The organism is Mesorhizobium sp. 1B3 (genome assembly GCF_050958605.1).
Lineage (GTDB): Bacteria > Pseudomonadota > Alphaproteobacteria > Rhizobiales > Rhizobiaceae.
The window spans coordinates 279,360-337,030 of the sequence record NZ_JBJHDO010000006.1 but is presented as its reverse complement, the minus strand read 5'-3'; the positions used below and the strand labels follow the sequence as shown (position 1 = coordinate 337,030).

At 62.9% G+C, this 57,671-nt stretch carries 49 protein-coding genes and 2 pseudogenes (2 of these 51 cut by a window edge); 21 read left to right on the top strand and 30 right to left on the bottom strand.

All coding sequences use genetic code 11. The annotated features are described in order from the left end of the window. Nucleotides 1-62: the 3' end of a YciI family protein gene (locus tag ACCO56_RS18880; RefSeq protein WP_433642352.1), read on the top strand. Its footprint begins 376 nt before the window's first position; 62 of the gene's 438 nt are visible here — the last part of the coding sequence; its start codon lies off the left edge, out of view; it ends in the stop codon at nt 60-62. 77 nt (nt 63-139) lie between these two features. On the opposite strand, the gene ACCO56_RS18875 is transcribed toward ACCO56_RS18880, so the two are convergent. From ACCO56_RS18875 to ACCO56_RS18840, 8 genes are all read right to left on the bottom strand, one after another. After that, nucleotides 140-1,420, bottom strand: coding sequence for a TRAP transporter large permease (locus ACCO56_RS18875; RefSeq protein WP_433642351.1), 1,281 nt, complete (start codon nt 1,418-1,420; stop codon nt 140-142). After that, nucleotides 1,417-1,992, bottom strand: a complete 576-nt coding sequence (locus ACCO56_RS18870; RefSeq protein WP_433642350.1) for a TRAP transporter small permease — start codon at nt 1,990-1,992, stop codon at nt 1,417-1,419. Before ACCO56_RS18870 ends, ACCO56_RS18875 begins: the two co-directional genes overlap by 4 nt. Nucleotides 1,993-2,052: 60 nt before the next feature. Then, nucleotides 2,053-3,282, bottom strand: coding sequence for an aminotransferase class III-fold pyridoxal phosphate-dependent enzyme (locus ACCO56_RS18865; protein WP_433642349.1), 1,230 nt, complete (start codon nt 3,280-3,282; stop codon nt 2,053-2,055). Between the two features lie 70 nt (nt 3,283-3,352). After that, nucleotides 3,353-4,363 carry a TRAP transporter substrate-binding protein gene (locus tag ACCO56_RS18860; protein WP_433642348.1) on the bottom strand — a complete coding sequence of 337 codons (1,011 nt, stop codon included), beginning with the start codon at nt 4,361-4,363 and terminating at the stop codon, nt 3,353-3,355. Further along, nucleotides 4,360-5,853, bottom strand: coding sequence for a M81 family metallopeptidase (locus ACCO56_RS18855; RefSeq protein ID WP_433642347.1), 1,494 nt, complete (start codon nt 5,851-5,853; stop codon nt 4,360-4,362). The genes ACCO56_RS18860 and ACCO56_RS18855 overlap by 4 nt, the downstream gene beginning before the upstream one ends. A gap of 56 nt (nt 5,854-5,909) precedes the next feature. Further along, nucleotides 5,910-7,196: a TRAP transporter large permease gene (locus ACCO56_RS18850; RefSeq protein WP_433642346.1), complete on the bottom strand. Its 1,287-nt coding sequence runs from the start codon at nt 7,194-7,196 to the stop codon at nt 5,910-5,912. Further along, nucleotides 7,193-7,714, bottom strand: a complete 522-nt coding sequence (locus ACCO56_RS18845; RefSeq protein WP_433642345.1) for a TRAP transporter small permease — start codon at nt 7,712-7,714, stop codon at nt 7,193-7,195. The genes ACCO56_RS18850 and ACCO56_RS18845 overlap by 4 nt, the downstream gene beginning before the upstream one ends. A gap of 8 nt (nt 7,715-7,722) precedes the next feature. Continuing rightward, a complete protein-coding gene (locus ACCO56_RS18840) occupies nt 7,723-8,712 on the bottom strand; it encodes a TRAP transporter substrate-binding protein (RefSeq protein WP_433642344.1) in 990 nt (329 codons plus the stop codon). A gap of 208 nt (nt 8,713-8,920) precedes the next feature. Between ACCO56_RS18840 and ACCO56_RS18835 the strand changes: the two genes are divergently transcribed. Next, nucleotides 8,921-9,826: a LysR family transcriptional regulator gene (locus ACCO56_RS18835; protein ID WP_433642343.1), complete on the top strand. Its 906-nt coding sequence runs from the start codon at nt 8,921-8,923 to the stop codon at nt 9,824-9,826. Nucleotides 9,827-9,908: 82 nt separating this feature from the next. On the opposite strand, the gene ACCO56_RS18830 is transcribed toward ACCO56_RS18835, so the two are convergent. The 8 genes from ACCO56_RS18830 to ACCO56_RS18795 all read right to left on the bottom strand — a co-directional run bounded on the left by ACCO56_RS18830 (nt 9,909) and on the right by ACCO56_RS18795 (nt 18,219). Beyond that, on the bottom strand, nt 9,909-11,006 hold the full coding sequence (locus ACCO56_RS18830) for a DUF1513 domain-containing protein (RefSeq protein WP_433642342.1): 1,098 nt from the start codon (nt 11,004-11,006) through the stop codon (nt 9,909-9,911). A 2-nt stretch (nt 11,007-11,008) separates the two neighbouring features. Then, entirely contained in the window at nt 11,009-12,064 is a 1,056-nt protein-coding gene (locus ACCO56_RS18825) for an imelysin family protein (protein WP_433642341.1), read from the bottom strand. A gap of 212 nt (nt 12,065-12,276) precedes the next feature. Further along, nucleotides 12,277-13,812, bottom strand: a complete 1,536-nt coding sequence (locus ACCO56_RS18820) for a di-heme oxidoredictase family protein (RefSeq protein WP_433642414.1) — start codon at nt 13,810-13,812, stop codon at nt 12,277-12,279. Between the two features lie 388 nt (nt 13,813-14,200). Then, nucleotides 14,201-14,686 (bottom strand): bacterioferritin, encoded by a 486-nt coding sequence (gene bfr, locus ACCO56_RS18815; protein ID WP_433642340.1) that lies wholly within the window; start codon nt 14,684-14,686, stop codon nt 14,201-14,203. Further along, complete coding sequence (locus tag ACCO56_RS18810; RefSeq protein WP_433642339.1) at nt 14,652-14,963, bottom strand: (2Fe-2S)-binding protein; 312 nt, start codon at nt 14,961-14,963, stop codon at nt 14,652-14,654. Before ACCO56_RS18810 ends, bfr begins: the two co-directional genes overlap by 35 nt. A gap of 62 nt (nt 14,964-15,025) precedes the next feature. Beyond that, a complete protein-coding gene (locus ACCO56_RS18805) occupies nt 15,026-16,330 on the bottom strand; it encodes an imelysin family protein (protein WP_433642338.1) in 1,305 nt (434 codons plus the stop codon). 10 nt (nt 16,331-16,340) lie between these two features. After that, nucleotides 16,341-16,847 (bottom strand): hypothetical protein, encoded by a 507-nt coding sequence (locus ACCO56_RS18800; protein WP_433642337.1) that lies wholly within the window; start codon nt 16,845-16,847, stop codon nt 16,341-16,343. Nucleotides 16,848-17,271: 424 nt separating this feature from the next. Next, nucleotides 17,272-18,219, bottom strand: coding sequence for an aldo/keto reductase (locus tag ACCO56_RS18795; RefSeq protein ID WP_433642413.1), 948 nt, complete (start codon nt 18,217-18,219; stop codon nt 17,272-17,274). 166 nt (nt 18,220-18,385) lie between these two features. On the opposite strand from ACCO56_RS18795, the gene ACCO56_RS18790 reads away from it, so the two are divergent. Continuing rightward, nucleotides 18,386-19,351, top strand: coding sequence for a sugar-binding transcriptional regulator (locus ACCO56_RS18790; RefSeq protein ID WP_433642336.1), 966 nt, complete (start codon nt 18,386-18,388; stop codon nt 19,349-19,351). Between the two features lie 351 nt (nt 19,352-19,702). After that, a complete protein-coding gene (locus tag ACCO56_RS18785; protein WP_433642335.1) occupies nt 19,703-21,757 on the top strand; it encodes a bifunctional aldolase/short-chain dehydrogenase in 2,055 nt (684 codons plus the stop codon). Nucleotides 21,758-22,280: 523 nt separating this feature from the next. Here the strand turns inward: ACCO56_RS18785 and ACCO56_RS18780 are convergent. From ACCO56_RS18780 to ACCO56_RS18745, 8 genes are all read right to left on the bottom strand, one after another. Continuing rightward, nucleotides 22,281-24,320: an ATP-binding protein gene (locus tag ACCO56_RS18780; protein WP_433642334.1), complete on the bottom strand. Its 2,040-nt coding sequence runs from the start codon at nt 24,318-24,320 to the stop codon at nt 22,281-22,283. A 132-nt stretch (nt 24,321-24,452) separates the two neighbouring features. After that, on the bottom strand, nt 24,453-25,136 hold the full coding sequence (locus tag ACCO56_RS18775; RefSeq protein WP_433642333.1) for a hypothetical protein: 684 nt from the start codon (nt 25,134-25,136) through the stop codon (nt 24,453-24,455). Beyond that, complete coding sequence (locus ACCO56_RS18770) at nt 25,136-25,717, bottom strand: AlbA family DNA-binding domain-containing protein (protein ID WP_433642332.1); 582 nt, start codon at nt 25,715-25,717, stop codon at nt 25,136-25,138. Before ACCO56_RS18770 ends, ACCO56_RS18775 begins: the two co-directional genes overlap by 1 nt. 403 nt (nt 25,718-26,120) lie before the next feature. After that, nucleotides 26,121-26,894: a hypothetical protein gene (locus ACCO56_RS18765; protein ID WP_433642330.1), complete on the bottom strand. Its 774-nt coding sequence runs from the start codon at nt 26,892-26,894 to the stop codon at nt 26,121-26,123. 335 nt (nt 26,895-27,229) lie between these two features. Then, the gene (locus tag ACCO56_RS18760) at nt 27,230-27,763 is read right to left on the bottom strand and encodes a GIY-YIG nuclease family protein (RefSeq protein WP_433642329.1); all 534 of its coding nucleotides are present in this window, start codon (nt 27,761-27,763) and stop codon (nt 27,230-27,232) included. A 392-nt stretch (nt 27,764-28,155) separates the two neighbouring features. After that, a complete protein-coding gene (locus tag ACCO56_RS18755) occupies nt 28,156-29,208 on the bottom strand; it encodes a substrate-binding domain-containing protein (RefSeq protein WP_433642412.1) in 1,053 nt (350 codons plus the stop codon). A gap of 30 nt (nt 29,209-29,238) precedes the next feature. After that, nucleotides 29,239-30,276, bottom strand: coding sequence for an ABC transporter permease (locus tag ACCO56_RS18750; RefSeq protein WP_433642328.1), 1,038 nt, complete (start codon nt 30,274-30,276; stop codon nt 29,239-29,241). Next, the gene (locus ACCO56_RS18745) at nt 30,273-31,784 is read right to left on the bottom strand and encodes a sugar ABC transporter ATP-binding protein (RefSeq protein WP_433642327.1); all 1,512 of its coding nucleotides are present in this window, start codon (nt 31,782-31,784) and stop codon (nt 30,273-30,275) included. Before ACCO56_RS18745 ends, ACCO56_RS18750 begins: the two co-directional genes overlap by 4 nt. A gap of 140 nt (nt 31,785-31,924) precedes the next feature. Between ACCO56_RS18745 and mtnK the strand changes: the two genes are divergently transcribed. The 4 genes from mtnK (at nt 31,925) to ACCO56_RS18725 (ending at nt 35,517) form a co-directional block, all read left to right on the top strand. Then, nucleotides 31,925-33,193, top strand: a complete 1,269-nt coding sequence (gene mtnK / locus ACCO56_RS18740; RefSeq protein WP_433642325.1) for an S-methyl-5-thioribose kinase — start codon at nt 31,925-31,927, stop codon at nt 33,191-33,193. After that, a complete protein-coding gene (gene mtnA / locus ACCO56_RS18735) occupies nt 33,190-34,299 on the top strand; it encodes an S-methyl-5-thioribose-1-phosphate isomerase (RefSeq protein ID WP_433642324.1) in 1,110 nt (369 codons plus the stop codon). The genes mtnK and mtnA overlap by 4 nt, the downstream gene beginning before the upstream one ends. A gap of 63 nt (nt 34,300-34,362) precedes the next feature. Next, nucleotides 34,363-34,959 carry an alpha-ketoglutarate-dependent dioxygenase AlkB gene (locus ACCO56_RS18730; RefSeq protein WP_433642323.1) on the top strand — a complete coding sequence of 199 codons (597 nt, stop codon included), beginning with the start codon at nt 34,363-34,365 and terminating at the stop codon, nt 34,957-34,959. A 42-nt stretch (nt 34,960-35,001) separates the two neighbouring features. Beyond that, a complete protein-coding gene (locus tag ACCO56_RS18725) occupies nt 35,002-35,517 on the top strand; it encodes a metallophosphoesterase family protein (protein ID WP_433642411.1) in 516 nt (171 codons plus the stop codon). 209 nt (nt 35,518-35,726) lie between these two features. Here the strand turns inward: ACCO56_RS18725 and msrA are convergent, their stop codons facing one another. Beyond that, on the bottom strand, nt 35,727-36,251 hold the full coding sequence (gene msrA / locus ACCO56_RS18720) for a peptide-methionine (S)-S-oxide reductase MsrA (protein WP_433642322.1): 525 nt from the start codon (nt 36,249-36,251) through the stop codon (nt 35,727-35,729). Between the two features lie 103 nt (nt 36,252-36,354). After that, complete coding sequence (locus tag ACCO56_RS18715; protein WP_433642321.1) at nt 36,355-37,767, bottom strand: helix-turn-helix domain-containing protein; 1,413 nt, start codon at nt 37,765-37,767, stop codon at nt 36,355-36,357. Nucleotides 37,768-37,994: 227 nt separating this feature from the next. Between ACCO56_RS18715 and ACCO56_RS18710 the strand changes: the two genes are divergently transcribed. The 3 genes from ACCO56_RS18710 to scpA all read left to right on the top strand — a co-directional run bounded on the left by ACCO56_RS18710 (nt 37,995) and on the right by scpA (nt 43,874). Further along, nucleotides 37,995-39,527, top strand: a complete 1,533-nt coding sequence (locus tag ACCO56_RS18710) for an acyl-CoA carboxylase subunit beta (protein WP_433642320.1) — start codon at nt 37,995-37,997, stop codon at nt 39,525-39,527. Nucleotides 39,528-39,538: 11 nt separating this feature from the next. Continuing rightward, the gene (locus tag ACCO56_RS18705) at nt 39,539-41,542 is read left to right on the top strand and encodes an acetyl-CoA carboxylase biotin carboxylase subunit (protein ID WP_433642319.1); all 2,004 of its coding nucleotides are present in this window, start codon (nt 39,539-39,541) and stop codon (nt 41,540-41,542) included. Between the two features lie 199 nt (nt 41,543-41,741). After that, nucleotides 41,742-43,874 (top strand): methylmalonyl-CoA mutase, encoded by a 2,133-nt coding sequence (scpA, locus tag ACCO56_RS18700; RefSeq protein WP_433642318.1) that lies wholly within the window; start codon nt 41,742-41,744, stop codon nt 43,872-43,874. 324 nt (nt 43,875-44,198) lie between these two features. Here scpA and ACCO56_RS18695 read toward each other — a convergent pair whose 3' ends face one another. Then, nucleotides 44,199-44,894: a TetR/AcrR family transcriptional regulator gene (locus ACCO56_RS18695; RefSeq protein WP_433642317.1), complete on the bottom strand. Its 696-nt coding sequence runs from the start codon at nt 44,892-44,894 to the stop codon at nt 44,199-44,201. A gap of 266 nt (nt 44,895-45,160) precedes the next feature. On the opposite strand from ACCO56_RS18695, the gene ACCO56_RS18690 reads away from it, so the two are divergent. Genes ACCO56_RS18690 through ACCO56_RS18680 form a run of 3 tightly spaced genes read left to right on the top strand, consistent with a single transcriptional unit; the run spans nt 45,161 to nt 48,190 of the window. Beyond that, nucleotides 45,161-45,916, top strand: coding sequence for an SDR family NAD(P)-dependent oxidoreductase (locus ACCO56_RS18690; RefSeq protein ID WP_433642316.1), 756 nt, complete (start codon nt 45,161-45,163; stop codon nt 45,914-45,916). Between the two features lie 8 nt (nt 45,917-45,924). Further along, nucleotides 45,925-47,136: an acyl-CoA dehydrogenase family protein gene (locus ACCO56_RS18685; RefSeq protein ID WP_433642315.1), complete on the top strand. Its 1,212-nt coding sequence runs from the start codon at nt 45,925-45,927 to the stop codon at nt 47,134-47,136. Between the two features lie 10 nt (nt 47,137-47,146). After that, nucleotides 47,147-48,190 carry a phosphotransferase family protein gene (locus ACCO56_RS18680; RefSeq protein ID WP_433642314.1) on the top strand — a complete coding sequence of 348 codons (1,044 nt, stop codon included), beginning with the start codon at nt 47,147-47,149 and terminating at the stop codon, nt 48,188-48,190. 261 nt (nt 48,191-48,451) lie between these two features. Here the strand turns inward: ACCO56_RS18680 and ACCO56_RS18675 are convergent, their stop codons facing one another. Together ACCO56_RS18675 and ACCO56_RS18670 are read right to left on the bottom strand one after the other, a co-directional pair. Continuing rightward, entirely contained in the window at nt 48,452-49,702 is a 1,251-nt protein-coding gene (locus tag ACCO56_RS18675; RefSeq protein ID WP_433642313.1) for a D-amino acid dehydrogenase, read from the bottom strand. Between the two features lie 32 nt (nt 49,703-49,734). Further along, nucleotides 49,735-50,088 (bottom strand): RidA family protein, encoded by a 354-nt coding sequence (locus ACCO56_RS18670; protein ID WP_433642312.1) that lies wholly within the window; start codon nt 50,086-50,088, stop codon nt 49,735-49,737. A gap of 161 nt (nt 50,089-50,249) precedes the next feature. Between ACCO56_RS18670 and ACCO56_RS18665 the strand changes: the two genes are divergently transcribed. The 5 genes and pseudogenes from ACCO56_RS18665 (at nt 50,250) to ACCO56_RS18645 (ending at nt 54,847) form a co-directional block, all read left to right on the top strand. After that, nucleotides 50,250-50,954: a GntR family transcriptional regulator gene (locus tag ACCO56_RS18665; RefSeq protein ID WP_433642311.1), complete on the top strand. Its 705-nt coding sequence runs from the start codon at nt 50,250-50,252 to the stop codon at nt 50,952-50,954. A 326-nt stretch (nt 50,955-51,280) separates the two neighbouring features. After that, nucleotides 51,281-51,433, top strand: a pseudogene (locus ACCO56_RS18660) (hypothetical protein); the annotation flags it as partial. Between the two features lie 495 nt (nt 51,434-51,928). Further along, nucleotides 51,929-52,876: a calcium-binding protein gene (locus ACCO56_RS18655; protein ID WP_433642410.1), complete on the top strand. Its 948-nt coding sequence runs from the start codon at nt 51,929-51,931 to the stop codon at nt 52,874-52,876. A 179-nt stretch (nt 52,877-53,055) separates the two neighbouring features. Continuing rightward, the gene (locus ACCO56_RS18650) at nt 53,056-53,232 is read left to right on the top strand and encodes a hypothetical protein (protein ID WP_433642310.1); all 177 of its coding nucleotides are present in this window, start codon (nt 53,056-53,058) and stop codon (nt 53,230-53,232) included. 422 nt (nt 53,233-53,654) lie between these two features. Next, nucleotides 53,655-54,847, top strand: a pseudogene (locus tag ACCO56_RS18645) (IS256 family transposase). 323 nt (nt 54,848-55,170) lie between these two features. On the opposite strand, the gene ACCO56_RS18640 reads toward ACCO56_RS18645, so the two are convergent. Then, nucleotides 55,171-55,566, bottom strand: coding sequence for a hypothetical protein (locus ACCO56_RS18640; RefSeq protein ID WP_433642309.1), 396 nt, complete (start codon nt 55,564-55,566; stop codon nt 55,171-55,173). Between the two features lie 127 nt (nt 55,567-55,693). Between ACCO56_RS18640 and ACCO56_RS18635 the strand changes: the two genes are divergently transcribed. Both ACCO56_RS18635 and ACCO56_RS18630 read left to right on the top strand, forming a co-directional pair. Then, on the top strand, nt 55,694-57,220 hold the full coding sequence (locus tag ACCO56_RS18635; protein WP_433642409.1) for a recombinase family protein: 1,527 nt from the start codon (nt 55,694-55,696) through the stop codon (nt 57,218-57,220). Further along, nucleotides 57,217-57,671: the 5' portion of a plasmid partitioning protein RepB C-terminal domain-containing protein gene (locus tag ACCO56_RS18630; protein WP_433642307.1), read on the top strand. Its footprint extends 439 nt past the window's final position; only the first 455 of its 894 coding nucleotides appear in the window; it begins with the start codon at nt 57,217-57,219; its stop codon lies off the right edge, out of view. Before ACCO56_RS18635 ends, ACCO56_RS18630 begins: the two co-directional genes overlap by 4 nt.

Below are 57,671 nucleotides of genomic sequence, written 5' to 3'. Positions count from 1 at the left end.
TCCAAGAGCTCGACAAGCGCCTGCGCGCCGAGACGGAAAAGCTCTCCAAGGGCAAATCCTGACGCGGTCTCTTGCGGCCGATCGCCCGGTCAGGCGATCGGCGCCTCCCGCTTCGCGGCATCGCACCGAGGCATGCCGCTCAGCGGCCGATCAGCGTGGCCGGCCACATCACGAGCGCCGGGAACAGAACCATCAGCAGCAAGACGATCAGCTGCGCGATGAAGAACGGCCAAACGCCCTTCATCAGATTCTCCATGGAGATCCGCGCAACACCGGCGACGACGTTCAGGACTGTGCCTACGGGCGGGGTGATGAGCCCGATCGAGTTGTTCACGATGAACAGGACGCCGAAATAGACCGGGTCTATCCCTGCCTCCTTGATGATCGGCATCAGGATCGGGGTCAGGATGAGGATCGTCGGCGTCATGTCGAGGGCGGTGCCGACGATAACCACCAGGACCATGATCGCGAGCAGGAGCAGTGTCTGGTTGTCCATGAAAGGTTGCAGCAGATCGACCACAGTCGCGGCGACCTCGGCGATCGTGATCAGCCAGGACGATACGAGGGCGGCCGCCACCAGGAACATGACGACGGCTGTCGTCTTTGCCGAACTGACAAGCACATCGAAGAGTTCGGCGAATTTGAGCTCGCGATAGACGAACAGTGCGACGACCAGCGAGTAGACCGCGGCAACCACGGCCGCCTCGGTCGGCGTGAAGACACCGAATTTCAGGCCGAACACGATGATCGCGGGGAGGAGAAGCGCCCAGAAGCCCTCGACGAGAGCATGCACGAGATCACGCGCCGACCGGCGCGGCGGCGACATGATTTCCTCGTTGCGGACCTGCAGCCACCAGGCGGCTGCCAGCCCTATCCCTAGAAGGATGCCCGGCACGATGCCGGCCAGGAAGAGCTTGGTGATGGAAACGCCCGCGACCACGCCAAACAGGACAAAGGCGATCGATGGTGGAATGATCGGCCCGATGACGCCTGACGCGGCCACCAGTCCGGCGGCCCGGTTCTCGTCGTGGCCCGCCTGGACCATCAATGGGACGAGCAGCGTCGCAAGAGCGGCGGCATCCGCGACCGCCGAGCCGGAGAGGGCCGACAGCAGGCAGGCGGCCGCGATCGTCACGTAGCCCAACCCGCCCTTGACATGGCCGACGGCCACAAGGGCGACGTTGACGATACGCCTCGCCAGGCCGCCGCGGTTCATCACCTCGCCGGCCAGCATGAAGAAAGGCACCGCCATGAGCGGAAAGGAGTCCGCGCCGTTGATGACGTTCTGCGCGACGATCTGGGAATCGAAGATCCCGATATGGATCATGAGCGCCACGCCGCTGACCAGAAGCGCGTAGGCGATCGGCATGCCGATGGCGATCGCGGCGAGAAGGGAGCCTACGAAAACGAAGATCGTCACGTGTCGCCGTCGCCTCTCTGCCTCGCCGCGACCGCCTTCCCCTGCAACAGGGCCTCGGCCTCTTCCTGTTCCTCGGATTCCTTGACGATGGTGAGGTCTGCCGCGGCCGTGCGTCCGGCCGCCAGTCGGATCAGGTCGGCGAGGATGATCACGCCGGAGCACACGCCAAAGACGACGCCGACACCATAGAACCAGGCCATCGAAAGGCCCGAGGCCGGTGCCAGCACATCCCAATTGATCATGGTCTGCTTCCAGGCACCGTCCAGCAGCAGCCAGGTCACGTAGAGCATCAGCAGCTGGCTGATCGCCAGGCATGACTTTCGTCCCAGTATCGGCAGCCGCCGCACCAGCGCATCAACGCCGATATGCCCGTGGTCTCGCAGCGCCACAAGGGCGCCCAGAAAAGTCAGCCAGACGAAAAACCAGCGCGAAAGCTCCTCGGACACGGTTATGCCGGAGTTGAAGGCATAGCGCAGCACGACATTGCCGAAGACCAGCACGACCATTGCCGCCAGCAGCAATGCGATGACGATCTTGATACCGAGAAAGAAGCTGTCGACGATACGGATCATGCAATTCGCTGCATAGGGAACCTCGATCGAAGGCGAAACGTGATTCGGATGCACATAGGGTCAGAAGATGCGGGCGACATCGTCGAATATCCCTACCATATCGTCCAAGACCGACGCGTCGTGCGTCGTCGACAGATAAACGCGGCCGTAAGGCTGCGGCATGAGAAGCAGCGCTCGCCGCCGCGCCTCGAGGTGAAGTTTGAGGGTGCAATCGGCGCGCGCGCGCGCCGCGGCCTCCGCATAGGTTGTCGGCTCCTCCGCATGAAACCAGATGGTGAAGACGGAGCCGAAGCCTGACGTCGAGAGCTGTACGCCTGCCCCCTCGGCAAAGGCATGGACGATCCGACTGCGCAGGCCGTCGCCACGGGCGAGAAGCCCCGGATAGTCCACCTCCTTCAGGATCGTCATCGTCGCGGAAACGGCGGCCGTCGCGACCGGATTGCCGCTATAAGTTCCCGCGCGCACCACCTCGCCGCGCTCGCAAAGCATCATCACGTCAGGCGTGCCGAGCACCGCCGCAACGGGCAGGCCGCTGCCGATGGCCTTTCCGACGACCGCGATATCCGGACGCAGGCCGGCCGCATGGCTGGCAAGTCCGAACGCGACGCGGAATCCCATCAGCACCTCGTCCGAGATCACCAGCGCACCGTGGCGTCGTGCCGTCTCGTAGACATGTTCGAGATAGCCGGGCGCCGGTCTTATGCAGCCGGCATTGGCCAACATCGGCTCGATCAGCACCGCGGCAATATCGGCATTCTCGGCGAAAAGGTTGTCGATGTCCTGTCTGTCGTTGAAGCGGAGGAGGGTCGTGCGGCCGCGCAACGGGCGTGTGTTCGAAAGCATGAGAGCGTCGTCGGAACCGGCATTGCCGAAGGCGACGTCGTCGTACCAGCCGTCGAAGCCCGCGGCGACTTTCGCGACAAGCGTCCGGCCCGTCGCCGCCCTGGCCAGCCGGCAGGCAAGGTGAACGGCCTCGCTGCCGGTATTGGTGAAGATCACGCGCGAAAGATCGCCCGTCGTCTCGCTCAGCCTGGCGGCTGCCTCCTCCTCCCCGGCATGGGCGAAGGCCGGCATCGACCCGTTGGCCAGAGCACGGGTGGCAGCCTCGACCACTGCCGGATGGGCGTGGCCGATGAGCGTGGCGCCGAAGCCGAGCGCGGTGTCGATGTAGCGCTTGCGTTCGACGTCCCAGATGTGGGCGCCGAACGAGCGCCCGCTGAGGAAGGGCAGGCCGTCCAGCATGGGCAATGCCCTGCCCGCGCTGGAGATCCCTCCGACGAGATGACCCATGGAATTCTCTTGCCTTCTGGATTCATGTTCGGGCGGTGTCATCGCGAGCACTGCCGGTCTGTGATTTCGATCAGCGCTTCTTGGCGATTTCCGTGTTGATCTCCTGAAGCAGCACGGGGTCAGCTTCTGCGCTGAACTTCTCCACGACGGGCTTGATCGCCTCGCGGATGCGGTTCAACTCGTCGGGCGAGATCTCATTCACCTGCATGCCGGCCGCCTCGAGGGCCTGGAGGGACTCGGCGTTCTTCTTCCGCGATACCTCGCGCTGGAACAGCCTGCTTTCAGCGGCCGCCGATTTCAGGACCGCCTGCTCTTCCTCGTTCAGCGCATCCCAGCTCTTCTTGCTGATGATCACCGTCTGAGGATTGTAGATGTGGCGCGAGATCGAGAGATAGGTCTGCACCTCGTGGAACTTCATCGCGTCCACGGTCGCGAGCGGGTTTTCCTGCCCGTCCACGACCTTCTGCTCGAGCGCGGAATAGAGTTCGGGGAACGGCAAGGGCACGGCATTCGCGCCGAGCGTATTGAAGAGATCGATGAAAAGCGGCGACTGCACCACCCGGAGCTTGAGCCCGCTGAAGTCTTCCAGCTTGGCGATCGGCCGCGTGCTCGTGGTGATGTTGCGGAAGCCGAGTTCCCAATAGGTGAGGCCGACGAGGCCCTTTTCGGGCAGCTTGCCGAACAGCTTCTCGCCGACCGGCCCATCGACCAGCGCGTCCGCTTCTTCGGGATTGTTGAACAGGAAGGGCAGATCGAGCAGCCCGAAATCCTTGACGACGCCGCTCAGCAGGCCGCCATTGAGAACCGTGATGTCGAGCGTTCCACCCTGAAGGGCCGAGACCGTCTGCAGGTCACCGCCCAGGGAACCGTCCGGAAACAGCCGCACGGTCATCTTGCCGCCGCTCTTCTGCTCGACGAGTTCGGCGAACTTCTGCGCGCCAAGACCCTGCGGATGCTCCTTCGAGCCCGTGAAGGCGAAGCGGAGCGCCTTTTCGCGAATCTCGGCGCCGGCGCCGCTCGCCAGGACCATCGAAAGGCCGACGATGGTGGCGGTGAGAAGTGACTTGGCACGGGTCATCATGGCAGCTTTTCCTCGTGTTCAGGGAATGCTCGATTCGTATCGATCGGGTAGAGCGGTCGCGCGCGACGGTGACGCAGTCCGTCGGGGCGCCGGCTCGTGAGGCCCGGCGTCGCCGCGACGCGGCAGTCGAACTGCCCGGCAAGGCTGAGCCGGAAATGATTGCTGGATTTGACGACCATATAGTCGAGATCGTCCGGGGACGTCCCCGCATGGGTGGCCAGGGCCGGATCGCAGGCGGAGGGCCCCTTCGTGGTGAGGACGAACAGACGCGGGCCGGATCGCAGCACGGCGGTCGGGCCGAGATCGTTGACGACGCCCTTCATATAGGCGCCCGCATTGGCGAACAGGCCGGCGGTCAAGGCCGTGACCATTCCCCGGACGGGCAGGGGCGTCAGCCCCGGCGTGAAGCGGCCCCCGATGTCCAGCGAGATTTCGCGGCCCACGCCTTGAGCGGCGCAAGCCGCGACGGCCTCGGGGTCGAGGAGGGGAATGAGTCCGCGAGCGTCGGGCGCGTGGAGACTGGCGAAGCGCGCGATCTCGACCGAGTCTCCCGGCGCACCGGCAAGCACGCTGTCGCCCTGGTCGCCTATGGCCGCCGCCCGCCCGTTCAGGATACTCTCGAAGATGCCGGGCAGCTCTTCGGCCTGCCCGGCAAAGGCGTCGCGCTGGCACCAGAGCTCGGCCGCGACGGCATCGGCAAGTGCCGTGGCCTCGTCGGCATCCGGTCCATAGGCCAGTACCACCTGCCCCATGCCGGGCAGGTCCAGAAACGGGTGCGTGTTGAAGATGGAGACGTCGAGGATGCCGGGGCGGCGCTCCCGCTCGGTCGCGAGCTTGCCGAGAACGGCTCGCATCCCCGGCTCGCCGGTCTCGTCGCGCCACAAAGCCAGCATCGGCACGGTGCGCCGCACGCCGACGGGGCGCGGCCGCATGGCGGAAACGGACACCAAGAGATCGACGGCGCGCGCCCCGGTCTCGACCATGTCGGAATGGGGATGGGTGCGATAGCCGGTCAGGATATCGGCATTCTCCATCATGCGCGCGGTGACGTGGCCATGCAGGTCGAGCGCCGCGGCGACAGGCACGTCGCGACCGAGAGCGGAGCGCAGCCGTTCCAGGAGCTCGCCCTCGACGTCGTCGAGGCTCACGCCCGCCATGGAGCCATGCAGTTCGAGGCAGATCGCATCGGCGCCGGCGGCGCAGACCGTCTCGACCATTCGGTCCAGAAGCCGGCCGACCGTCCCGTCCTCGATCGGCCCGCCCGGTCGCGCTCGTGCCGCGAAGGCGGGCACGGGTTCGAGCTTCAGTTCGCGCAGCCTGCGGATGATCCCGCCGAGGGATGTCTCGCTGTCCTGATAGGCCTCGATCAGCTCCGCTCCCTCGTGGCAGGCGAACTCGCCGGCGCCTGTCGGGACCAGATTGAAAGAGTTCGTCTCCTGCCAAAGCAGGCCGACGGCCACGCGCCGCATAGGAAGAGCCCCAACCGGCATCCTATGCCTCCCCCTCGCCGCCGCGCGGCCTTTCCTGGACGACGGCCCTCATGCCGTCAGATCCCGAAGAGCTTCGGCAGCCATTCGGTCATGCCGGGAAAGAGCGCGACGCCCGCGATACAGACGAGGCTGGCGATCCAGTAGGGCATCAGCCATTTCGAGACCGCGTACATGTCGAGCTTCGCGATGTTGCAGACGACCGTGATGTTGGTGCCGACCGGCGGCGTGAAAAGCCCGGCGCCGAGGGTCAGCGTGAACAGCACGCCGGTCTGGAAGGGCTCCAGGCCGGCATCGCGCGCGATCGGCACCAGGATCGGCGTCATGATCACGAGAGACGGCCCGAGATCCAGCCAGAAGCCTACCGCCGACAGGACGAAAAGGATGAGCAGCACCGTCACGACCGGACCCGCGGAATAGCCCGAGATCCACTCGGCGGCGATCGTGGGGATCTGCTCGACCGTCAGGATCCACGAGAACGGCGTGGCCAGCGCCATGATCATCATGATGACGCCAGTGGTCGTCACCGCGCCCACCACCGCAGGGTAGAGGTCGCGAAAGGAGAGCTCGCGATAGATGAGCTTGCCGACGCAGAACGAATAGACGACCGCGATGGCGGACGCCTCCGTCGCGGTCGCGAAGCCGCCGACGATGGTGGCCAGGACGATCATCGGCATGAGCAGGGCGGGAAGGGCCAGAAGTGTGTCGCGGCCGACCTCCTTCGCATCGAATTTCGTCTTGAGACGCGGGAAGTCATGGCGCTGCGCCACGATCCAGGTGGTCGCCATCATCACGGCGGCGACGAAGATGCTCGGCAGGATGCCGGCGAGCAGCAGGCCGCCTATCGAGGTGTTCGTCAGCGCTCCGTACAGGATCAGGATGACGCTCTGCGGTCCGATGATGCCCAGCGTGCCGGCGGCAGCGGTGACCGCCGCCGCGAAAGCCTTGGGGTAGCCGCGTTCCGTCATGGCGGGGATCATGATCGAGCCGACCGCTCCGGTGTCGGCTGTGGCGGAGCCGCTGATGCCGCCATAGACGAGGGCGGTTGCCACATTGACCAGGCCGAGACCGCCGCGGACACGGCCGAGCAGGTGCTCCGCGATGTTCACGATACGGCGCGTGAGACCGCCGCGATTCATGAGCTCGCCGGCAAACAGGAAGAGCGGGATGGCGGCGAGCGTGATCTCGTCGGCGCCGCGGATGGTCTGCTGGGCGAACCACGCGGCCGGCAGCGTCAGGTCGCCGCTGACGATCGCCAGCAGGCTCGACAGGCCCATGGCCCATGAAATGGGCACTCCCGCGAAAAGCAGGATCGTGAAGGAAAGGATCAGGACGGCAAGCGTCATGCGGCGGGCTCGCGCTCCGGATACGGGTCCCCGCCTCTCATGATGCGTATCAGCCTTGCGGCGCCGATACCCGCGAGGGAGAGCCCCAGGACGAGGATCGATGCGATGGTCGTGCCGCCCGGCAGACGCAGCACCGGTGTCGGAACGAAGGCGAAGCGCTGCCACACGGCCCAGCCGCTCCAGAGGAAGACGATCCCGAGCGCGAAGACGCAGACGGCGATCCCACAGTCGATCGCGCGCCGGATCGAAGGCCGGAACGAGTCCTTGATCGGATCGAAGGAGACGTTCTCGCCCCTGATCTCACCAACGACGATGCCGAGGAAGGTCACCCAGACGAACGCGATCGCAGCCACTTCGAACGTCCATTCGAAGTGGCTGAGGCCGAAGAGGCGGGCGACGACGCTGAGCAGGGTGGAGACGAACATGATGACGAAGGCGACCGCCCCCGCGAACGCGAAAAAGCGTTGCCCGCGACCCTTGTGCGGCGCGGGATTCACCAGGAGAGGAGATTGCTCCACGAGGCGCCTCAGTTGCCCGACGCCTGGCGCACCTTGGCGATGAGGTCGGCGCCCCATTCCTTGCCGAACTCGTCGTAGACGGGCGTCACGATGGAGTGGAAGGCGCTGGTGTCGACGTCGGTGATCTCGATGCCCTTGCCCTTCAGCTCTTCGAGAATGCCCGCATAGGTGGCGTCGAGCTGGCCACGGTACCATTGGACCGTTTCCGCCGCCGACTCCCTGATCGCCGCCTGTTGGTCGGCCGGCAGGGCATCCATGCGGTCCTTGTTCATGAACCACCAATTGGCGGTCCAGATATAGTTCGCGATGGCGAGCTTGTCGGCCACCTCGTACCATTTGGAATCGTAGTAGTCGCGGATCTCCGGTTCCACGGCGCTGACGACATGCGCCTGGAGCGAGGTATAGACTTGGCCGAACGGAATGGACTCGGCCAGCGCGCCGAGCTGGCGCATGGTCGCGAGAATGACCGGATTGGGCGGAGTGCGGATCTTGAGGCCCTTCAGGTCGTCGGGTCCGGCGATGGACTTGTCGCTCGACGCGAACTGGCGGAAACCGGAATCCAGCGCGCCGAGAAGCACATAGCCGCGGTCCTCGCCGAAGCCCATCAACTCCTTTCCGACCGCGCCGTCGAGGAAGGCATGGACCGCCCTGTTGTCGGAGAAGAGGAAGGGGAGCGAAGTCACGTTCAGCCGCGGGTCGATCGCGTCCACCGAACCGCCGAGCCCGATGTCGATCGAGCCGACGCCGACGCCCTCGACGATCGGATCCTCGTCGCCGAGCTGGCCATCCGGGAAGATGACGACCTTCAGCGCGCCGCCGGTCTTCTCGGCGACTTTCTTCTGAAACTCGAGCGCCGCCTTGTTGATCAGGCTGTCGGAAGAAGACGCGTGAGCGAGGCGAAGGTCTGCCGGGGCGGCCGCGCCAGGGAAAGGCGCGATGGCGGCCGCCAGAAGGGCAGCGCCAAGAAGCATGTTGCGGGTCAGTCTGGAGAGGTACATGGTTGGCCTCGCGGATCGGGAACGGCTGAGACTGACAGGCAAAGAAAAATTCGTAAACAATAGAATCCAATATTTTCAATGTTTTATGCAGGCATAAGTAACGTTTATGACAGCGTGGGGAGCTTGCGTTTTAGCGGGTTCTGCTTCAATTCTCGGGGATTGAGGCCCCTCGCGGAACCCTCGGTTGAAGCGATCAGGGAACTCGCCCATGCGCCATCTCGACAGGGAAGCCCTTGCCGCCTTCGTGGCGGTTGCCGAATCCGGCTCCTTCACGGGTGCCGCACAGCGGCTGAACAAGACACAGGCCGCCATCTCCATCGCGGTCGGCCGCCTCGAGGAGCGGCTCGGCAAGAAGCTCTTCGACCGGCTGCATCGGCGTGTCGCCCTGACGAGCGCCGGCGAGCGGCTGCAGCATTACGCCCAGAAGATCCTCAGCCTCGAGGACGAGGCGATCGCTTCGCTGAGCGATGCGACGCATGAGGGACGCGTGCGGCTCGGCATGCCGGACGACTATCTCGACTTCTTCGGCTCCGCGCTCGTCACGTCGTTCGCGCCCCGCTATCCGCTGGTCAGCATCGATCTGAGGTGCAACTTTTCGTGCCAGCTCGAGATGATGGTGGAAGCCCGCGAACTGGATATCGCCGTCATCACCCAGGACGCCATGGAGCCGAAAGGCGAGGTCCTGCGCTCCGAGCGGCAGATCTGGTGCGCCGCGCCCAACCGATATCCCGAAACGGCGGCGGTGCTCCGTCTTGCGCTGTTTCCCGACGGCTGCCGGGCCAAGCCGCATATCCTGAAGGCATTGGACAAGGCGGGGCGGCCCTGGAAGATCGGGTACTCTTCGTCCTCGGTGCAAGGCATACAACTGGCGATCGCTTCAGGCGACATGGTGACGGTCCTGCCGGAATCGGCGGTGCCGCCGCATTGGCGGCGGCTCGGCGAGGCCGAGGGCCTTCCTTCCATGCCTCCTCTCAACCTCGCGATCTACACCTTCCAGCAGGCGCGCCTTCCGGTTCGGCAATTGACCACCTTCATCCGGGGAAGCTTCGGCGACCATGCGCGGCTGGGTGATGGGGAAAAGCACCGACGGAGCGTCGCGCCGGCTTCAGCCTGATGCGGGCCGGCGCCCATGCGGCGCGTCGGGACAAGCGGGGCTTTCGGCACGTTTCGACGGCTGCGGCGAGATCGCGTCCCCGTCAGCCGATCCGGAGCAGGTGATTGTCCCAGGCATATGCGTCGAGCAGCGCCTCCGAGCCGTCGGCGGCGAGGATGTCGCCCGTCCCGGTGGTCGCGCGGAAGCCGGCATGGTCGGGCGCGACACCGCACACTTCGACCAGCGATTTGACCGCGAGCACCTTGCTGGTCGCCGCCTCGATCACCGCGTAGCTGTTCCCCTGCGGGGACGAGACGGCGACGGTGCCGGCCGCCGGATTGGCCGCGACCGAACCGATATAGTTCCGGAAACCCGCCAGCACGTCGCCGGGCATATCGACGAGCGCGAGCTCTTCGCCGCGCCGCGCCTTGCCGACGAGCAACGGACGCTCGCTTGCCGGCCCTTCGTGCTGGCAGCCGAACCAGACGGTTCCCTGCTGATCGATCGCCATGTGGCGGATGGATAGCTGATGCAGCGCGGCCGGCAGGAAATGCTGTTTGAGAAGCGCGCCGGTCTCGCGGTCGATGAAGGCGAAGGACGGCTTCATCGTCGCGATATTCAGTTTGGCGCGGCCGAAATCCGGATGGGTCTCGATGCCGCCATTGGCGATGGCAAGTGTCCTGCCGTCGGCCAGAAGCAGCATCTCGTGCGGCCCCACCCCGTGGGTCGGGAATTCGCCGATACGGCGGAAGCCGTCGCGCGCGTCGTAGATGCCGACCATGCCTGCGGCATTGTCGAAATCGTTCTCGGTGGCGTAGAGCAGCGCGCCGTCGGGCGAAAAGACACCATGGCCGAAGAAATGCCGGCCTTCGACGCTTGCAATGGTCTGAGGTTCGGTCCGCTCCTCATGGTCGAACACCACCATGAAGGTGCCGGGCTGGCGGGCGAAGACGACGGAGCGCCGCGACACCGGATCGAAGGTCACATCGTGGCCGCGTTCGGGCAGAGCGGCGGAAAACACGACCTTGCGCTCTTCCGAGAGAACGGCCACGCCATAGCCGCCGTCCCGGCGCTGGAAGGCGGTGGCAAAGACGGCGTCGGTCGTGTCCAGCGCGAAGGCTTGTCGCGGCAGCAACGCGGCCGCAAAGCCCGTGCCCGCGGCCTTCAGGAATTGTCGGCGGTCGATCAGCGAGGTATCCATCGTCAGTCGCCGTCGAGCGAGGAGAAGCCGGCGGTGAGGCCGAGCTCGGCCGAGAGCCGTTTGCCGAACAGTTCGGAAAGGCTGGTGGTGACCAGCTTGAAATAGCTGAGCTTGCCGCGCCGTTCGGGATCGGCCAGCACCTCTTCCACCGGACCCTTGGCGCCTTCCGCCGCGCGGATGGCGTTGCCGAATTCGAAGTCGATCGATTGCGCTATCCAGCGGGAATTCTCGGGTAAGCTGTCGGGAAGGCCCGAGACGTCGAACAGGGTTTTCATGCCAGCCATATTGCCTGCAAGCGCTGGGGCGGTTCCCTGGGAGCGCCAGAACAGCGCCTGCTTCGGCTTGTCGGTCTTCTCCGTCTCCCCGAGGAAGCTGCCCACACGCTGATCGCGCACCAGTTCCAGCCCGTTGACGAAAATATCGAGAAGGTCGTTCAGTGCTTCGGCGTCGGTGCGGTAGAGCGCATTGTCGGGTGAGGGGGCGGTCCAGATCGCGCCGAAGCCGCTGGGGCCCTCCCAACCTTTCTCGATCGCGCCGGCGATCGTGTCGAGATTGCCTGAAATTGCCGCGCCGTAAGAGCAACGGAAAGCGTCTCCCGTCGCCAGCTCTTCCGAACCCGTGCCGAACAGCACGAATTCGAGCGCGCCGAGGCCCTGCATGGCGACGCTCTTTCCGGCGAGCTTGGCCGGGTCGGTCACGCTGGCGTCCTGGTCGGCGATCGCCGCCTGCACCTGCCTGAGTCCGATGCCCTTCCGATCGGGCCAATAGAGGACGCGTTCAAGCCGGTTTTCCTCGGTCACCGGTCCGATGCGAATGATCTCGACTTTGGCCCAGGCGCGGACCGCCCGGCCGAAGGTCGCACGGGCGGCATCGAGCGCGGCGGGCGAGGGGGAGGCGCAAAGCTTGCCGACCGTCGATTTCAGGGCGGCGGTGCTGCCACGAAAGGCGGCATAGGCGGGCTTGACGAAACCTTCGACGGCGGCACCGACCGTTTCGGATGCGGTCCGTTCTGTGGGAAGAGCGGGAGCAGTGGCCAAGGTCAGGGCGAGAAGTGCCAAGCCGACGGACTTTGCGGCCGAGCGCGGGGAATGCCCCTCACTGTCCTGCCGGACATCTCTCCCCGCATGCGGGGAGAGAGACGCTGGCCGCTTGGGTTTCGCCAATCGGATACGCAGGCGATTGGCGAAAGCAGAGACGAGATCGTCTCTCTCCCCGCATGCGGGGAGAGATGTCCGGCAGGACAGTGAGGGGCTTTTCGAACCATCCATCATCAGAGCGACTCCAGAAAGCGGATGAGCGCCTCACGATCGGCATGTCCGAGCGCCGCGAAGCCGTCGCGCGCCTTCTGGGCTTCGCCGCCGTGCCACAGGATCGCCTCGGCCAGGTCGCGCGCCCGCCCGTCATGCAGGAAGAAGGTGTGGCCGCTGACGGTCTTGGTGAGGCCGATGCCCCACAGCGGCGGCGTGCGCCATTCCTCGCCGGTGGCCTCGCCCACCCTCTGGCCATCCGCCAGCCCTTCGCCCATGTCGTGCAGCAGGAAATCGGAATAGGGCCAGATAAGCTGGAAGGCCTGGGCCTTGTTGGGCGCGTCGCGGCGGGTGACGAATTTGGGCGTGTGGCAGGAGACACAGCCGAGCTCGTAGAAGATCTTCTTGCCGGCGAGCACGCTTTTGTCGTTGGTCTTGCGGCGAGCCGGAACGGCAAGGTTCTGCGAATAGAAGGTGACGAGATCCATGACCGGCGGCGGCGCCTCGACGTCGCCCAGTCGCTCCTGGACGCCGGTCGGCATGGCGCGGCAGGCAGCTTCGGCCTCCGTGCAGTCGCCCCAGTGCTTCGGCGCCTCCGGCGTGGAGATGCCGATGTCGCCGGCGAAGGCGTCCGCCGTCTGCTGCCGGATCGTCGCCGTTTGCGCCTTCCAGCCGAAGCGGCCCAGCGTGAGCTCTCCGCTCGAGGGATCGCGCACGATCTGCGGCCTGCCGGAGATGCCGTCCCCGTCGCGGTCGTCGGGATCGGCGCTGGCGAGGATATCGGCCGGATGGACCTGCTCGACGAGACCGAGGCCGATCATCGCCGGCGTCACCCGCGCCGAAAGTGTGGTTTTCGGATCAAGCGGGCCATAGGCCGGTGCGTCCACCGTATAGGTCGGCTTGCGGAGCGAAACCGCCGTCCCGTCGCCGAATTCGACCGGTATTTCCTCGTAGGTGATCGTCATGCGGCCTTCCCCGGCGAGGCCGGGCACGGCGAGATCCTGCAATTGCGTGCCGTAGACGGGGTCGGGGAAGTTGAGGGCCCTCTTGTCGGCCAGCGCCTTTTGCTCCTCGACGGTCTCGGCGTCGCGCGCCAGGCGCAGGAACATCGATGTCGCGTCCGGATTGTCCTCGGGCGGATGGCCGCGCCCGTCCTTCAAATGGCAGCTCTGGCAGGCACGCGCGTTGAAGAGGGGCCCGAGCCCGTCCGAGGCCTGGGTGGAGGAGGGCGACGACACCCAGAGCTTGCGGAAGATTCCATTGCCGAGCTTGAAGGTGCCCTGTTCCTCGAAGGTGATGTTGGCCGAGGAGTGCGAGAAGGCGTCCTGGTTGATGCGCTTGCGCGAGGTCCCGGCGCCGCCCTGCATGGGCTCGAACTCTTCCGCCTTGGAGAAGTCGGTCGTCGGCCGCGTGACGGCCTCGACCCGCGCCAGGTCTTCCGCGGTGAGATCCCTACGGCTGGTTTCGAGCCCCTTGGCTTCGGGCATGCCAGCATAAGCGATGGTGGCGAAGGCCAGCGTCGCGAGCACGGCGCTGGAAAAGAGTGCCGGGACGCACATTCTGGGCAAGAACTGTAACAGGGGTGAAAGTCGTGGCACCCCCCTCTGTCCTGCCGGACATCTCCCCCTTGGCGTGTACGACAGGTCCCCCTCTCCGTCTCGGCTTCGCCGAGCCACCTCTCTCCCACGCTGCGCGTGGGGGAGAGGAATCGCCGGCCGCGCACTTGGAGCCCTTCCTCTTCCCCACGAAGGGGGGGAGAGGTGGCTCGGCGAAGCCGAGACGGAGAGGGGGACCTGCCGAGCAACGAGGAACGAGATTTCCGGATGTGTGAATGTCGTAGCCCTGAAGGCGGCAGATGCCCGGCAGGACAGAGGGGGGTGTGATGGGCGGGATGGCCCGGCGGGCGCGCGGCGCCTCAGAAAATTGATGCGCCGCATCGTCCCATGCCTAGTCGGCCTCGTTCGCCGGCGCGGCGTTGAGCAGGCCGTATTTTTCTTCGCCGATCGTGGAGAGCAGGTCGAGCTGGGTCTCGAGGAAGTCGATATGGCCTTCCTCGTCGCTCAGCAGCTCCTCGAAGAGTTGCATCGAGACGTAGTCGCCGAGATCGTGGCAGATCTCGCGGGATTTCTTGTAGGAAGTGCGGGCGTCGTATTCGCCGGCAAGATCGGATTCGAGCACTTCCCTGACATTCTGGCCGATGCGCAGCGGCGCCACCGACTGAAGGTTAGGATGACCTTCGAGGAAGATGATCCGCTCGATGATCTTGTCCGCGTGATGCATTTCCTCGATCGATTCCTCGCGTTCCTTCTTCGCGAGCTTGGCATAGCCCCAGTCTTCGAGAAGCCTGTGGTGAAGCCAATACTGGTTGACCGCGCCGAGCTCCAGGAAAAGAGCCTCGTTAAGCCGCTCGATGACTTGTGGTTCGCCTTTCATGGGTCCTGCTCCCGTACTGGACGCGCAACTCTCTCACGCGGTCCAAGTGTGAAACGACTTCCTCGCCGCCCGCCTCCGAGCGTGCGTGGTATTCCTCGGTTACCCGAATGATCGTTTCGACCACATTTGGGAAGCAGCCGCAACAGCGTCCGCGCTTTTGCAGCGTGTGATAGACCTTCGCGGGCACGATAAGTGTCCACGGATCCTTCTCGAGCAGTTGGATGATGGTGTCTTCGATCTCCTTCTGGGTGATCAGGTTGCAGTGACAAATCAGCATGACTAACTCGGAATTGGCTACGGCGAGGCGCCGGTGGCTAGGGTTGCCGGAGGCAGCGGCTCCTACTGGAAGACCTTGCCGGGCGCATCGAGGCTGTCGGATCCCTCGAATGCGATGGCGTCGAGCTTGAGCGCCGCGACGGCGCGTTCGATCGACTTGGTCTGGTCGACCAGCGCATCGATCGCTGCCTGCACGGCGGCGTTGCCTTCGGCATTGCCCTCGCCGATCTGCTGGTCATAGGCTTCACCGGCAACGGCGCGGGCCTGGATGGCTTCCATCTTGGCGACCGTCGCGTCGAGCTTGCTGGAGAGCTCGGCGTCCACGGCCGCGTCGGCGGCCTTCACGAGCTCTGAAACGGACGGCCCCTCGACGACCGAGCCGTCTACGCGCTTGTACCGACCCTGATAGACGTTGCGCATGCCGACGGCGTCATAGAGATGCGAGATGTGGGTGTTGTCGGAAAAGCAGTCATGCTCCTCCTCGGGGTCGTGCAGCAGCAGCCCGAGCTTCATGCGCTCGCCGGCAAGCTCGCCGTAGGAGAGCGACCCCATGCCCGTGAGGATGGTGGAGAGACCGGCGTTGGGGTCCCCTTCCAGCAGTCCTTTCCGTCCCTCGCCGCCATCCTTCCAGTTGGCGACCATCTCCTCGAGATCGGAAACCAAGAGGTCGGTTGCCGCCGCGAGATATTCGGCGCGGCGCTCGCAATTGCCGCCCGTGCAATTGGCCTTGTCGAAGTCGGTATAGGGGCGCTGGCCGGCGCCAGCATCGGTGCCGTTGAGATCCTGCCCCCACAGCAGGAACTCGATGGCGTGATAGCCCGTGGCGACATTGGCCTCGATGCCGCCCGCTTCCTGCAGAGTTTCGGAAAGAAACTCCGGTGTGATCTTCGAGGCGTCGACCTTCTGGCCGTTGATCTCGATCTCCGTGTTGGCGATCACATTGGCCGTATAGAGCGTGTTCTCGTCCGATTCCGTGCCATAGCTCGCATCGACATAGTCGATCAGCCCTTCGTCGAGCGGCCAGGCATTCACGCGACCTTCCCAATCGTCGACGATGGCATTGCCGAAACGATAGACTTCCGTCTGCTGGTAAGGGATGCGTGCGGCTTTCCAGGCTTCCCGCGCCGCGTTCAGCGTGTCCTCGGAGGGCTTGGCGATCAGCGCGTCCGCCGCCTGGTCGAGCAGCTTGGCCGTGGCCAGCGCGTCCTCGTAGCCGGCGAGCGCGATGTCGGCATAGTTGGCGAGCACCGCCTTGGCGTCGGTATCCGCCTTGGCCGGCAGCACGAACACGGCAGCCGTCAGGACGCCGGTGGCGAGGATCGCCGCCACCTTGCCCGAATACCTGGGCATCGCCATGATGAAGGTCATTCCAGTCTCCTCAGTGAACGGTGGCGCGTCCGGCGCGTCTCAGGACGTCTTCGATCGCGTGGGCGGGAATCGGCAGAAGATATTGGCTCAGGCCGGCCAGGGTTTCGGCGAAGCTGGCGGCCGCGTCGCGGATATCGTTGCGGCGTGCCGGGCACGACATGGCCGACAGGCAGGTCGCGGCGGCATCGGTGTCCTCGTGCTGGAGCGCCGCTATGATGCCGAGCGCCAGGCATTCGTCGCGGCATACGTGATGCGCGCCGAAGGGAAAGCTCGCCAGCGGGCAGGCCGCGCAAACGCGAAGGGTACGAACAAAGTGGGACAGTTCGGCGAGCGCCCGCCGGCCATCCGCGCCGCCGAGATGCTGGGTATAGAGCGCCCAGCCCATCTCCCATGGCGTGACCGATCCGGTCTCGTAACCCGCCAGCCAGCGGCGATAGCCTTCGAGCACCAGCTTTTCGGGCAGGCGGTCGAAATAGCAGCCGTTATGGCCATTCATGTCGCCGACGCGAAAGCTCACGTATGACGCCCCGTCGAACGAGCGGCATCGGCCTGGCGTGCTTCCATGGGGAAGCGCGTCGAGGCGGAACGGCACGGCATTGAGGAATGGACCGCGTCATGGCGCGGCCTGCAGACAACAGTCACCTCTATCCTCCAATCGAATGGGTTCAAGGCCCAGACATCAAAGGTTCATGGCCGATCTTAAACCCGGGCGGCCATCAAAAGTCAACGGAATTTGGAAAAACCGCCTTCAAATCAATAACTTAGAATTATTCTAAACTACCGCCGTCAAGTTTTTCGAGCTGTCCGCGGGCGGGACGGCCGCGGGTTTCAGTGCGACCTCCCTTTGATATTGCAAGCCAATTCTGGCTGTGCTCGAGATCATGTCCGGCCGGCCATCGGCCAGGCTGCGCCATATCGCCGCGCCGGACATGTTCCTCTCGTCAGGCGCTGGCGCTGTCGAGTTCTTCGATGTCTTCGGGCGAAAGACCGATCGCGGCCGCGCGGATCAGGCTTTCCAACTGCGCCAGGGACGTGGCGCTGGCGATAGGAGCCGTCACGCCGGGCCGCGCGATCAGCCAGGCAACCGCAATCTCGGCAAGCTTTGCATCGTGGCGCGCGGCGACCTTTTCCAGCGCGGCGAGAATGCGCGTGCCGCGATCGTTGAGATACTGCTTCACGCCTTCGCCGCGCTGGCTTTTACCCAGATCGGCCTCGCTGCGGTATTTGCCGGAGAGGAAACCCTTGGCGAGGCTGAAATAGGTGATGACGCCGATCTCCTCGGCCATGGTCAGGTCGCGCAGCGCACCCTCGAACTCGGCCCGGTCATAGAGATTGTAGCCGGGTTGCAGCACCTCGTAGCGCGGCAGCGACTTTCCCTGAGCCACCGCGAGCGCCTCCTTGAGCTGCGCGGCGTCGAGGTTCGATGCGCCGGCATAGCGGATCTTGCCCTTGGCGATGAGCTTCTGATAGGCGCCGAGAGTTTCTTCATAGGGCACCGACGGGTCGGCCCAATGGGAGAGATAAAGGTCGACGACGTCGGTCTGAAGCCGCTTCAGGGAGGCGTCGATCGCGGTCTCGATATAGGCGGCTGAAAGACCTTTCTTGCCGTCGCCGAGGTCGGACCCCACCTTGGTGATGACGACGATGTCGTCGCGATTACCGCGGCTCTTCATCCATTTGCCGATGATCGCCTCGGACTCGCCGCCGGAATTGCCGTCGTGCCAGCGCGAATAGACATCCGCCGTGTCGATCGCGTTGAAGCCGGCTTCGGCGAAGCGGTCCAAAAGCTCGAAGGACGTCTTCTCGTCGATCGTCCAGCCGAACACATTGCCGCCGAACACGACCGGCGCAATGCGCAGCTCCGTACGGCCCAGCCGTCGCTTTTCCATCATTTTTCTCCGGATTTCTGGTGGGAGGAAGCCGCATCGGCGGCGCGATCGCTCATCCTTGCATGCGGGCGGCCTTCGTGAAAAGTGCCGTGATCTTTTCTCGATCGGGCCAGCATTTGACTTTTGTCAGACCTCGTGACTATTGTCGAAACAGGAGGAAGCGCCCATGCCGATCCGGCCGGCCGATCAGATCATACATAAGGCCGCCTGGCTCTATTACACGCATGGCCTGCGCCAGGACGAGGTCGCGCGCGAGCTGAACATTTCGCGCGCGTCGGTCGCCATGTATCTGCGCAAGGCACGCGAGACCGGCATCGTCAGCATCTCGACCTCGACGCAGCTCTTCCGCGAGGACGTGCTGGCCCGCGAGGTGGAGGATGCGTTCGGGCTCGACGCCGTCTGGATCGTGCCGCATGCCGGCGCATCGGGTGACCGCGCCGAGGTGCCGCTGGTCGCGGCCGGGGTATTCCTGGACCAGGTGCGGCGCGGCGACCGCATCGGCATCGCCTGGGGCCATACGGTCTACGACATCGCCGACGTCATGTCCTATGCCGACCTTCAGGACGTCACGGTCGTCCAGCTCTGCGGCAATCTCGGCGCGCCCTATTCCTACCGGCCCGACCAGTGCACCATGGAGATCGCCCGGCGCCTCAACGCCAAGGGCCTCAATTTCTACGCGCCGCTGGTGCTGACCACGGAGGAACTCGCCGAGCAGTTGCGCAGCGAGCCGGTGATCCGCGAGCAGCTTTCCGGCATCGCCGAATGCAATCTCGCGCTCTATTCGGTGGGCACGATCGACGAGGACAGCCATGTGGTGAAATGCGGCGCGCTCACGCCGGCCGAGATGCGCGCGCTGAAAGGCGAGGGCGCGGCCGGCGTCATCGCCGGCCAGATCATCGACGCCGCCGGCCAGCAGCTCGACTGCAGCTACAACAGGCGCGTCATCTCGGCCGATCTCGCCTCGATCCGCGCCATCCCCAAGCGCCTGATGGTCGCCCATGAGGATGCCAAGCTCGATCCGCTCCGGGCCGCGCTCGCCGGCGGCCTCTGCTCGCAGCTGGTGACGACGGCCTGGATCGCCCGCCAGCTCCTCGACCGCGCCGGCAAAAATTCCGTCACCATGGCCGACTAAACCATGGGGCCAGCATGATCGACCACCCACGCCGCCCCCCTCACTGTCCTGCCGGACATCTCTCCCCGCAGGCGGGGAGAGAGAACGCAGCTGAGCGGGTTTCGCCAGTCGCCGATGGCGAAGATTGGCGAAAGCGGAGACGACAGCGATCTTCTCCCCGCAGGCGGGAGAGAGCGCAGCTGAGCGGGTTTCGCCGGGTCGCCGATGGCGAAGATTGGCGAAAGCATAGACGACAGCGGCCTTCTCCCCGCAGGCGGGGAGAAGTGGCCGGCAGGCCGATGAGGGGCCTGCCGACGTCCAATCCCTGCGCCCCCCGACACAACACGAAACGCTAGCCAAAAAGATCCCGACATGAAGAACCTCTGGAACGATGCCACTGCCGAAGCCCTCGTCGCGGACTATGCCAGCAAGGGCGTCGACCGCGATCTGGCGCTGCGCGTCTACACCACCCGCCTTCTCGGCGGCGATCCGCGGCTGGTGCTCCATGGCGGCGGCAACACCTCTGTGAAGAGCGGGGTCACCGATCTCGTCGGCGACGAATGGGACGTGCTCTGCGTCAAGGGCAGCGGCTGGGACATGGCGGTCATCGAGCCGCAGGGCCTGCCGGCGGTGAAGCTCGGCGCGCTTCTCAAGGCGCGCGCCCTCGACCGCCTCTCCGACGAGGACATGGTGGCGCTGCAGCGCGCCAATCTCATCAACCCTTCCTCGCCCAACCCCTCGGTCGAGACGCTCCTTCATGCGTTCCTGCCGCACAAATTCGTCGACCACACGCACTCGACCGCCGTTCTCGCCATCGTCGACCAGCCGAACAGCGAGGAACTGAGCAGCAAGGTGTTCGGTCCGAAGATGGGCTTCGTGCCCTATATCCCGCCGGGCTTCGACCTCGCCAAGGCCGCCGCCGATATCTATGACGCCGACCCCTCGGTCGAAGGCCTGATCCTCGACAAGCACGGCATCTTCACCTTCGGCGACACGGCGCGGGAAGCCTATGATCGCATGATCCACTACGTGACGCTCGCGGAGGAATATATCGCCGCGAACGCCAAGCCGCGCCCGACGCCGATCGAGCTTCCCGCGCAACTTGCCAAGGCGGCCGATTTCGCCCCGGCGCTGCGCGGCGCCGTCGCCTTCGACAGGGGCGAGGGGCGCTTCGACCGCATGGTGAGCGATTTCCGCACCTCGCCGGCCATCCTCGAATTCCTCGCCTCGCCAAGGCTCCAGGCGGTGGCGCGCATCGGCGTTTCGACGCCGGACCTTTCGATCCGCATCAAGACCGGCCCGATGGTGCTGCCCGCGCCGGACGCGGCGAAGGCCGACGCCTATCCCGCCGCCATCAAGGAGCATGTCGCCGGCTTCGTGCGCGACTACACCAGCTATTTCGAGACGAACGACGCGCTGGACGACGTGAAGCGCACCATGCTCGACCCGATGCCGCGTCTGACGCTGGTGCCCGGCCTCGGCATGTTCGGCCACGGCCGCACGCTGAAGGATGCCAGGATCGCCTCTGACGTCGGCGAGATGTGGATCGAGGCGGTGCGCGACGCCGAGGCCATCGGCACCTTCCAGCCGCTCGACCATACCGATCTCTTCGGCCTCGAATACTGGTCGCTCGAACAAGCCAAGCTCGCCGCGAACAAGCCGAAGCCGCTGACCGGCCAGGTGGCGCTGGTCACCGGCGGCGCCGGCGCGATCGGCGCGGCGACCGCCGCGCTCTTCGCCGCCAACGGCGCGCATGTCGTGGTGGTCGATCTCGACGGCGAGCGTGCGGCGGCGGTCGCCAAGAAGGCCGGCAACGATTCCATCGGCGTCGGCTGCGACATCACCGACCCCTCGGCCCTGCGCGCCGCCTTCGACAAGGCGGTGGCGACCTATGGCGGCCTCGACATACTGGTCTCCAACGCAGGTGCTGCCTGGGAGGGCGGCATCGGCGAGATCGACGAGGCGCTGCTGCGCAAGAGCTTCGAACTCAACTTCTTCGCCCATCAGAACGCGGCGCAGAACGCCGTTCGCATCTTCAAGCAGCAGGGCACGGGCGGCGTGCTTCTCTTCAACACCTCCAAGCAGGCGGTCAATCCCGGCCCGAAATTCGGCGCCTATGGCCTGCCCAAGGCGGCGACCCTGTTCCTCTCGCGCCAATACGCTTTGGAATACGGCCCGCTCGGCATCCGCTCCAACGCAGTCAACGCCGACCGCATCCGCTCCGGCCTGCTGACCGACGAGATGATCGCCAGCCGCTCCAAAGCGCGCGGCCTCTCCGAGAAGGATTACATGTCGGGCAACCTGCTCGGGCTCGAAGTTACCGCTGAGCATGTCGCGCAGGCCTTCCTGCACCACGCCCTGGCCGAACGCACCACGGCCGATGTGACGACCGTCGACGGGGGGAATATCGCGGCGACGCTGAGATAGACGGGGTGGCAGGGCGTCCGACGCAAGGCGGGCGCCTTCGCGGGGGCCTTTTCCATCAGTTTACTGCCGCCGACTAGGCGTTGCTTTTTTCGATGGGGATGGGGAGCGAGATGGCCGCCCCACGCATCGAATTTCAGATCGACCCGAAAGCGACCTGCACATTGTGCAACATGACGGGCAGCAATGCTCCCCATTCTTGCCGTTCAAGCAATCAGATTTGTTCGCCACGAGCGGTCATTGCTGAAAACACGCATCTACGTAGAAATTGGACTTGCATTAAGGCGGGCGCATCCTGGGCGGGATAGATCGTGCCGCCCGTATCGACCGGAACGACGGCGGCGAAGTCATCTGGGACATGCGCGGGGTCGGCCACGACCGCGGCGATGCGGTCGGCTTCGATACACACCGCTCCGCGTGCGTGGATGGTCGCCTTTTTTGTCCATCGACACGATGCGCCCGACAAGCGCATGTCGGTCGCTTGTGCTGATGCGATGAGGTGCCCCTTTGATCCTCCCAATTCCGGCTAAGCAGGTTGCTCGGTTCTTTCCGGTGTCAACGCGTCCGGCTGATCGTCACCATTTTCGTCGGTCTCTTCGACGATGACACCTTCCAGGAATTGGCTGTGCTTTTCCTGCAGATATTTGATCGCGGTGCTCTCATCGGCGGAATGCTGCAGATGCTCCTGGAAGAACTGAAGCCGAGCCCGATTTTCCTCGATTAGCTCACCCCACGTCTCGATGCCGACGATATGTCGCGGCCCTCGCGCGATTAGGCGGCGCTCGCGATCCGGACCGCTTTCGATCTCATGCTTTGCGAAATCGTCATAGGCGTTGGAGACCAGCCAGAAGTGCCAGCGCACGCCGTTGACGGTCGAGAACCGTTCGTCCGACGTGACGGCGATCGCGTATTTTTTTGCCTGCGTGATCTCCTCGGCGCCGATCTTCACTTTCGGCGCCTTGAGCTCAACGATCATGTGTTCGATGTCGTTGGCACGATGTCGTCGCGTCGAGCGCGAGAACATCAGGTCGATGATGCCGCGCGCCTTGCCGATCACTTTCACGGGCTCGTCGATCGCGATTTTCGGATCGAGATGGTCGCGATGCTTTTCCAGGACGCGACGGAGATCCTTGTCGCTCACCCAGAGATTATACTCTTCGCCGAACACCCAGGTGTTTTCGGCGAGGATTTTGTGGAGCTGGGTGCGTTCCTTCAAGCGGCCTTTGGTTTCCGGGTCGAAGACGATCGACTCGAGCGCGGATATGAACTTCAACCGATCGGCGACAGTCTTGGCGGCGGTGATGATCGCAGACAGCGTCGTTTCCTGCAGGAGGTTCGCAAGCTCCTTCTGCTTGCGCGCTGGAAGGTCGAGCACTTCCTTCAGGATGAGCTGCAACTCCTCCGGTCCGCGCTCGATGGCGTTGCGCAGCATGCGAAGGTGTAGCGCCTTCGCCTTCGCCGAGCTGATGCCGAGATCGGGCGCGAGCTCCTGAACCTGGACCGCGACGATATCGAAAACCTGACGCTCTACCTTCTCGACGGCGTTCTGCGGCGTGCCGCGATAGGGATAAACGTCTTCGGCGATCCATTCGTCGACCAGGGATCGAGCCTTTTCCGCCGATTTGTCGCGAAAATAGTCTTTTATCGCCGAGCGGGCATTTTCGACCGCGCCGCTCAACAGGGGATCCATTTCGGAGAGCGCGAGGCGTTCTTCGTTATGCAATTCCTCGACGTAGCTGGATTTCAGATAGGCGGAGAAAGAGAAGCCGGGAATGTGGAAACGCGTCTCGACCTGATCGAACGGAAAGCCGCTCGCGGAGCACAGATAGAGGACACGCCGCGCATCGGTTCGCCATTCGATGACTTCGAGCTCGACTTCGTGCTGGGCGCCATCATCCTTCTCGATCAGCGGCAGTGACGCCTTGTGATGACTGGCGATCACCTTCTCGGGATCGAGCCTCTGGCCGGCGATCGAGATCGAGACGCTCCGATAATTCATCAGGTAGAGCGCGAAGATCTCGTTCAGGTCCTGAAGGCCGTCTTCGCTCTCGAAGGTCTTGAAATCACGCCGGAGGTCGGCGACTTCTACGATGACGCCTGTTGCGCGTCCGGGCGCCGGCACTTCCTCGGTGATGGTAACGTCGGTGAGATCGGCCTCGAGGAGCCGGACCTCGAACGCCTTCCGCCCGGACTGATCGTCATAGCAGACCTTCCATGTGACCGACTGGCCGAGGGCGAACGCCTTGTAGCGGCCGCGTCCTTCTTGGCCGTGGATCATGCGGCGATTGCGTTTGGTCTGTCGGACGTGCCGCTTCCAAGAGCCGCCGAGATTGCCGAACAGCGCCCGAGCATCGCTGCGGGAAAATCCGTCACCATTGTCGTAGACGACGATTTTCGACATCCCGCCTGCGAGATCGTTGTGTGCGAACTCGACAGATACCTCGGTGGCGTCTCCATCGAGGCTGTTCCACAGCAACTCCGCAAGGGCAGGCACAGGCTTCGCCTTGGTCTGCCGCGCGACGAAATCATCTCTTACCGCGACGGATACGTGTTCTTCGCCGGCCATTTACCCTCCCGGCCCTTGAGCGGGCCATTTTCCCACGCCGACCACGCCGAGCGGCGCCTTTCAGCCTCACCGCCAACTCGTGCCGTATACTCCTCAACCCGAGTGCACCTGCAGCCAGCGGCCGAAAACTTGCTACAACTCACGCCTTAGCAAGCGTTCCTGATCGCCTCGAATCTGGTCATCTGCTGGCGTCCAACCGAAGCGATCGAAAAATTCTTTGATGAGCTTCAGGGACACATCGACGGCTGGAGTGGCGGCAAGATCGTTCTGCAACGCACCGCTAACCTCGACCGTTTCCGCCTTCGTCACTTTTGGATCGAAGAATGGCATTCTATTCCGCCCCACCCATAGGCGTCGGTTCCGCAATACATTCCCTGTAATCGAAATCGACACGCCATCCTGGAATGAGGCTGCCTGAGACAAGCGGCTCGCGAATTCCACGATCTCTGTGAAGAGATAGATAACTCCCTCTATACTCAAGAACGGCTTGTTGGGCGCTCCGTTGAACTCTTCTCGATCCTCCCACATCGCCATATATGAGAGAAACTGGCCACTCTGATACATTCGCCAAAACTCATGGTGTACGTACCAATCAGTCCATTCGGCGTAGAACCCATCGTTGTTCTCACTACCGCCGAATTCATCCCTTCCACGATGGATGTGCGGAAAATCCCACCCTCGCAATTCAACGCTCGAACCGTGCACCAGTGTTCTGCATTGTGCGAGGGACAGTTTTTCAGGAAGAGGTCTCACCGGCCGAATGTTTATACGCCAGTGGCCCGCAGACCGAACGTTCTCTAGCAAGCCGTCCTTCATCACAAACCACCCAATTCAGCATCAAACGCGTTTGTTTGCTCAACGGGTAATCCGATGCCTATCTCTCGAAGCTGTGCTGCGCGTTTCGCGATTGATCGCTCGATCAACCGTCTCATGTCTGTTGCATTCGAGATCGCGGCGCTTTGCGGCTTCTGCGCACGGCTTCGAAAATAGATGCTTCCTTCCGCGAATTCTGGCTTTTTTGCCCCGTCAATCATGCCGGTCTTTTTGCATATCACGGGAAGCTCGTCGAACTCTCGGACCTCAATGACCACATACTTGCGTCCCGCCGCATCGGTAGGTGTTTTGACGCTGAAAATCACTTCCGGGTCCGCATACACGGCCATCTGGTCGCGCATTTTGTCAGGGGCATATGTAGCGAGTTGCTCGTCGGAAAGACCCTGACGTTCAAACGTCTCGTCAACCACGCCTATGATGATGCGTCCCCCGTCTTGGACATTCGCCATCGCGAGGATGTCTTTAGCTAAGCTGATCTTGTGCCATTCCATCGCCTGTTTGAATTCAAGCCGATCGGTCTCCTCTGCTCCATCAAGAAGCCTTTCCAATTCTTCGGTCGTCATCGATGTCTCCCACCTGAGACCAGTAGAAACGACGCTAATAATTCGGTCAACAAGAAGAACTGCTCTCTGCCCGCTTTCCGACAATCTGTGGGTTCAGGGACGTCGGAATATCATGCGTTTAACAGGGCACTTGCTCCATTTGGATCGGGCGGTGGTCATGTCGGCTTTGTGACGACGGCTTCGGGATCGCGATCGTCAAATTACTACGACCGAAATGGGGTCGGCTGCAGAACGTCGGCTTCAGGCGCGGCGGCAGCCACATGCCGACTGTCCGCTGCCGGCCTCAATCCCGATCAGCTCGATAACGCTTGGGGTGGAGTGCGGACCGACGGCTTTCAAGGTCAGAAGCAGGCGTCACTTCAATCAACAATGGTCCTGACGCTGCGCTCTGCCTTCGAAGGACTTACCAGATGTCGAGAAGCAAATTGCACTGGCGGTCGGCGTCGAAGGAGTTCTTATCGGCATTCTCGTCTAGTGGGGACCAAGCCCCAAAAAAATCGTCCACCAGACCATCAGTGGCCATTGAGACCAGCGACCGAGGGGAGCGGTAGTTTCGTACGAAATAGCCAACGCGGTGATAGTCCTCATCGTCAATCAATGTGGCAGTGCTCATTTCGTACTGCATTGCATGCCACATATCTTCGAGCTCAAGCATGCGAAACGCCGTGCTTGGCCAAAACCTTGCGACTCGCGCCTCCAGGCAAGCGAGGTTTATCTGTGACAGCTCCACCAAAAACCTCCCCAGGCTGATGGCTTCACCCACCGACACGAGTTGGTCACCGAATACCGATAGGCCCGTTGAGGGAAACCGATAGGAGAAGAGTTCTCTCTGATCCTTGGCCGCTAGTAGCTTTTGACTGAACCTTGCTTGATGCCCAGAACCAAGGCGTCGCAGCTTGTCAGCCGTTGTGTTCAATATGTTGGAATGCGTCATTTCAATGGATTTTTCGCCGCGCCACTCGACGCAGGGTAGCGTGAGTAAGAACGCGCGGCACGTGTTCATCATCGTGTAGTAGCCAAGGTACGGAAGCGTGACCTGAAGATTTCGATCCTCTGCGTACTCCGCTGAATTACCGAGCACCGTAGCTCCGAGGACAAATTTCAATGCTAGGTAGCTGCGTACAAACCATTCCGTGTTGAGGGCATCGTCAAAATTTTTTGCAATCGGGTCAAACAATTTACGTGTTCGCTGTATGTACGATCTTATTTCGTCATCCGTGCATATAAGCGTCAATTCCCGATAATTGTAGGCTACTTCGGATCCGGTTAAGAAAACTATTTCATCAGATAGCATTCGGTATCCCTTTTACACTTCAATTTGCTTGCCTGGCTAACTATTCCTAGTAAATTTTCTCTATTCTGCCCTGACCGCATCGGTCAAAATATTCAGCGACAGTTTCAGGTTTTTCCGTTCAAGCGTAAATGCCGGAAGGGTCGAAATTGGAACGGCTTTTCTTGATCAACCGTCACCGTAAACCGGACGGACCGCTTTCGGCCCCAATCCGGAATAGCCTAAAACGGCTTCGACTGATGGAACTGGCGGGTTTCAGCGGATTCACTCTGAGTTGCAGATCGGGAAATGCCTAAGGGCTTCTTTTTTTTAGATTCCTGCTTCTGAAATTCTGGAAGAGACAGCTTCTGGCTCGCCTGCTCCAACAGGAATTCGGCCATTCCATCGCCATTGAACCAGTATATGAAATCCACCGAGTTGCGGTCCGGGTCCTCGTCGCTAAAAGCGGCGAAGCTCTCCAACAAAAGATCTCGGGCGTCATCATCGCCAGCGAAATCGAACCATTCGCCGGAATACCAATAGCGGGCGAAACCAGTATGGAGACATCGTTCGTGGTGAGATATTCCCCAAAAGGGTTTCTGTCCAATCAGCTCCATGTCAGGCAGCCATGTCTTTGCAGCATTGAGCCGATTTTGAGCACGCTTTGATTTGCCTATTTTATATTTTCCATGGTTCTCGACGATATAGATGAATCCGGGGTCCACTCGATGCAGATTCCAGACTGGCATGACGGTGCCGGCTTTTTCAACGATCATTTTGAGTCCCTCTCTTGCAAGCGAATGCTACTTCCATGGAGGTAAATACGCGAGAAATCACTACGCTTGTTGGGGCTTGCATTGTCATTCCTGCCGTGGCTGGTCTTGCCCGACATGCAAGCCGCTGAACGGTCGGCCTGCCGAAGGGCCGCTTTCCGCTGAGTTGGCTCGAAAGCTGTTGCCGGCCCCAAACAGGACGCTCATCGTCTGGTGCTGAGCAACAGCTGCTGACACGTTGCTGAAGTGCTCCAAATCGACCGACCTCTGCAGCCCAAAGTGGACTTTCGTCCACCGCGCAACGCGTCGGCTATCCCACAACCTACCAGCCGGCTTTGTTCGAAAGAAAAAGGGCGGCACCAGGCCGCCCCTTCCACAATCGCTTTTGACAGAGCCTACTTCCCCGGCAGCGGCATCCACGCCGGAACCGCCACATCGGCATGGGCGAATTGCGGCATTTTGGCCGACAGTTCTTCCATGTTCTTGATGTCGTTGTCGTTGAGGTCCTTCTGGGTGATCAGCGTCGGCGGCACGATCACGCTCTTGCCCGGCTCCTCGCCGGCGAGGAGCATGGCGAGCGCGCGCACGGAAACCTGGCCGACGACAGCCGGGTTGGTGGCGGCGGTGGCGACCCAGGCGCTGTCGGCCTCGCGCATGGCGGCGATGTCGGAGGTCGAGATGTCGGCCGAGTAGATCTTGATGTCCTGGGAAAGGCCGGCCTCGTCCACCGCGATCTTCACGCCCTTGGCGAATTCGTCATAGGGCGCGAACATCACCTTGATGTCGGGATTGGCCGACAGCACCGAACGGGCCTGGTTGGCGACCGAATTGGCGATCGGGTTGTCGAGCGTGCCGAACTGCGCCGCCTCGTTGATGCCCGGATATTTCTTCTTGAACTCCGCCCAGGTCTCGTTGCGGCGGTCGAGCGGGGCGATGCCGGCGACATAGACGTAGCCCGCCTTCCAGCTCTCGCCATTGTCCTTGATCGCCTGTTCGAGCGCGAGGCGGGCAAGGTCGCGGTCCGACTGCTCGATTTGGGGGATCTTGTCGTTCTCGACATTGACGTCGAAGGCCACGACCTTGATGCCGGCGTCGACGGCGCGCTGCGCGGCTTCCTTCATGGATTCCGTCAGCCCGTGCTGGATGATGATGCCCTGCACGCCGAGCGCGATTGCCTGGTCGACCATGTCGGCCTGGAGGGCGGCGTCCTGGCGGCTGTCCAGGACGCGCAGGTCCACCCCGAGCGCCTTGGCCTGCGCCTCGACGCCGGAGAGATAGGCCTGGAAGAAATCGCCGGTCGAGAGATAGCGCACCAGCGCGATCTTCACCTTGCCCGGGTCGTCAAAGGGGGCCGGCTTGTCCTGTGCCAGTGCCGGCGCTTGCATCAGCGCCGTCGCGCCGATCAGGCCGAGCGCAAGTCTTCCGAATGTTCTGCGCGTGAATTCCAACATGCTTTCCTCCACTTTCCCTTTGGTTTGTCAGCGTTTGCCCCGATGCGACAGGGCGAAGGTGAAGACGAGGGCGACGACGAGCACCGCGCCCTTGACGAAGTCCTGCGTGTAATAAGGCGCGTTCATCATGGTGAGCCCCTGAAGGAGCACGCCGACGAAGAGCGCGCCGATCGCCGTGCCGAACGCATTGGGTTTCGCCGCGCCGAGCACGGCGAAACCGATCAGCGCCGCGGCGACGGAATCGAGCAGCAGATTGTTACCCGAGGCGATGTCGCCGCGTCCAAGCCGGGCAGCGAGAAGAATGCCGCCGATCGAGGCGAAAATACCCGAAATGACATAGGCCCAGATCTTGTATGCCTTGACAGGCGCGCCGGCGAGTTCGGCGGCCCGCTCGTTGCTGCCCACCGCATACATCATGCGGCCGAAGCGCGTATATTCCAGGAAGAACCAGATCAGCACCGCGAGCACGAGCAGGATCACCACCGACACCGGCACGAGGTTGGGGATGAAGAAGTCGAAGCGGTGCCGGCCGAGCGCCAGAAAGGCGCTGCTGAAGGAACCGCCGGCGACGGAACCGTCCGGCATGGTCATGCCCGTGGCGATCGAACGGCCTTCGGTTGGAATGCGCTGCAGGCCGACCAGCAGGAACATCATGCCGAGCGTGGCAAGCAGGTCGGGCACGCGCATGTAGACGATGAGGAAGCCGTTGATCAGGCCGACCACCACGCCGATCAGCAGGCAGACGACCACCGCGACCAGCGCGTTCTGCTCGAGCACCACCATGACATAGGCCGCCGCCATCATGGCGCTGGTGGCGACCGAGCCGATGGAAAGGTCGAAGCCGCCGACGACCAGCGTGGCGGTCACCCCGAGCGCCAGGATGCCGGTGATGGCCACGGACTGGAAGATGAAGACGGCGGCCTGCGGAGAAGCGAAACCGTCCGTCGAGAGGGAGAAGTAGGCGATCAGCCCGGCGAGCAGCGCCAGGAAGCCGTAACGGATGACGATGTTCTGCAGGTCGAATTTCGCTGCGGCTTTGTTCATGGTCTCGGTCTCGCTGGTCATGCCGCGCCCCTGGCATTCTGTCCGGCCACTTCGGCGAGCAGCCGTTCCATGTCGATGCCCGCATTGCGATGCTCGCCGACGATCGTGTGCTCCGACATCACGAGGATCCGGTCGGCGGTTTCGAGCGCCTCGTCGAGCTCGGTGACGAAGATCAGCGTCGCCCGGCCGCTCGAACTCGCCCGAAGCTTGGCGGCGATGTCGCGGCGCGCGGCGATGTCGACGCCCTGGAAAGGTTCGTCCAGCATGAAGAGGGATGCCGGCTGCGACATCCAGCGGGCGACCATCACCTTCTGCTGGTTGCCGCCGGAAAGGGTGGCAAGGTCGTCCTTCTCCGAGCGGCAGACGATGCCGAGCTCCTTGATCTGGCCGCGCGCGACGGCGCGTTCGGCACCACGCCGTGAAACGCCCATGCCCGAGATCCGTTTCAGGAAGGGCAGGCTGATATTCTCGTAGATGTTGAAGTCGCGCACGATGCCGCTTTCGGCCCTGTCCTTGGCGACGAGGAAGACGCCGGCCTCGATGGCCTCGCGCGCCGAGCCCGGTCGATAGGGGCGCCCCGACAGCATCATCGAGCCGCCGAGCGGGCTGCGCACGCCGAACAGGGTTTCCGCCAGCGCCGTCTTGCCGACGCCGACGAGGCCCGTCACCGCTACGATCTCGCCGTCGCCGAGTTCGAGCGAGATCGGCCTGGCGCCTTCGGCGATCGTCAGATCCTTGGCGCTGAAGATGGCGTTGCCGCCCGCTCTCGCATCGATCGCGCCCTGATCGCTGCGATGCCCGAGCATGGCGTTGACGGCCCCTTCATAGTCGAGCGGCTTTTCCTCGAAGCTTCCCACGATCGCGCCGTCGCGCAACGAGACGATGCGGTCGGCGAGGCGCCTGATGTCGGACATGCGGTGCGAAATATAGAGGATGGCGACGCCGTGGGAGCGCAGCCTGTCGATCAGCGCGAAGAGCCGGTTGGCCTCGGCGCTGGACAGCGACGAGGTCGGCTCGTCGAGGATCAGCACCTTGGGTTCGTGCGCCATTGCGCGGGCGATCGCCACCATCTGCCGGTCCGCCAGCGACAGGTCGGGGATGGCGGCGTCGAGATCGATGTCGAGCCCCATGCGCTCGGCGACGGCGCGGGCCTCGCGGCGGACCCTTCTCGGGTTGAAGAAAAGCGGCGCGCCGGCGCCGCTCAGCCGGTCGAGCGTGAGGTTGGTGGCGACATCGAGGGCGGCGACCACGCCGTCATTGATGTTCTGATGAACGGTGACGACGCCGGCACGGATCGCTTCCGCCGGTGTTGCCGGCGCGAAATCCTCGCCGCGGAGAGACATCGTGCCGCCGTCGCGCGAATAGACGCCGCTGACGATCTTGACCAGGGTGGATTTGCCGGCGCCGTTGGCGCCCATCAGCACGGTCACTTCGCCTGGATGAAGTTCGAGGCTCACGCCTCCGAGGACTTGAATCGGGCCGAAGGATTTCCTCAGGCCCGCTACGCGGAACACGGCATCCCCGACCATTTCGTCCTCCCTTGAAAGAGAAGGCTATGGGCTGTTTCGGCAAATGTCAACACGATTGACATTTGCCAGCAGGCTCTCTAGCGTTCTCCCGTCATGAATACTTCGCAGGGACGAAGCATGCGCGGATCGGGAGGCCGGACATGACGCAAACCGCTTTCGAGGCTTTGACGGTCGAGAGCCTGCCGGGCAGGCTGGGTGGCATCGCCGCGCTTGTCGAGCGCCTTGGCGAGGACAGCTCCGCGTGGAAAGTGCGCGAGGTGGGCGACGGCAACCTCAACCTGGTGTTCATCGTGGAAGGCAGCAAGGGCGCCGCGGTGGTCAAGCAGGCACTGCCCTATGTGCGCCTCGTCGGCGACAGCTGGCCCTTGCCCTTGAAGCGGTCCTTCTTCGAATACCACGCGCTGAAGCGTCAGGAGGCACGCGCGCCGGGCACCGTGCCGGCCATCTACCATTTCGACGAGGCGCAGGCGCTCATCGTCATGGAATTTCTGTCGCCGCACATCATCCTGCGCAAGGAACTGATCGCCGGTCGTGAGCTGCCGCGGATCGCGGAAGATCTGGGCCTGTTCACGGCACGCACGCTGTTCCGCGGCTCCGATTTCCACATGGCAACGCGCGACCGCAAGGCCGACCTGGCGCTCTTCGCCGACAATGTGGAGCTTTGCGGCATCACCGAGGACCTCGTTTTCACCGATCCCTATTTCGAGGCGAAGCTCAACCGGCATACTTCGCCGCAGCTCGACCCGCTCGTCGCCGAGCTGCGTGCCGACCGCGACCTGAAGGTCGAGGCCCAGCGCCTGAAGCACCTCTTCGCGTCCAAGGCCGAGACGCTGCTGCATGGCGATCTTCACACCGGCTCGATCATGGTGACGGACGAGGAAACCCGCGTCATCGATCCGGAATTCGCCTTCTACGGGCCGATCGCCTTCGACGTCGGCATGCTGCTTGCCAATTTCTGGATGGCCTATTTCTCGCAGCGCGGCCACGAGGAGAACGGATCGCGCGATTCCATGCGGGCCTATCTCCTGCGCACCACGGCCGAGATCTGGTCGGTGTTCCGCGGCGAGTTCTCCCGCCTGTGGCGCACCGAGCGCACCGGCATGCTCTATCACCGGAGCCTCTTCGAGGATCGGGGCGATGCGCTGGGCGCCGAGCAGGCGCTCGACCGCCTGTTGCACGAGATCTGGGAGGACACTTTGGGCTTTGCCGGGGTGGAGATCCACCGGCGCATCCTCGGCCTCGCCCACAATGCGGATTTCGAGACCATCGAGGACGCCGATTTGCGCGCCTCCTGCGAGGCGCCGGCGCTCAAATTTGGCCGTCATCTTGCGGTAAACTGCCGCCAGATCCACAGCATCGAAGAGGTCAACAACCTGGCCGCCCTGATCGAGAAGGAGAGCCGCCCGTGAAAGTCGCTGACCGTCATTACCGCACCATCTGGCTGAACGAGGATGGACGCTCGGTCGACATCATCGACCAGCGCTGGCTGCCGCATGACTTCCGCATCGAGACGCTGCGCACGGTGGACGCCGTCGCTGTCGCCATCCGCGACATGTGGGTGCGTGGCGCGCCTCTAATTGGCGTGACGGCGGCCTACGGCGTCGCGATCCAGATGAAGGACGACCCGTCGGATGCCGCCCTCGACGCCGTCTGGGAAAAGCTCCACGCGACGCGTCCGACCGCCATCAATCTGCGCTGGGCGCTGGACGAGATGCGCGGCATGCTGCGGCCGATCGCGCCGGCCGAGCGGGCCGCCGCGGCTTACAAGCGCGCCGGCGAGATCGCCGACGAGGACATCGAGCTCAACCGCAACATCGGCAAGAACGGCCTCGCCGTCATCCGTGAAATCGCCGCTAAGAAGAAGCCGGGCGAGCCGGTCAACATCCTCACCCATTGCAATGCCGGCTGGCTGGCGACGGTCGACTACGGCACCGCGACGGCCCCGATCTATCTGGCAGTCGAGGAAGGCATTCCGGTCCATGTCTATGTCGACGAGACGCGGCCGCGCAACCAGGGCGCCCAGCTCACCGCCTGGGAGATGGCCGGCCACGGCGTGCCGCATACGCTGATCGTCGACAATGCCGGCGGGCACCTGATGCAGAACGGCATGGTCGACATGGTCATCGTCGGCACCGATCGGACCACCGCCAATGGCGACGTCTGCAACAAGATCGGAACCTATCTGAAGGCGCTGGCGGCGCATGACAATGGCGTGCCGTTCTATGTCGGCCTGCCGTCGCCCACCATCGACTGGACGGTGTCGGACGGCCTCAAGGAAATCCCGATCGAGGAACGTTCCGCCGACGAGGTCTCCTATGTGTGGGGCAAGACCGCGTCGGGCGAGATCGCGCAGGTGCGGGTTTCCCCGGATGCGTCTCCCGCCGGCAACCCCGCCTTCGACGTGACGCCGGCGCGTCTCGTCACCGGGTTGATCACCGAGCGCGGCATCGCCGAGGCATCGCCGGAGGGCCTGCGCGCGCTGTTTCCGGAGCGGCAAGTCAGGAAGAGCGCCTGATCCGATTTGGTCCATGAAGTCCGGTTCGAATGAACCGGACTGGGCCTTGGGCGTTACTTCGCGATGGGAACGACGACGCAATTACAGCCGGACCTGTTCGGCTCACCGATCGTGCTGCCGGAAGGATTTCGATACCGGCAGGACCTCCTCGCGAGCGAGGAGGAGAGTGCGCTCGTCGCGCAGTTGCGTGAACTCGATTTCAAACCGTTCCAGTTCCAGGGGCATGAGGGGAACCGCCGTGTCGTCTCCTTCGGCCTGCATTATGATTTCGCCGATGGCAGGCTGAAACAGACGCGCGAAATACCTTCTTTTCTTTTGCCCCTGCGCGGGAAGGCTGCCCAGTTCGCGAGGCTCACGCCGGAGCAACTGCCCCATATTCTCGCAACGGAATACACGCCTGGAGCAGGCATCGGCTGGCATCGGGATCGGCCGGTGTTCGGTGACGTGATCGGTGTGTCCTTCCTCTCTGAATGCCGCTTCCGCTTCAGGCGCCGCGTCGGCGCGAAATGGGAGCGCGCCGCGCAGATCCTTGCGCCGCGCTCGATCTATCTGATGCGAGGGCCTGCGCGCACGGTGTGGGAACACAGCATTCCCGCGGGCGATGAGCTCAGATACTCGGTGACGTTCCGGACCTTGAAAGACGCAGCGAGTGCCGAATGATGGTATTTTCGCGTGATCGCGGGCAGGCGGCAGCGGGATGCCATGGTGTTCTTCACGAGTGACACGCATTTCAACGATCCTCGAATTCTCCGGATCGATCGTCGCCCGTTCGCTTCGCTCGCCGACCATGACGAGGCGTTGATCGCGTTCTGGAACGAGACCGTAAGGCCTGACGACGAGGTCTGGCATCTCGGCGACTTTTCCCGCGGCAGCAAGGCAGATGCGGAAGCGCTTCTTTCGCGCCTCAACGGACGCAAGCACCTGATCATCGGCAACAATGACGGGCCTGACACGACCGCCGCGTCCGGCTGGGCCAGCGTTCAGCATTATGCGGAATTGGCGGTCGACGGCATGCTGCTGATCCTTTGCCACTACCCGTTCCGGACCTGGAACCAGATGGGCAAGAAGTCGATCGACCTCCACGGCCATTCACACGGCAGGCTGAAGCCGCTCACGCGCCAGTTCGACGTTGGCGTCGATGCCTGGAACTTCCGCCCGGTTACGCTCCCGGTTCTCCTCCGGTCGCGCTCCCGATCCCGTGCTTTGGCTGAAGAGTGACTGAACTGCCGCAGGGCGAGCAGTCTGCGCAGGTCCCCCTCTCCGTCTCGGCTTCGCCGAGCCAGCTCTCCCCCCACTATCGTGGGGAAGAGGAAGGGCGCCGAGCGTGCGGCCGGCGGTTCCTCTCCCTCACGAAGTGGGGGAGAGATGGCTCGGCGAAGCCGAGACGGAGAGGGGGCCTGCCACCTCGGAATAGAACTCGACCTTTCCTATCCGGCGCGGCGGACTTCGTCGCGCTTGGGAAGTTTCCAGTCCGGCCTCGGGAAATGACAGGTGTAGCCGTTCGGATAGCGCTCGAGATAATCCTGGTGCTCCGGCTCGGCTTCCCAGAAATCGCCGGCCGGCGTCACTTCGGTCACAACCTTCCCTGGCCAAAGACCAGAGGCATCCACATCGGCGATGGTCTCTTCCGCGACGTGCTTTTGCTCGTCGTTCAGATAGAAGATCGCCGAGCGGTAGCTCGTGCCGACATCGTTGCCTTGGCGATTGCGTGTCGATGGATCGTGGATCTGGAAGAAGAATTCCAGGAGGTCGCGGTAGCTGATCCTGGTGGGGTCGAATTCGATCTCGATCGCCTCGGCGTGGCTGCCGTGATTGCGATATGTCGCGTTGGGCACGTCGCCTCCAGTGTAGCCGACGCGGGTCGAAATGACGCCGGGGTAACGACGGATCAAATCCTGCATCCCCCAAAAACAGCCACCAGCCAACACTGCGCGTTCGCTCGGGATACTCATCTGGATCTCCTCGGTCGTGAGTTTCCTCCAATATAGGCATTGCAGGCGCCTATTGTCAGGCATGAGCGCTGTCGATGCGGCTCGCGAATCGACCGGCGCTTGATCAAGTCAGCGCATAGGGCAGCACGCCGCGCCTGTTGTGATCCACTGCCAGACGCTGCTTCAGTGGCGGCACGGCGCGCTGGGCGCAGTTTGGGCGGTCGCAGATGCGGCAGGAGATACCGATGGGATCGAAGGCCGAGCGGCTGGTGATGTCGAGCCCGTCGGCATAGACGAAGTCGCTCGCATAGGAGATCTCGCAGCCGAGCGCGATCGCGTAACGGCGTGGCGTGGCATTGAAGCCGCCGCTGCTTTTCACGATCTCCGTCGCGACGCTCAGATAGCGCACGCCGTCCGGGGTTTCCGCGAGCTGGCGAATGATGCGGCCGGGCATTTCGAAAGCCTGGTGGGCATTCCATAGCGGACAGGCCGCGCCATAGCGGGCGAACTGGAGTTTGGCCGCGCTGTGTCGCTTGGTGATGTTGCCGGCGCGGTCGATACGGGCGAAGAACACAGGCACCCCCTTCATTCCGGGGCGCTGCAAGGTGGACAGCCGGTGCGCGATCTGCTCGAGGCTTGCGCCGAAACGCGCCGCCAGCAGTTCCAGATCGTGCCGCAGCTCCCGGGCTGCCGCGAGGAACGGCTGGTAGGGAAGGGTGAGCGCGCCGGCGAAATAGTTCTGCAGGCCGATGCGGCAGATCTCGACGGCCTCGGGGGTGCGGAACTCGCCACGCCGAGCGATGGCGTCGATCTCCGCACCGAACTCTAAGGCGGCGATCTGAAAGGCCATCTGGAAGCTGCGTGTCGCGGCGGGCGCGTAGGGATTGAGGAAAAGGGCACGGGCTGCCGGATCGAAGCGCCGCAGCGTGTCCTCGCCCGGATCGATCTTCAGAATGCGGATTCCGTGACGGGCCTCCAGCCGGTCCGGCAAAGCGATGCCGGGATCACGGTCGGGCAGTCCGAGATCCGCAGCCAGCCGCTCGGCGGCAAGGTCCAACTCGTGGACATAATTGTCGACGAAATGGAAGAAGTCACGAACCTCCTCATAGGGCGTCAGCTCGGCAAAGCTGTTGGTCCGGACCATCTGGTCGTCGTAGCTCGCGAGTTGCTCGCCATTGCGCCGATAGGCCTGGTGACAGGCGATCAAAGCGTGCGCCAAACCGGGCGCATTCTGCGTGATCAGCTTCAACTCATGAAGCGTCGGCGCATAGGGCTCGAAGAGCGGGTCGGCGAGGGCTTCGACAAGCGCCGAAAGCAATCGGTCGCCATCGCTTGCCGAGAGCGTGGCGATATCCACCTGGAATTTTTCGGCCAGAGATAGCAGGACCGCGGCCGAGACCGGGCGCTGATTGTTCTCGATCTGGTTGAGATAGCTCGTGGAAATGCCGAGCCGTTCGGCGAAGGCCGCCTGCGTCGTCCTTCCGGCTTCGCGCAACTCGCGCACGCGCCGGCCGATATAGAGCTTTCCCGAAGCCATGTTCGCATTTTCGCAATTCGCTGTTTTCAATGTTCTATATTACGCTTTTGCACCTCTTCCAACATTTTCTCCGCTCGCCTCCCGACTTAGACGGACCTTTGGTCGATGGCGGCCTGTACGTTCGTAATTTGCGCATGTCTTTTCCCGAAACCGCACACTTTCGGGAGACATGCTTTAGGAGGCAGGGATGACGCTATTTCACGCGGCTGCGGCGAGAGGACGAACCGATGCGCGCCGTTCTTGAACAGCTCGAAGAGCGCCGCGCCGAGGCGCGCCTGGGTGGGGGCCAGAAGCGTATCGATGCCCAGCACGCCAAGGGCAAGCTGACCGCCCGCGAACGGCTCGAAGTTCTCCTCGACGAGGGCTCGTTCGAGGAGTTCGACATGTATGTCACGCATCGTGCCGTCGATTTCGGCATGGCAAGCCAGAAGGTGGCGGGCGATGGCGTGGTTACGGGCTGGGGCACGATCAATGGCCGCCTCGTCTACGTCTTCTCGCAGGATTTCACCGTGCTCGGCGGGTCGCTGTCGGAAACCCATGCCCAGAAGATCTGCAAGATCATGGACATGGCGGTGCGCAACGGAGCGCCGGTGATCGGGCTCAACGATTCCGGCGGCGCGCGCATCCAGGAAGGCGTCGCTTCGCTTGCCGGCTATGCCGACGTCTTCAAGCGCAATGTCGAGGCTTCCGGCGTCATTCCGCAGATTTCGGTCATCATGGGACCCTGCGCGGGCGGTGCCGTCTATTCGCCGGCCATGACCGACTTCATCTTCATGGTGCGCGACAGCTCCTACATGTTCGTCACCGGCCCCGACGTCGTGAAGACCGTCACCAACGAGATCGTGACGGCCGAGGAACTGGGCGGCGCGCGCACGCACACGCAGCGATCGTCCGTCGCCGACGGCGCCTTCGACAATGACGTCGAAGCCCTGGAAGGGGTGCGGCGCCTGTTCGACTTCCTGCCGCTCAACAATCGCGAGAAGCCGCCAGTACGGCCCTTCCATGACGATCCCTCGCGGATCGACATGCGGCTCGACACGCTGATCCCCGACAGTGCCAACAAGCCCTATGACATGAAGGAGCTGATTTTGGCCATCGCCGACGAAGGCGACTTCTTCGAGATCCAGCAAGCCTTCGCGAAGAACATCATCACCGGCTTCCTGCGCATCGAGGGGCAGACCGTCGGCGTTGTCGCCAACCAGCCCATGGTGCTGGCCGGCTGCCTCGACATCGACTCCTCGCGCAAGGCGGCACGCTTCGTGCGCTTCTGCGATGCATTCTCCATTCCGATCCTGACTCTGGTCGACGTGCCGGGCTTCCTGCCGGGAACGGCGCAGGAATATGGCGGCGTCATCAAGCACGGCGCGAAGCTTCTCTTCGCCTACAGCCAGGCCAGTGTGCCGATGGTCACGCTGATCACCCGAAAGGCCTATGGCGGCGCCTATGACGTCATGGCGTCGAAGCATATCGGCGCCGACGTGAACTATGCCTGGCCGACGGCGGAGATCGCGGTGATGGGCGCCAAGGGCGCGACGGAAATCCTCTATCGCTCCGAGATCGGCGACAAGGACAAGATCGCCCAGCGCACGAAGGAGTATGAGGAGCGCTTCGCCAATCCTTTCGTGGCCGCCGAACGAGGCTTCATCGATGAGGTGATCATGCCGCATTCGTCTCGACGCCGTATTGCCCGCGCTTTCGCGGCCCTGCGCGGCAAAACGGCCGAAACGCCGTGGAAGAAGCATGACACGATGCCATTATGAGCAGGTCGACGATGTTCAGGAAAATCCTTATCGCAAACCGCGGTGAAATCGCCTGCCGTGTCATCAAGACGGCGAGGAAGCTCGGCATCGCAACGGTCGCAGTCTATTCCGACGCCGACCGTGAGGCGCTGCACGTGAAGATGGCCGACGAAGCCGTGCATATAGGTCCCGCGCCTTCGGCTCAGTCCTATATCGTCATCGACAAGATCCTCGATGCGGTGAAGCAGACCGGCGCCGACGCCGTACACCCCGGCTACGGCTTCCTCTCGGAGAATGCTAATTTCGCCGAAGCCTTGAAAGTCGACGGCATCGCCTTCATCGGCCCGCCGCCGGTCGCCATTGAGGCGATGGGCGACAAGATCACCTCGAAGAGGATCGCCGCCTCCGCGGGCGTGAGCACGGTGCCCGGTCACATGGGGCTGATCGAAGACGCCGACGAAGCGGTGCGGATCGCCTCCTCGATCGGTTATCCCGTGATGATCAAGGCTTCCGCCGGCGGCGGCGGCAAGGGCATGCGCATCGCCTGGAACGAGCAGGAAGCGCGTGAGGGCTTCCAGTCGTCGCGCAACGAGGCGAAAGCCTCCTTCGGCGACGATCGCATCTTCATCGAGAAATTCGTCACCGAACCGCGCCACATCGAAATCCAGGTGCTCGGCGACCAGCACGGCAACATCGTCTATCTGGGCGAGCGCGAATGTTCGATCCAGCGCCGCAACCAGAAGGTGATCGAGGAGGCCCCGTCGCCTTTCCTCGACGAGGCGACGCGCAAGGCGATGGGCGAGCAGGCCGTGGCGCTGGCCAGGGCGGTCGGCTACTTTTCGGCCGGTACGGTCGAGTTCATCGTCGATGGGGAGCGCAATTTCTATTTCCTCGAGATGAATACCCGCCTGCAGGTCGAGCATCCCGTGACCGAGTTGGTCACCGGCCTGGACCTCGTAGAGGAGATGATACGCGTCGCCGCCGGCGAGCGGCTCCGCTTCACGCAGAACGACGTCAAGCTGGATGGATGGGCGGTCGAAAGCCGCCTCTATGCCGAGGATCCCTACCGCAACTTTCTGCCGTCGATCGGCCGGCTTACACGTTACCGCCCGCCGGTCGAAGGCCGCCGCGACGATGGCACGATCGTGCGCAACGACACCGGCGTGTTCGAGGGCGGCGAGATTTCGATGTATTACGACCCGATGATCGCCAAGCTCTGCACCTGGGCTCCCGATCGCCTGGCCGCAATCGAAGCGATGAGCGCCGCGCTCGATGACTTCGAGGTGGAAGGCATCGGTCACAACCTGCCATTCCTCTCGGCTGTGATGGAGCAGCAGCGGTTCCGCGAAGGCCGGTTGACGACAGCCTATATCGCGGAAGAGTTTCCTGACGGTTTTACGGGGGTGGTGCCCGGGTTGGCCGATGCAAAGATGATCGCCGCGGCTGCGGCGTTCATCAACCTGCGGCTGCAGCGCAGGAATGCCCAGATCTCCGGTGCGCTCGCCAACCATAGGAGACCGATCGGCCAGGACTGGGTCGCCACTTTCGATGACTACAGTTTCCCCACCCATTGCCGGGATGACGGCGACGTCACTCTCGTGGAATTCGACGATGGCTCGGCGCTGGATGTTTCCAGTGACTGGCAGCCCGGCGCGACGCACGCGTCCTTCGATATCGGCGGCAAGCGGATTGGAATCAAGACGAGTCTGGGCGGCTCCGGCATCCGGCTCAGATGGAGGGGCATCGATACGATCGCATTCGTGCGGCCGCCTCGCGTCGCCGAACTTGTGCGCCTGATGCCCAGGAAGCTGCCGCCGGACACGTCCAAGCTCCTGCTCTGCCCGATGCCGGGCGTCCTGACCACGATCACGGTGGCCGAGGGCGATACCGTCGAGGCCGGCCAGGCGCTCGCCACGGTGGAAGCGATGAAGATGGAGAATGTGCTGAGAGCCGAGCGGCGCGCCACCGTCAAATCCGTCGCGGCCAAGGCCGGCGCAAGCCTTGCCGTGGACGAACTCATCATGGAATTCGCGTGATCATGGCTGCGACAGGCACCCCCCTCTGGCCTGCCGGCCGTCTCCCCCTCAAGGGGGGAGATTGGATCGCAGTTCAGTTTTCGCCAACCGTCGACAATTGGCGAAGCAATCAATGGCAGCCAATCTCCCCCCTTGAGGGGGAGATGGCCGGCAGGCCAGAGGGGGGTGAGACCGCTCCTCAGTCTCTCGGGAGGTTCTCATGACTAAGCTCGAATTATGGCGCGCGGCGGCCGAGAAGGAGATCAAGGCGGATCCCGACAAGCTCGTCTGGAACACGCCCGAAGGCATCGAGGTGAAGCCGCTTTACACGGCGGACGACCTTCAGGGCGTCGGCCATCTCGGCTCGCTGCCCGGCCAGGCGCCATTCGTGCGGGGCCCGCGCGCCACCATGTATGCCGGCCGGCCCTGGACGATCCGCCAATATGCCGGCTTCTCCACGGCGGAGGAGTCCAACGCCTTCTACCGCAAGGCGCTTGCCGCCGGCCAGCAGGGCGTGTCGGTCGCCTTCGACCTGGCGACTCATCGCGGTTATGACAGCGATCACCAGCGCGTCGAGGGCGATGTCGGCAAGGCCGGCGTGGCGATCGATTCCGTCGAGGACATGAAGATCCTGTTCGACGGCATCCCGCTCGGCAAGGTCTCGGTATCGATGACCATGAACGGTGCGGTGATCCCGATCCTCGCCAGTTTCATCGTCGCCGGCGAGGAGCAGGGTGTGGCGCGGGCCCAGCTCTCGGGGACCATCCAGAACGACATCCTCAAGGAGTTCATGGTCCGCAACACCTATATCTACCCGCCGGAACCATCGATGCGGATCGTCGCCGACATCATCGAGTATACGGCGCAGGAGATGCCGAAATTCAACTCGATCTCGATTTCCGGCTACCATATGCAGGAGGCCGGGGCGACGCTGGTGCAGGAACTCGCCTTCACGCTGGCCGACGGGCGCGAATATGTGCGGGCGGCGCTGAAGAAGGGCCTCAATGTCGACGACTTCGCCGGGCGGCTCTCCTTCTTCTTCGCCATCGGCATGAACTTCTTCATGGAGGCGGCCAAGCTCCGCGCCGCGCGGCTCCTGTGGACCCGCATCATGGAGGAGTTCGAGCCGAAGAAAGCCTCCTCGCTGATGCTGCGCACCCATTGCCAGACCTCGGGCGTGTCGCTGCAGGAGCAGGATCCCTACAACAACATAGTCCGCACAGCTTTCGAGGCCATGTCCGCGGTGCTCGGTGGCACGCAATCGCTGCACACCAACTCCTTCGACGAGGCGATCGCACTGCCCACCGAGTTCTCGGCCCGCATTGCCCGGAACACTCAGCTCATCCTCCAGCACGAGACGGGCGTGACCAAGGTCGTCGACCCGCTTGCAGGCTCCTACTATGTCGAGGCGCTGACCAGCGAACTGGCGGAAAAGGCCTGGGCCCTGATCGAAGAGATCGAGCAGCAGGGCGGCATGACCAGGGCCGTCTATGAGGGGCTGCCCAAGCGAATGATCGAGGAGGCTGCAACCCGCAAGCAGGCCGCGATCGACCGGGGCGAAGAGGTGATCGTCGGCGTCAACAAATATCGGCTGGATGAGGAAGACCAGATCGACACGCTGGAGATCGACAACACGGCCGTGCGCCAGTCGCAGATCGCGCGGCTCCAGCGCGTGCGCCGACAGCGCGATCCGAACGCGGTTGAAGCCGCCTTGGCGACTTTGGAGGAAGTGGCGCGCACCGGAGAGGGCAATCTGCTGGGAGCCGCGGTGGAGGCGGCCAGGGCGCGCGCTACCGTCGGCGAGATTTCCGACGCCTTGCGTCGTGCCTTCGGCGACCATGCCGTGGTTCCCGAAGTCGTCGGCGAGATTTACGGCAAGGCCTATGACGGCGAGCCGGAATATCGCACCTTGCTCTCCCGCCTCGACCAGGTCGCGGCCGCGCTGGGCGGCAAGCCCCGTATCATGGTGGCCAAGCTCGGCCAGGACGGCCACGACCGTGGCGCCAAGGTCATCGCCTCGGCATTCGGCGACATCGGTTTCGAGGTGCTGGCGGGCCCGCTGTTCCAGACGCCAGGGGAAGCCGCAGACCTGGCCGTCCAGTCCAGGGTTCATGTGGTGGGCATGTCGTCGCTGGCGGCAGGCCATAAGACGCTGGCGCCGCAACTCGTCGAAGCCCTCAAGGCAAGAGGTGCCAGCGAAGTCGTGGTCGTCGTCGGCGGTGTCGTGCCACGCCAGGACTATCAATATCTCTACGATCACGGCGTCGCCGCCGTCTTCGGGCCCGGCACCAACGTCCTCGACGCCGCCAACGCCGTGCTCGACCTCCTCGAAGGCAAGCGCCGGAACCGGTAGCGGAACTTAAGATTAGTATGATCAGAAGCGTTGACTTCTGACCGGCCGCATTCGCCCCTCACTGTCCTGCCGGACATCTCTCCCCGCACGCGGGGCGAGAGACGCCGGCCGCTTGGGTTTCGCCAATCACCAGCGGGGCGCGATTGGCGAAAGTGGAGATGAGAGCGGTCTTCTCCCCGCATGCGGGGAGAAGGTGCCGGCAGGCGGATGAGGGGCTTGGCTAAACGGTGGATCCCTATCGCTGCTGGGATAAGCCAGCTTCCTGAAGTGCGAGCCTGGAGCAATTCCAGGAAAAGTGGGAACCGGTTTTCCGGCCGAAATGCTCTATCGAGCGGGCTTTGAAATCGCCGCGGCGACCATGTCGCAGACCGCGTCGATATATTGCTCGATCGTTGTGCCGCGTTTCCGATATTTGCCGCGCTTCACGTACCAGTCCTGCAGCAGGGGCTTGATCAAGGACGCAGTGAGTTCGACGTCGGCTATGTCGAATAGATTCTGTTCAACACCGCGCCTCAGCACGCCGGCGAAGATCTCCTCGGTGGCGACCTCGCTGTCCGTGGCCATGCGACGCTCGTTGGCGGGGAAGGACTTCGCCTCCATATAGGCGAACACGAACCAAGGCTGCATGGCTTCGGTGAGCCGTATATGCGCCTCGATCAACCAGCGCAGGTGGGTTTGCGGATCGTCGGCAATGTCCGGCGGCGCGGAACCCAGCACTTCCCTCACCGTGGTCGATACTTCGCCCAGGACCATCGACAGCAGCGTCGTCTTGTTGTCGAAGTAAGAATAGAGTCCACCCATGCTGAGCCCTGAGGCCTTGGCGAGATCCCGCAGGCTGGTTGCCTGAAAACCGCGCCGGTTCGACAGTTTCAGGGTGGCCTCGATGATGCGGGCAAGATTGGCGACCGCGAGATGCGGCTTCTGGATGCGGATGGCATCGCGATGCCTTTCGAGGATGCGTGCACACAGCGCTTCCGTGGAGAATTCGGTTGTCCAGTATCTGCGGTTTGCGACGTTCAAGCCGTTTCCCATCTCACTTCTTCCATGCACCCTATCGTATCGAGGCCTGCGGTGGAAACCGCATTCGGGAGAAATCCGAAGCGAAAACAAAAGGCTAGGCCGGCAATAGGGGTAACAGTCGAAACACCGCCTCTGTCCTGCCGGACATCTCCCCAACAAGGGGCGGAGATGTTCGGCAGGGCAGAGGCGAAGATCAAACATCCTATTGCAAAAGGATTCGATTGTGCATAAAAAATCGAGCGCTCGCTCGTTTTTGGGAGGTTCCCATGCTCTTCGATGATCTCCAGGGCAAGAGAGCCCTCATCACCGGGGCTTCCGGCGGACTTGGCTTGCATTTTGCCGAGCTGCTTGCGCGTTATGGCGCGTCGGTCACGCTGGCGGCCCGCCGCAAGGAGGCCCTCGCCGAGGCCTGCGCGAGGATCGTTGCCGGGGGCGGCAGCGCTTCGTCGGTCCAGATGGATGTCGCCGACGCTGCCTCGGTGGTCGCGGCGCTCGCCGAGGCCGGGCCGGGTTTCGACATACTGATCAACAATGCCGGGATTTCCGGGGCGGCGCCCGCGCTCCAACTCGACGCCGAGGAGTGGGATCGCGTTTTCGATACGAATCTCAAAGGGGTGTTCGTCGTCTCCCAGGCGGTCGCGCGCGGTATGAAGGCTTCCGGTCGCGGCGGCGCGATCGTGAACATCGCTTCTATCCTTGGTCACCGCGTCGCCGGCAATCTCAGCGCCTATGCCGCTTCGAAGGCCGGCGTCATCCAACTCACCAAGGTTCTGGCTCTCGAATGGGCGCGCGAGGGCATCCGCGTCAACGCGCTTTGCCCCGGCTACATCGAGACCGACATCAACCGCGAATTCTTCGAGTCGGAAGCGGGCCTCCAATTGATCAAGCGAATTCCGCAGCGCCGGCTGGGCCAGGCGCGGGAGCTGGATGGCGCGCTCCTGCTGCTGGCTTCCGCCGCCGGCAGCTACATCACCGGCTCGTCCATCGAAGTGGATGGCGGGCATCTCGTCTCATCTCTGTGAGGGACCTCATGAATTTCGAAATTCCAGCCCGCGTCGAAGATTATCGGGCGCGCATCGCCGATTTCGTTGATCGCGAAATCCTGCCGCTCGAAGCCGATCGGGCGTCTTTCGACGCTCACGGCAATATCGCGCTGCCATTGCTCGACACGTTGCGAGCCAAGGCGCGGGCGCAGGGGCTGTGGTGCCTGCAGCTCAAACCAGAGACGGGTGGGCAAGGGCTCGGCAAGATGGGCATGGCCGTCTGTTACGAGGAGATGAACCGCTCGATCTTCGGGCCCGTGGCCTTCAATTCCGGCGCGCCGGATGACGGCAACATGATGGTGCTCGAAGCATTGGCCACGCCGCAACAGAAACAGAAATGGCTTGCCCCCATCGTCGAGGGCCGGGTCCGATCGGCTTTCGCCATGACCGAGCCGCATCCGGGCGGTGGGTCCGATCCGTCGATGATCATGACCCGGGCCGAGCGCCGGGGCGATAAATACGTGGTCACAGGGCGCAAGTGGTTCATCACCGGAGCCGAAGAAGCGAGCCATTTCATTCTTGTCGCCCGCACTTCCGACGATGCCCGGCACGGGCTCTCCGCGCTCCTGTTCCATAGGGATCAGCCGGGATGGCGCATCAAGCGCCGCATCGAGATCATGGGGCCGGAAGAGCATGGCGGCCATTGCGAGTTGGAATTCGACGGGCTCGAGATCCCGGCCGAAGACCTGTTGGCCGGCGAAGGCAAAGGCATGAAGGTGACACAGGTGCGGCTGGGACCGGCGCGGCTTACCCATTGCATGCGCTGGCTCGGCCTTGCCAAGCGCTGCGTCGAGATCGCGCGCGCCTATGCCGCCGAGCGCTATGGCTTCGGCCAGCGCCTGGCCGACCGCGAGAGCATCCAGCTGAAACTCGGCGACCTCGCCATGCGCATCGAAATCGGCCGCATGCTGGTGATGAAGGCGGCTTGGGAGCTCGATCGCGGCGGTTTTGCTCGCAAGGAAGTGTCCATGGCCAAGGTGCATGTCGCCAACGTGCTGCACGACGCGGCCGATATCGGCATCCAGATCAATGGTGCCCGGGGCTATTCGACGGACACCGTGCTGGAATGGATCTATCGATATGCCCGTCAGGCGAGGCTGGTCGACGGCGCCGACGAGGTCCACAAGATGGTGTTGAACCGCTTCCTGAATGAGGAGGAGCTGGGTTTCTGGCGCTGGCGCGTTGAAGGCGAGGCGTAGGGAACCGGCTATGGAGGGTGGACAGCCAACCCGCGCGCAGCAACTGGACTTCGACCCGGACGCCCTGGAATCTTTTCTCCGCCAGCGCTTCGGCCAAGGCACGATGTCGCTCGAAAGGATCAGCGGCGGCCAATCCAATCCGGCCTATTTTGTCGATTTCGGGGGCCGTCGCATGGTGCTGCGCAAGAAGCCGGCAGGGCCCATCCTGCCCGGAGCGCATGCCATCGACCGTGAGTTTCGCGTGCTCCAGGCACTTGAGCCCACCGACGTGCCGGTGCCGAGCCCCATCTTGTTTCACCACCAGGACGAACCGCTGGGGACGCCCTTTTACCTGATGGAGCGGCTCGATGGCCGCGTCTTCCACGACTGCTCGCTACCCGGGCTTAGCCGGGAAGAACGGCGGGGCGTCTATCTCGGCATGGCCGAGGCGCTCGCGAAACTGCATGCCGTGCGTCCCGACGAGATCGGTCTCGGCGATTACGGAAAACCCGGGAACTATTTCGAACGTCAGATAGGCCGCTGGACGAAGCAATTGAGGGCATCGCCCAGCGAACGGATCAACGCGCTCGAAATCGTGGCCGACTGGCTGCCGCGGAACATGCCCGCCGACGATGGCCGCGTGTCGATCGCGCATGGCGATTTTCGCTTGGGCAATTTGCTCTTTCATGCTGACAGGCCGGAGGTGATCGGCATTCTCGACTGGGAGCTCTCCACCCTCGGCCATCCTCTCGCCGATCTCGGCTTTTGTTCCATGACCTGGCATTCTTCTCCTGAGGAGTATGGCGGTATTCTCGGGCTGGACCTGGAAGCGCTCGGCATTCCCACCCAGCGCGAGTTCCTCGACCATTACTTCGCCCATGCGGTATCGACCGCGCCGCTGCAGCGCTTTCACCTCGTTTTTTCGCTGTTTCGCTTCGCGGTGATCTTCGTCGGCATCGCCGACCGGGCACGCGCGGGCAATGCCGCCGGGGCCGACGCCGCCGAAGTGGCACCGCTGGCCGGCCGCTTCGCGGCCAGGGCCGTCGAGATCATCGAAGGCGCTCGTCCCTGGTGATTGCTGGGGTGGGCTGATGCGAGCTTGAGACGCCCGCGTGTTCGGGCGTCTTCCAGGTTCCCCCTCTCCGTCTCGGCTTCGCCGAGCCACCTCTCCCTCACTTCGTGGGGAAGAGGAAGGGCGCCGAGCGTGCGCCGGCGGTTCCTCTCCCCTACGCGCAGCGTGGGGGAGAGGTGGCTCGGCGAAGCCGAGACGGAGAGGGGGAGCTGTTGCACGCCCTATATCATGTTTGTACGCACAGGAGCTGCGCACGACGCCTGGCTAATTCACCAGCATGCCGGCGGGGTCGAAGCCTGGGCTTGCCCGTTTGACGATGTCGGCGGTGATGCGGGCCGAGCCGGCCGACATGGTCCAGCCCATGTGGCCGTGACCGACATTGAAGACCATGTTGGAGAAACGTCCGCCGCGCCCGAAGATGGGGGTTCCCTCGGGCGTCATCGGCCTCAGCCCCGCCCAATATTGCGGCTTGGCGTAGTCGGCGCCCTTCGGGAAGATGTCGCGGATCGCCGCAAGCATGTGACGGAAATCGTCCGGCTTGTGGGACTTGTCGAAGCCGGCGAACTCGGCGGTGGCCGTCACCCTCATCCTGTCGCCGAACCGGGCGTAGGCTACGAGATTGTCTTCGTCGACACCGCCCACCGTGGGCGGCAGGCTGGAGGCTTCGATCGGCATTGTCACCGAATAGCCCTTGATCGGATAGATCGGCAGGGAAACGCCGAGGCGTCGCGCAAAATCGGGGGCGAAGACCCCGAGGCAAAGCACGAACTCGTCGGCGGCGACGGTGCCCTTGGAGGTGACGACGCGGTCGATCCGGCCGCCGGTTGCTTCGAAACCTTTCACCTCCGTGTCGAACTGGTAGGTCACGCCGAGCTTCTCCGCGCAGTAGCGGGCGAGATTCTGGGTGAAGACCCGGGCATCGCCGCTGCCGTCCGAAGGGCAGTAGACCGCGCCCGCGAACTTGTCCTTGACCGCGGCGAGCGCCGGGTCGATACGCGCGGCTTCCTCGGGCGAGATCGCGCGCAGTTCCAGCCCTTCTTCAGCGAGGATGCGGGTGTTGGCGGAACCGCGCGCGAAGGATTCCGGCTTGCGGTAGAGGTAGAGCAGACCGCCGTCCAGGCCGTGATATTCGACGCCGGTCTCCGCCACGATGCCCGTGAGCCGATCCTGGGAATAGAGGCAGAGCCGCACCTTGCGCTTGGTGTTGGCGCTGGCCTTCTCGGCCGTGCAATTCATCAGGAACTTCCACGACCAGGACCATAGCCGGGGGTCGAGGCTGGGGCGGAAGCGCAGCGCCTGGCTGTCGTCGACGAGCGAGCGAAGCAGGATGCGCGGCGCCTTCGGCGACGACCATGTATAGGCATGGCCGGGCGCGATGAGTCCCGCATTGGCGAAGCTGGTCTCCGCCGCTGCCTCGGGCAGGCGTTCGATGACCGTCACCTCGTGCCCGTCGCGGGCGAGCTCATAGGCTGTGGTGATGCCGGCAACACCGGCGCCGAGCACGGCAACGCGCATCCTCGATCTCCGTAGCTTGCTCTGGACGCTGCTCAGAGAGCAGCGATCACGGCGATCTCGACCGTGAACTGCGGCGCAGCCAGCTTCGATTCCACGGCAGCGCGGGCAGGGGTGTTATCCCTAGCCACCCAGCCGTCCCAGACCGCGTTCATCTCCGCGAAGTCGGCCATGTCGGCGAGCCAGATAGAAGCGGACAGCAGCTTGGTCTTGTCGGTGCCTGCCTTCGCCAGCAACGCATCGATACGGTCGAGGATGTTCCTGGTCTGCGCGGTGACGCTTTCGCCTCCCGCGTCGAGAGCGACCTGACCGGCGAGATAGACCGTGTTGCCATGGACCACGGCCTGGCTCATGCGCGGGCCACCGTCGATTCGCGTGATGCTGCTCATTCTGAAACTCCAAATTTCATGCTCAACGGCCGCGACTATATGTGGACAGAAGTGTATCCACAAGAGGATTGTGAACTGCACTTCACCATGCCATTAGTGCGGCGATGCGAGCATTGATCGACTCAGAAACGGGGGCTTGAGCCGGTCGGAACGGAGTGAAGGTGCAGACGACAGCCAAGCCGAAGAAGACGGGCCGCGCGGCCGACAGCGTCGATAAGGTCTATCAAGCGGTCAAGGAATTGGCGGTCGAATACCGCTTCAAGCCCGGCGAGCGCGTCAACGAGGTGGAGCTGGCCAACAGGCTGGGCGTCTCCCGGACCCCCGTCCGCGAAGCCCTCAACCGGCTGGCGCGCGACGGCTTCATGAGCTTCGTCCCCAATCGCGGTTTCTATGCGCGCGACATTACCCCGGAGGGCGTGCAGGAGCTCTATGAGCTGCGCGCGGCGATCGAGCGGGCGGCCTTCAGGCTTGCTTGTCAGCGCGGCAGCGACGCCGACATCGCCAAAGCCGTCGCGATCTGGCAGAACAACAGCGATCTCGGGTCGACGACCGACTGGGCGAAGGTGGCGGAGGCCGACGAGGCCTTCCACACCGCCGTCGTCAAGCTCGCCAAGAACGAGCGCATGCTTGTCGCCCTGGAGTCCGTCAACTCGCTGATCCGTTTCTTCCGGCGCATCGATCTCGAAAGCAGCCGCCGCCGGGGCGGCCTGTACGACGAGCATGCGGCCATCATCGATTGCCTCAAGCGTCGCGATGGAGAAACCGGCGGAGAGCTCCTGGAGCGCCACATCACGCTGAGCTCGGCTCACGCGGTGGAGGTGACCAAGGAAGGCCTGGCACGGATCTTCTTCGGGAGGACGGGGTAGCGCCCACGTGCCCTCGGAGATCGTTCCCTGGATTTCTCACCGATCGCAAAATCGAGTTACTTCTGGTGGCGATCGGAATCTCCCTTCGACTTAGAAGGCTCATCAATTCAGGCGGCATCGTTTCAAAATGAGACACTAATGCGCTGGTGGAAATCATTGCGATTTCGAGCAATGCTTTCTTCACCAGCTTGCTTGCCGTGACTAGGCTGATCATCCCGGCCGAGGCCGAAGGGCGAGGCGACCCAAGCCTCATCCACCCCCGCTCCCAGAGACACGATCGTGCCCTCGGCAAAGAGTGCTTGCGGCGTTGATAGCAGGAGGAGAGGATGCGGATCTCAAAAAACCAGGCAGCAGAGCAGGCAACGAGCACCAGCCAGCGCCTTGGGGATCTCACGGCGATCGAATGGCTTTTCCTCATCGATCCGGTCAACGATGCGATCATTGGCACCAGGCGCAACGACACGCTCAGCGCACAGGCCGAGGGCGACATCGTCTTCGGGCGTGCTGGTGATGACGACCTGAGCGGCGTATTCAACCGGACGGGGCTCATCGGCGGCAGAGGCCATGATACGCTGACGACCGAGGTCGTCGTGCCGGTAACGGGCACCGAGCCTGTTCACGGGCTCGCGATCCAGATCGGCGGCTCGGGCAACGATGCTCTCGATGCGACCGTGACGCTCCAGGGCGGAGACATTCGGGACAGGGATGTGACCGCCGAGGTCTTGGTCGACGGCGGCCGCGGCAACGACACGATCAATGCCGTGGCGAATGTATTTCGCCCGACATTCGGAAACGTGATCGTAACGACCCGCGTTCTCGGCGGGAGCGGCGATGACACCATTGATGCCCTCGCGGACACCCGAGGTGCGGGTGGGGTCGACAACTTCGCCATGAACTCCGTCGATGGCGGTTCCGGTGATGACCACATCAGGGCTCAGGCTGAAACGGAGCTCGTAGCAAGCCATGCGACAGCCATGAACGTTCTCAATGGCGGGGACGGCAACGACGTCTTGGACGCCTCAGCCAGGGGGAGGTCCATTTCCACCGAGTTGGTGTCGAATTCCCTTCACGGCGGCCGAGGCGATGACGTGCTACGGGCTTTCAATTTTACAAATTCCGACTTCGGGACGCCGGTCGGCATTAACGAGTTGTGGGGTGATGACGGCAGCGATGTCCTCGAGGCAACCCATTCCGCCAGCTTTAACGGCGTCACCGATGTCACCAACCGGCTGGATGGTGGCAAAGGAGATGACAGCCTGAACGCGGACATCACCGGGAATGGTGGGAGTGTACGGGCCCTGAACCGCCTCGACGGAGGCGATGGACAGGACACTTTGATAGCGCGCCTCGATGTTGTGGCTATTGGCGGGGCGCCTGTGCGGCCTTTATACGATGTTGCGAATGTCTTGAATGGAGGATCCGGCAACGATCATCTCGAGGCTTTCCTTTCAATAGGCAGACCTGATGTCACAGGTACTTCTCCAGTCGAGAACCGCCTGGACGGCGGCTCCGGCCACGACACTCTTGTGGCTACCGTTGCGCCCGGCACGGTTCCAGGGAGCAGCTTTCTCAACGGCGGCTCTGGCAACGACCGGCTCACCGTCTTCGGCGGCTCGGGGAATGTCCTCAACGGAGGAGACGGAAACGACACGCTGGTTGGCGGCATCGGCGATGACGACCTGATGGGGGAAGACGGTGCCGACCGCTTCGTCTTCGCTCCGCAAAGCGGGCACGACACGGTAGATTTCGAGAAAGGCCAGGACATCCTGGATTTCCGCGCCCTCGCCGCAACCGTCAGCAGCTTTGCCGATCTGGATATCGATGTGATCGGGCAAGACAGTGTCATTCACTTCGACACCGATGACGATCTCACCGTCCTCGGCGTGACGGATTTGAGCGAGAGCGATTTCTTGTTCGCGTGAGTGTAGGGCGCTGCGTGTCCAGATGGACGCGCAGGGTCTGTGATCCCGCAAGCTTAGCGAAGTGGCGCGAGGTTGCTACCGAATCGGAGCCGATGCGGTAGCCTTCCAGCTATCTGTTTTTTCTCGGTTCCTCAACAGCCAGAGGGGTAGCACAGCCTCGGGTTGCAGCCATACGGTTCTTGGCTGGCCTAACGAGCATCGCCGCGGCCGCCATCCTCGGCACCCAGCAGATCAATCTCATGAAGCTAGCCATCCTCAAGCTCGCTAAGAACGAGCGCGAGCTTGTCCCTCTGGAGCGCGTCAACTCCCTGATCCGCCTCTTCCTGTGCATAAATCTCGAGAGCAATCGCCATTAGGGCGGCCTTTTTACAACGAGCACGCGGCCATCATCGAACTTTTGAAGCGTCACATCGCACTGAGCTCGGCTCACGCGGTGGAGGTGACGAAGGAAGGGCTGGCGCGGATCTTTTCCGGAAGGACAGTGTAGTGGTTGTCGCTAGAGGAAAGCGCCCAGCGTTGCAGAGATTCGATCAAGTCATGAACCCTAAATCCAACCCGATCAGGGCACGGTTTGCGCCATGAGCCGGCGTTGGTGGAGCTTCGCCAGACCGGGCATTCGCGCCTCGACCGGAGGCAACCTAAGCGGCCGCCCATCAGATAGTGTTCGAAAGGTTCTGCAAAAAGCTCTGAAGAAAGGAGCGGGCCCGCTCTGAAACGCGGGCGGTCATGGCACGCTGGTGACGTTGCGATCACCGATTCCCGTGAAAGGGGAAGTGCCATGACCAAACGCGAGATTAGGTTGGGTGGTTCGGAGTTGAAAGCGTTGCCGCTGTCGGAGGAGGACGGTTTCCGCCAGGCGCTGCAGGTTGTCGTGCAGGAGGTTCTGGAAGCGGAGATGACGGAGGCGCTGGGCGCCGAGAAAGGGCAGCGGGCCGGTTGGGCTATCGGTCCGGATATTACGAGCGCAAGCTGGTGACGCGGGTTGGCGTGCTGGAGCTGCGGGTCCCGCAAGATCGCGCCGGGCGGTTCTCGACGGACCTGTTTGAGCGTTACCAGCGCTCGGAGAAGGCCTTGGTGTCGGCGCTGGTGGAGATGTACGTGCAAGGGGTTTCGACGCGCAAGGTCAAGGCAATCACCGAAGAGCTGTGCGGCCACGCCTTCTCGGCTTCGACGGTGAGTGCGGCGACGGCCAGGCTGGATGAGGCGTTGCAGGCGTTCTTCACGCGCCGGCTGGAGGAACCCTACCCCTACCTCATTCTGGACGCCCGCTATGAGAAGGTGCGTGAGGCCGGCGTGATCGCCAGCCAGGCGGTGCTGGTGGCGATCGGCGTCGATTGGGAAGGCCGGCGCCAGATGCTGGGCGTCGAGTTGGCCAACCGCGAGAGCCGCTCGAGCTGGCGCGAGTTCGTCGCCGGCCTCAAGCAGCGCGGGCTTGCCGGCGTCGAGTTCGTGGTCTCCGACGACCACCCGGGGCTCACGGCGGCCATCGGCGAGTTGCTGCCTGAGGCGGTCTGGCAGCGCTGTTACGTGCACTTTCTGAGGAACGCCCTCGACTATGTGCCGCGCAAGGTCGACGACGACTGCCTGATGGAGCTGCGATGGTTCTACGACCGGCGTGATCTTGCCGAGGTCAAGCGCGACCTGGCGCAATGGATCGCCAAATGGCAGGCCAAATACCCGAAGCTGGTGGACTGGGTGGAGAATAACATTGAAGAGACGCTGAGCTTCTATCGATTGCCGCTGCCCCACCACAAGCACATGAAGTCGTCCAACATGCTGGAGCGGCTGAACCAGGAGATCAAGCGGCGCACCCTTGTGGTTCGCATCTTCCCCAACCGGCAGAGCTGTCTGCGGCTGGTGCGGGCGCTGGCCGTGGAGATCCACGAGACCTGGCTCGAGGCAACCCGCTACCTCAACATGGAGCATCTGCGCGAGCACAAGAAGGAGAGCCTAAGAGCATTGGCCGCTTGAGGCGGCCTGCCGCTCCCGCCGCCCTCGCTTAACACGGGGGCGGAGCGGTGGGAGCGACGACGTCACTGCCAAGCCATTTTGCTGAACTTGACGCACACAACTGCCCATCACATGTTGGTTCGGGGCTGTTAGGGAGAAACGACAGGCAACTGGAACGTGAATGCCAGCTGCGGAAGATCCCAGCGGTGCCACAACAACCAAGTCTGAGTGATGGATTTGTCCACGATCAACTGCGATCGGCTAGAAGCACGTCGGGGCGTCGTCAGGGAGTTGGCCAAGAACATGCTCTAGCTTGGGTAGCTATATTCAAAAATTCATAGATGTCACTTCGGCTGTTTTAGCAACTTATCGAGCTGTGAGATCATTTCGGAAAGCTTTGTTCGCGTATCGATGAACTTCTTTTCCGTGACTAGGTAATGCCGGTTCGCCAGCAGAAGAACGGTCTCCAGCACGGCATCCGAGTGACGGCAAAGTTGGATTAGAAACTCACCGCTCGGGCCGTTTCGCCCCTCGTACCAATTCTTGACGGCCCGTTCGTTTGCGCGTGTTAGCGCAACAATAGTCTTGACCGCACTCGCGTTGCCGTCGAACTCACGCCGGAGTGCTTCCGAGATAGCCTTGGCAAAGCCAGTGGCCCCTAGGCGCTTTTCCGGAGGGTCGCTTTGAAAAGTTGTTCCGGACCTGGACCGAATCTTTCGGCCCTTCTTTGCAGACGACATACTATCTCTCCTTCATCTAAAGGTGGTGCCCGACTGCCCACGGAAAGCTCGGCAGCGAGAAGAGTTGCCTTGCGCGAGGTCCACGACGTGAAGGACGATGATCGATTAGGTTCCGGTAACGAAGAAGATCGTCCAATACGCGCTGCGCAGTATATCCGCACGTCTACCGAATATCATAACTATTCTAGCAAAAATCAGGAAGAAACGATACGTCAGCTATGCTGAGAGTCATGGCATAGACATTATCAGAACCTATGCTGATGAAGGGAAAAGCGGGCTAACGCTGGACGGACGTGATGCGCTGCAGCAGCTTATCCGTGATGTCGTGACGGGCGAGACCGATTTCTCGATAATTCTAGTCTACGATGTCAGCCGCTGGGGACGCTTCCAAGACGCCGACGAAGGCGCCTATCTCGAACACCTCTGCAAGCGCGCCGGCATTATCGTCGAATATTGTGCTGAGCAGTTTGACAACGACGGCAGTTTCAACGCGACAATACTGAAGAATATCAAGCGCGGCATGGCCGGCGAATACAGTCGTAACCTCTCAAACAAGGTGTTTGCAGGCCAGTGCCAGCATGTCATGCGGGGCTTTCGGCAAGGCGGCATGGCCGGCTATGGTTTACGGCGGCTGATGATCGATCGGACAGGATCTCCCAAGACGGTGCTGAATCTTGGGGAGCGGAAAAGCCTTCAGACGGACCGCGTCATCCTGATACCTGGCCCGGACGAGGAAGTTGCGACGGTCCGGCGGATCTATCGCCTATTCACCGAGGAGAAAAAGACCGAGAAGGAGATTGCTGACCTCCTGAATCACGAAGGAGCCTCCACTGACCTCGGACATCCATGGACCCGCGGAACCGTCCACCAGTTGCTGACCAATGAGAAATACATCGGCAATAACGTCTTCAATCGGGTGTCCTACAAACTCAAGCTGAGGCGGGTGCGGAACCCGCCGGAACTTCTTGTCCGTGCAACCGGCGCTTTCACGGCTATTGTGAGCGCGAAGGCCTTCGATGCAGCTCAGCAAATCATTGAAGCTCGGAACCGCCATTTCAGCGACCAGGAAATGCTTGACAATCTCCGAGCGCTTGTGGCGATTCATGGGTGGCTGTCAGCGTTGATCATAGACGAACAGGAAGACACGCCGTCTAGTGGCGCCTACCGCCGGCGCTTCGGTAGTCTCGTCCGCGCGTATTCCCTGATAGGGTTCTCTCCGGGAAGAGACTACCGATATCTTGAAATCAACAAACGGCTTCGCTCCCTCTATCCTGGTTTCATTGAGCAAATCATCTCGGGCATTACAGATGCCGGCGGAGATGTTGATCAGGACCCCGACACAGATCTCCTGTGGGTGAACAAGGAGTTCACCGTTTCGATTGTCATAGCTCGCTGCGTTTCGACTCGTGCGGGATTCTTACGCTGGAAGCTGCGTTTCGACGCTGGCCTTAAACCGGACATCACCACGACAATTCGTATGGCTCCGTCGAACACGGACGCGCTTGATTACTACCTGTTTCCCCGTCTCGATTTTCCTCACGGGGCCATCAAGATGGCCGAGGAAAATGGCCTGCATCTCGATGCCTATCGCTTCGAGACTCTTCAACCCCTTTTCGAACTCACGCGACGCCGGATACTAAGGAGGGCCGCATGACCGCCCAAAATGAAGAACGTGAGATTCGTCGAATTCCCATTGTCGATGTGAGAGTGATCAATCCTCGCGCGCGTAACAAGAAAATTTTTCAGGAGCTCGTCACTAGCATTGCCCATCTGGGATTGAAGAAACCCATCACCGTGAGCCGCAGTAGCGAAGGGAACGGATACGATCTTGTCTGCGGCCAAGGACGGCTGGAAGCGTTCATCGAACTTGGGCAGACAGAAATCCCCGCCATTGTGATCGAAGCGTCCGTCGAGGATTGCTATGTGATGAGCCTCGTCGAAAACTTGGCTCGACGCCAGCATTCACCCCTCGAATTTGTCCGAGAAATTGGAAATTTGCGAGAGCGCGGATATTCCATCGCTGAAATCGCGATAAAGACCGACTTCAGCGACGAATACGTGTATGCGGTCTGCTATTTGCTTGACCATGGGGAAGAGCGATTGTT

What these genes read in the sequence shown, in the direction of transcription:
- ACCO56_RS18870 (WP_433642350.1), bottom strand. Translation starts at nt 1,992, where the DNA reads ATGATCCGTATCGTCGACAGCTTCTTTCTCGGTATCAAGATCGTCATC.
- ACCO56_RS18865 (WP_433642349.1), bottom strand. Translation starts at nt 3,282, where the DNA reads ATGGGTCATCTCGTCGGAGGGATCTCCAGCGCGGGCAGGGCATTGCCC.
- ACCO56_RS18860 (WP_433642348.1), bottom strand. Translation starts at nt 4,363, where the DNA reads ATGATGACCCGTGCCAAGTCACTTCTCACCGCCACCATCGTCGGCCTT.
- ACCO56_RS18855 (WP_433642347.1), bottom strand. Translation starts at nt 5,853, where the DNA reads ATGCCGGTTGGGGCTCTTCCTATGCGGCGCGTGGCCGTCGGCCTGCTT.
- ACCO56_RS18850 (WP_433642346.1), bottom strand. Translation starts at nt 7,196, where the DNA reads ATGACGCTTGCCGTCCTGATCCTTTCCTTCACGATCCTGCTTTTCGCG.
- ACCO56_RS18840 (WP_433642344.1), bottom strand. Translation starts at nt 8,712, where the DNA reads ATGTACCTCTCCAGACTGACCCGCAACATGCTTCTTGGCGCTGCCCTT.
- ACCO56_RS18835 (WP_433642343.1), top strand. Translation starts at nt 8,921, where the DNA reads ATGCGCCATCTCGACAGGGAAGCCCTTGCCGCCTTCGTGGCGGTTGCC.
- ACCO56_RS18830 (WP_433642342.1), bottom strand. Translation starts at nt 11,006, where the DNA reads ATGGATACCTCGCTGATCGACCGCCGACAATTCCTGAAGGCCGCGGGC.
- ACCO56_RS18820 (WP_433642414.1), bottom strand. Translation starts at nt 13,812, where the DNA reads ATGTGCGTCCCGGCACTCTTTTCCAGCGCCGTGCTCGCGACGCTGGCC.
- bfr (WP_433642340.1), bottom strand. Translation starts at nt 14,686, where the DNA reads ATGAAAGGCGAACCACAAGTCATCGAGCGGCTTAACGAGGCTCTTTTC.
- ACCO56_RS18810 (WP_433642339.1), bottom strand. Translation starts at nt 14,963, where the DNA reads ATGCTGATTTGTCACTGCAACCTGATCACCCAGAAGGAGATCGAAGAC.
- ACCO56_RS18805 (WP_433642338.1), bottom strand. Translation starts at nt 16,330, where the DNA reads ATGACCTTCATCATGGCGATGCCCAGGTATTCGGGCAAGGTGGCGGCG.
- ACCO56_RS18795 (WP_433642413.1), bottom strand. Translation starts at nt 18,219, where the DNA reads ATGGAAAAGCGACGGCTGGGCCGTACGGAGCTGCGCATTGCGCCGGTC.
- ACCO56_RS18790 (WP_433642336.1), top strand. Translation starts at nt 18,386, where the DNA reads ATGCCGATCCGGCCGGCCGATCAGATCATACATAAGGCCGCCTGGCTC.
- ACCO56_RS18785 (WP_433642335.1), top strand. Translation starts at nt 19,703, where the DNA reads ATGAAGAACCTCTGGAACGATGCCACTGCCGAAGCCCTCGTCGCGGAC.
- ACCO56_RS18780 (WP_433642334.1), bottom strand. Translation starts at nt 24,320, where the DNA reads ATGGCCGGCGAAGAACACGTATCCGTCGCGGTAAGAGATGATTTCGTC.
- ACCO56_RS18775 (WP_433642333.1), bottom strand. Translation starts at nt 25,136, where the DNA reads ATGAAGGACGGCTTGCTAGAGAACGTTCGGTCTGCGGGCCACTGGCGT.
- ACCO56_RS18770 (WP_433642332.1), bottom strand. Translation starts at nt 25,717, where the DNA reads ATGACGACCGAAGAATTGGAAAGGCTTCTTGATGGAGCAGAGGAGACC.
- ACCO56_RS18760 (WP_433642329.1), bottom strand. Translation starts at nt 27,763, where the DNA reads ATGATCGTTGAAAAAGCCGGCACCGTCATGCCAGTCTGGAATCTGCAT.
- ACCO56_RS18750 (WP_433642328.1), bottom strand. Translation starts at nt 30,276, where the DNA reads ATGACCAGCGAGACCGAGACCATGAACAAAGCCGCAGCGAAATTCGAC.
- ACCO56_RS18745 (WP_433642327.1), bottom strand. Translation starts at nt 31,784, where the DNA reads ATGGTCGGGGATGCCGTGTTCCGCGTAGCGGGCCTGAGGAAATCCTTC.
- mtnK (WP_433642325.1), top strand. Translation starts at nt 31,925, where the DNA reads ATGACGCAAACCGCTTTCGAGGCTTTGACGGTCGAGAGCCTGCCGGGC.
- ACCO56_RS18730 (WP_433642323.1), top strand. Translation starts at nt 34,363, where the DNA reads ATGGGAACGACGACGCAATTACAGCCGGACCTGTTCGGCTCACCGATC.
- ACCO56_RS18725 (WP_433642411.1), top strand. Translation starts at nt 35,002, where the DNA reads ATGGTGTTCTTCACGAGTGACACGCATTTCAACGATCCTCGAATTCTC.
- msrA (WP_433642322.1), bottom strand. Translation starts at nt 36,251, where the DNA reads ATGAGTATCCCGAGCGAACGCGCAGTGTTGGCTGGTGGCTGTTTTTGG.
- ACCO56_RS18715 (WP_433642321.1), bottom strand. Translation starts at nt 37,767, where the DNA reads ATGGCTTCGGGAAAGCTCTATATCGGCCGGCGCGTGCGCGAGTTGCGC.
- ACCO56_RS18710 (WP_433642320.1), top strand. Translation starts at nt 37,995, where the DNA reads ATGCGCGCCGTTCTTGAACAGCTCGAAGAGCGCCGCGCCGAGGCGCGC.
- ACCO56_RS18705 (WP_433642319.1), top strand. Translation starts at nt 39,539, where the DNA reads ATGTTCAGGAAAATCCTTATCGCAAACCGCGGTGAAATCGCCTGCCGT.
- scpA (WP_433642318.1), top strand. Translation starts at nt 41,742, where the DNA reads ATGACTAAGCTCGAATTATGGCGCGCGGCGGCCGAGAAGGAGATCAAG.
- ACCO56_RS18690 (WP_433642316.1), top strand. Translation starts at nt 45,161, where the DNA reads ATGCTCTTCGATGATCTCCAGGGCAAGAGAGCCCTCATCACCGGGGCT.
- ACCO56_RS18685 (WP_433642315.1), top strand. Translation starts at nt 45,925, where the DNA reads ATGAATTTCGAAATTCCAGCCCGCGTCGAAGATTATCGGGCGCGCATC.
- ACCO56_RS18680 (WP_433642314.1), top strand. Translation starts at nt 47,147, where the DNA reads ATGGAGGGTGGACAGCCAACCCGCGCGCAGCAACTGGACTTCGACCCG.
- ACCO56_RS18675 (WP_433642313.1), bottom strand. Translation starts at nt 49,702, where the DNA reads ATGCGCGTTGCCGTGCTCGGCGCCGGTGTTGCCGGCATCACCACAGCC.
- ACCO56_RS18670 (WP_433642312.1), bottom strand. Translation starts at nt 50,088, where the DNA reads ATGAGCAGCATCACGCGAATCGACGGTGGCCCGCGCATGAGCCAGGCC.
- ACCO56_RS18655 (WP_433642410.1), top strand. Translation starts at nt 51,929, where the DNA reads ATGAACGTTCTCAATGGCGGGGACGGCAACGACGTCTTGGACGCCTCA.
- ACCO56_RS18640 (WP_433642309.1), bottom strand. Translation starts at nt 55,566, where the DNA reads ATGTCGTCTGCAAAGAAGGGCCGAAAGATTCGGTCCAGGTCCGGAACA.